Genomic DNA, 43,086 nt, shown 5'->3' on the forward strand with positions numbered 1-43,086 from the left:
GGGCGGCGTTCCGACGAAAGCGGTGTGTCAGGCAACGATGATGTCGACTGACACTCCGCCTTCGTCGGAACGCCGCCCGGAGCAAGCCCGCTCCCACAGGGTGACTTGCAGTGCTTGATGGTTACTTGCAGACGTCGGCGATGGCCTCGGCCAGCAGATCCAGACGCGTCGCATCAATACCGGCCACGTTGGCCCGGCCTGAGTTGACCANTGTAAACGCTGTGGTGATCACGCAGTTGTTTGACCTGGTCCGGCGTCAAACCGGTGTAGGAAAACATCCCGCGCTGCACGCCGATGTGCGCAAAGCGTTCGCGCAAACCATGAGGTTCAAGCGCTTCAACCAAACCGCTACGCAGTTGGGCGATACGCAAACGCATGGCTTCCACTTCGTCGGCCCAGAGGCTTTTCAGCTCTGGATCACTGAGGATGGTCGCTACCACAGCAGCGCCATGATCCGGTGGTGTCGACCACAGATTGCGAGCGATGTTGGCCAGTTGGCTGCGGATATCCATCAGCTTGTCAGCGGTTTTCGCGCAGACAATCAGCGCGCCGGTGCGGTCGCGGTACAGGCCGAAGTTCTTCGAGCAGGAACTGGTGATCAGCACTTCCGGCAACGCGGCAGCGAACAACCGCGTCGACCAGGCATCCTGTTCCAGGCCATCGCCGAAGCCCTGGTAGGCGAAGTCGATCAGTGGCACCAAATCGCGACTGCGCACCACGTCCAGCACCCGGCGCCAATCGTCATGGGACAGATCGAACCCGGTCGGGTTGTGGCAGCAGGCGTGCAGCAGCACCACATCGCCCTTCGGTGCTTCATTGAGTACCGCGAGCATCGCCTCGATGTCGAGGCGGTTATCGCTGCCGACGTACGGGTAATGACTGACCTTGACCCCGGCTGCCGCGAAGATGGTTTCGTGAATCGGCCAGGTCGGGTTGCTCAGCCACACGCCACGGCCCGGCAGGCACTGGGCGATGAAGTCGGCACTCAAGCGCAGCGCGCCGGTGCCGCCCGGCGTTTGCGTTGCGCCGGCCCGTTGTTCGGCGATTAGCGGGGAATCGGCACCCAGCACCAATTCAACGATGGCCTTGCCGAACGCCGGTTCACCGTGGCCACCGATGTAGGTTTTGGTGGTCTGACGATCCACCAGGCGTTGCTCGGCGAGCTTCACGGACTGGGGAATCGGTGTCAGGCCCTGGGCGTCTTTATAGACACCCACGCCGAGGTCGAATTTGCGCGGGTTGGGGTCCTGCGCATAGGCCTCCATCAGGCCGAGAATCGGGTCGCCGGGTACTCGACCGATGGCGTCGAAATGCATTATTTGCGGCCCTCGGCGTCCTTGGCCACTTCGTCAGTGCGCGCGGCCATGATGAAATCGTTGCGATGCAGGCCCTTGATGGAGTGGCTCCACCAGGTCACGGTGACTTTGCCCCACTCGGTCAGCAGGCCCGGGTGGTGACCTTCAGCCTCGGAGATTTCACCGACGGCGTTGGTGAACGCCAGTGCGTGCTTGAAGTTCTTGAACAGGAAAACTTTTTCCAGCTGCATCACGCTGTCGCGCACTTCAATGTTCCAGTCAGGAATCTGCTTGATCAGTACCGGCAGTTCTTCGTCGCTGACCTGAGGAGCGCCGGCTTGGCAGGCTTCGCAGTGGGCTTGGTTCAATGTGGACATGATGGGTTCCTGAAATCGAATTATTGGAAATCGGCCGTCAGTGTCACCACGCTAAACCAAAGCGTCGGTTCCTGACAGGCTCACTTGATTCTAAAAGCAGCGGATCACGCAGCCTTTGGCGGAAATTTTGGTGTGTGCAAGCCCAGCTGCATGCCTTGCTTGACCATGCCCATGATGTCTTCGTGGGCCAAGTCGAACAGGCGCTTGAGGTTCGGCAGGACAAAGTACAGCGGTTGCAGGATGTCGATGCGGTACGGCGTGCGCATGCATTCCAGCGGATCGAAGGCCTGATGCTCAGGTTCGTTCGACAGGCAGTAAACGGTTTCTTTTGGCGAGGAGAGAATGCCGCCGCCGTAGATGCGCTGGCCTTCTGGCGTATCGACCAGGCCAAACTCGATGGTCATCCAGTACAAACGCGCCAGGTACACGCGTTCTTCCTTGGAAGCCTGTAGGCCAAGTTTGCCGTAGGTGTGGGTAAATTCGGCGAACCAAGGGTTGGTCAGCAGCGGGCAGTGGCCAAAAATCTCGTGGAAAATGTCCGGCTCTTGCAGGTAATCCAGTTCTTCGCGGGTACGAATAAACGTCGCTACCGGAAACTGCTTGTTGGCGAGCAATTCGAAAAAGGTCTGGAAGGGGATCAGTGCGGGAACCCGGGCAACCTGCCACCCGGTGGTTTCACCGAGGACCTTGTTGATCTCACCGAGTTGCGGAATGCGGTCGTGGGGCAGACCGAGTTTTTCGATACCGTCCAGGTATTCCTGGCACGCACGACCCTCGATCACTTTTAGTTGGCGAGTAATCAGCGTGTTCCACACCGCGTGTTCTTCCGCGGGGTAGTCGATAAAACCTTGCGCATCGGGCTCGCGAGCCACGTATTGCGTCTGCTTCATGCTGCTCTCCTGCTAGGGGATTTCGTTCTTGTTATGTCCTGCTATGGACCTAGAAATACCTCAAGAAATGCAGTGTTGCAGCACGTGAGTCGCGCTGTGCGTAGGAAAATTCGTCGATTTTTGTAAAGTATTCGTTACGGATCGGCCGCTATGGCACAGGGAGTGAGATTTGCGGGTTTGAAATGGCGTGCAGGTGTCACATAATCTTGACGACTAATTGAGCCACTCAGTAAAAAAAATATGTCCGAGGCACTGCGAATACCCCTGTGGGAGCGGGCTTGCTCGCGAAAGCGTCGGCACATCCGACATTGATGTATCAGACAGTCCGCTTTCGCGAGCAAGCCCGCTCCCACAGGTTATGCGCTCGGCATTAACCTCACTCACCGCTTTTTCGGGCCTTTATATGCGTATCAAAGTCCATTGTCAGAACCGTATCGGCATTCTGCGCGACATTCTCAACCTGTTGGTGGAGTACGGGATCAACGTCGCTCGCGGCGAGGTCGGCGGTGAGCATGGCAATGCGATCTACCTGCATTGCCCAAACCTGATCAACATTCAGTTTCAGGCGTTGCGTCCCAAGTTCGAATCGATAGCCGGGGTTTTTGGCGTCAAGCGTGTAGGGCTGATGCCCAGCGAACGTCGGCACATGGAGCTCAATGCGTTGCTCGGCGCCCTGGAGTTTCCGGTGCTGTCGATCGACATGGGCGGTTCGATCGTCGCGGCCAACCGCGCGGCGGCGCAGTTGCTCGGCGTGCGGGTGGATGAGGTGCCGGGGATTCCGCTGTCGCGTTACGCCGAGGATTTCGACTTGCCAGAACTGGTGCGCGCCAACAAGTCGCGGATCAACGGCTTGCGGGTGAAGGTCAAGGGCGACGTGTTTCTCGCCGACATTGCGCCACTGCAATCAGAGCATGACGACAGCGAAGCCATGGCCGGCGCGGTACTCACGCTGCACCGCGCCGACCGGGTCGGTGAACGCATCTATAACGTGCGCAAGCAGGAGCTGCGCGGTTTCGACAGCATTTTCCAAAGCTCGAAGGTGATGGCCGCGGTGGTGCGCGAAGCTCGACGCATGGCTCCGCTGGATGCGCCGCTATTAATAGAAGGTGAAACCGGTACTGGTAAAGAGTTGTTGGCGCGAGCCTGCCACCTGGCGAGTCCGCGGGGGCAGTCACCGTTGATGGCGCTCAACTGCGCCGGTCTGCCGGAATCCATGGCTGAGACGGAGCTGTTCGGCTACGGCCCCGGCGCTTTCGAAGGGGCGCGGGCCGAAGGCAAGCTCGGACTGCTGGAACTGACGGCGGGCGGTACGCTGTTTCTCGATGGCGTCGGGGAAATGAGCCCGCGTTTACAGGTGAAATTGCTGCGTTTCCTACAGGACGGTTGCTTCCGTCGTGTGGGCAGCGATGAAGAGGTTTATCTGGATGTGCGGGTGATCTGCGCGACGCAGGTCGACCTGTCCGAGTTGTGTGCACGCGGCGAGTTTCGCCAGGATTTGTATCACCGCTTGAACGTGCTTTCACTGCACATCCCGCCACTGCGCGAATGCCTCGATGGTTTGACGCCGCTGGTGGAACACTTCCTCGATCAGGCCAGTCGGCAGATCGGTTGCCCATTGCCGAAACTGGCGCCGGCGGCGATGGAGCGGCTCAGTCACTACCATTGGCCGGGCAATGTTCGGCAATTGGAGAACGTGTTGTTCCAGGCGGTTTCCTTGTGCGAGGGCGGGACCGTCAAGGCCGAACATATTCGCCTGCCGGACTACGGCGTGCGTCAGCCACTTGGCGATTTCTCGCTCGAGGGCGGGTTGGACGAGATTGTCGGGCGTTTCGAGAAGGCGGTGCTTGAACGTTTGTACTCCGAGCATCCGAGCAGTCGGCAGTTGGGCAAGCGATTGGGGGTTTCGCATACGACCATTGCCAATAAGTTGCGTGAGTATGAGGTTGGCAAGACTGAGTCTTAGCCGATAGCTGTTTTGCCTGTGATGGCCCCTTCGCGAGCAAGCCCGCTCCCACACTTGACCGCATTTTTTCTGGAGGAACTCGATCAAGTGTGGGAGCGGGCTTGCTCGCGAAGGCGGTAGCGGCCGTTGCCCAAGGTCAAGCCTCTGCCGCGAAGCGGCATAACACCGCCGGTTTTTCGTCTTTGACACAATCCCCGTTTCCTTCCTGAACCCCTCAAGTCCTTTGTTTGCCGGGCCCTGCGCCGCCAGAAAAAAGTTGGTCTGCAAATTGCTTATGGCTCAGCAGTACAGCAGTGGGCGGCAAACGTCCGGCATGCAGAGGAAAGAGTGTGGACAAGTACCTTTATGTGGCAATGACCGGCGCCAGCCAGAATGCACTGGCGCAGAAGGCTCATGCGAACAACCTGGCGAACATCTCCACCAACGGCTTCCAGAAAGACCTGGAGCAGGCTCGTTCGATGCCGGTGTTTGGTGACAGCTTTCCGGCGCGTGCGTTTGCCTTGTCCGAACGTCCGGCCACCGATTTTTCCCCTGGCGCATTGGTGGAAACCGGTCGCGACCTCGATGTCGCGGTGCAAGGCAATGGCTGGATCGCCGTGCAGAACCCTGACGGCGGCGAAAGCTACGTGCGCACCGGCAGCCTGAACGTCGACGCCCTGGGCGTGCTGCGAGCGGGCAACGGTATGCCTGTGATGGGCAATGGCGGGCCGATTGCCGTGCCGCCCGAGCAGCAAATCGAAGTGGGCGAGGACGGCACCATCAGCATTCGTGCGATGGGCGAAGGTCCACGCGTGATGGCGGAAGTCGACCGCATCAAGCTGGTTAATCCTGACTTCAAGAACATGACCAAAGGCCTGGACGGTTCGATCCACACCAAGGACGGCAAGCCGGCGCAAGCCGATGCTGGCGTCAAACTGGTGTCCGGTTTCCTTGAGTCGAGCAACGTCAACGCCGTGGAAGAGATGACTTCGGTGCTGGCCCTGGCCAAGCAGTTCGAGCTGCACATCAAGATGATGAACACCGCCAAAGAAGACGACCAGGCCATGGCTCGGGTCTTGCAGATCAGCTAATTATCAGAACGTCGCGCCGTAAAACAGGCGCACGAGGAGAATCGAATGCTTCCGGCTCTATGGGTTGCCAAAACAGGTCTGTCCGCCCAGGACACCAACCTGACGACCATTTCCAACAACCTGGCCAACGTGTCGACCACGGGTTTCAAACGTGACCGCGCCGAGTTCCAGGACTTGCTCTACCAGATCAAACGCCAGCCAGGCGCCCAGTCGACCCAGGACAGTGAACTGCCGTCGGGTCTGCAATTGGGTACCGGTGTGCGCATTGTCGGCACCCAGAAAAACTTCACCGCCGGCAGCCTGCAAACCACTGAGCAGCCGTTGGACATGGCCATCGACGGTCGCGGTTTCTTCCAGATTCTTCAGCCGGACGGCACGACTTCCTACACCCGTGACGGTACGTTTCACCTGGACTCCAACGGTCAGATCGTGAACTCCAGCGGCTTTGCCCTGGAACCGGCCATTGTCATTCCGAACGATGCCCAGACCTTCACAGTCGGTCGCGACGGTACCGTGTCCATCACCGTTGCCGGCAACCCGGCCTCCCAGGTAATCGGCAACCTGCAAACCGCCGACTTCATCAACCCGGCTGGTCTGCAAGCCGTGGGCAACAACCTGTTCCTGGAAACCGCGGCCAGTGGCGCGCCGCAAGTCGGCACCCCGGGCCTGGCCGGTTTCGGCACCACGCTGCAGAACACCCTGGAAACCTCGAACGTCAGCACCGTTGAAGAGATGGTCAACATGATCACCACTCAGCGCGCTTACGAGATGAACTCCAAGGTGATCTCGACCGCCGACCAGATGCTCTCGTTCGTAACGCAGAATCTGTAATCAAGTCTATGAGGCGGCCATCAGGTCGCCGGCAACACCGTGAGGTAGGGTCATGAATCGCTTCGTATCTGTTCTGGCACTGAGTGGGATCGCCGCGCTTTCGGGCTGCGTCGGTCCGACGCCCAAACCCAATGACCCTTACTACGCCCCGGTGTTACCGCGCACGCCGCTGCCGGCGGCGGCCAATAACGGCTCGATCTACCAGGCCGGTTTCGAACAGAACCTGTACAGCGACCGCAAGGCGTTCCGGGTCGGCGACATCATCACCATCACCCTGAACGAGAAGACCCAGGCCAGCAAAAACGCCAATTCTCAGGTTGGCAAGACCAGCAAGGCCAGCATCGGCTTGTCCTCGCTGTTTGGTACGGTGCCCAACACTAATAACCCGTTAGGCAGTGGTGATCTGAGTCTGGATGCCGGCTACAGCGGCGACCGTGCGACCAAGGGTGACAGTAAAGCCGGGCAGGGCAACAGCCTGACCGGTTCGATCACCGTGACCGTCGCCGACGTGTTGCCCAACGGCATCATCGCCGTGCGCGGCGAGAAGTGGATGACCCTCAATACGGGTGATGAGCTGGTGCGGATTGCCGGTCTGGTTCGGGCCGATGACATCTCGACTGACAACACCGTCTCGTCGACCCGTATCGCCGATGCACGCATCACCTATTCGGGCACCGGTTCGTTTGCCGATGCGAGTCAGCCAGGCTGGTTCGACCGCTTCTTCCTCAGCCCGCTGTTCCCTTTCTAGGTGGCTACGTTGAATTTCAAACACCTGATGGTGGCCACCCTGTTGCTGTCCGCGGCCTTCAACGCTCAAGCCGAGCGGCTAAAGGACATCGCCAGTATTTCCGGCGTGCGTTCCAACCAATTGATCGGCTACGGCCTGGTGGTCGGGCTTAACGGTACCGGCGACCAGACGACGCAAACCCCGTTCACCCTGCAGACCTTCAACAACATGCTCTCGCAGTTCGGCATCAAGGTGCCAGCAGGTTCGGGCAACGTGCAACTGAAGAACGTCGCGGCGGTGTCAATCAGTGCCGATCTGCCGGCGTTTGCCAAGCCGGGTCAGCAGGTCGACATTACCGTAGCGTCGATCGGTAACTCCAAGAGCCTGCGCGGCGGCACCTTGCTGCTGACGCCGCTCAAGGGTATCGACGGCAACGTCTACGCGATCGCTCAGGGCAATCTGGTGGTCGGCGGTTTTGATGCCGAAGGTCGCGATGGTTCGAAGATCACTGTCAACGTTCCGTCGGCCGGTCGTATCCCGGGCGGTGCGTCGGTTGAGCGTTCGGTGCCGAGCGGTTTCAATCAGGGCAACAGCCTGACGCTGAACCTCAATCGTTCGGACTTCACCACGGCCAAGCGCATCGTCGACAAGATCAACAATATGCTCGGCCCTGGCGTTGCCCAAGCCATCGACGGCGGCTCGATTCGTGTCAGTGCGCCACTCGATCCAAGTCAGCGCGTCGACTATTTGTCGATCATCGAGAACCTTGAAGTCGACCCGGGTCAGGCGGTGGCGAAAGTCATCATCAACTCCCGTACCGGCACCATCGTGATCGGCCAGAACGTCAAGGTTTCCCCGGCCGCCGTGACCCACGGCAGCCTGACCGTGACCATCACCGAAGACCCGATCGTCAGCCAGCCCGGCCCTCTGTCCAATGGGCAGACGGCGGTCGTGCCGCGCTCGCGGGTCAACGCCCAGCAGGAAGCCAAGCCGATGTTCAAATTCGGTCCGGGCACCACCCTCGACGAAATCGTGCGTGCGGTGAACCAGGTCGGCGCGGCGCCGGGTGACTTGATGGCCATCCTCGAAGCACTGAAACAGGCCGGCGCGTTGCAAGCCGACCTGATCGTGATCTGAGGACGGCGACCATGGATATGCGCAAGGGCGGATTGGGGGTCAGCAGCAACGATTCGGGTTCCTACTCGGACCTGAATCGCTTGAACCAGCTCAAGGTCGGCGACAAGGACAGTGACGCGAACATGCGCAAGGTTGCGCAGGAATTCGAGTCGCTGTTTCTCGGTGAAATGCTCAAGTCCATGCGCTCGGCCACTGAAACGCTGGGCCAGGACAATCCGCTCAACACGCCGGCAGCCAAGCAATACCAGGAAATGTACGACCAGCAGTTGGCCGTTTCCATGTCCCGCGAGGGGGGTGGTATTGGTCTGGCTGACGTGCTGATGCGTCAGATGTCGAAGAACATGCCGCTGGCCCCGGGCGAGGCTGCTGCAGCGTCAGCCGCCAAGCAAGCTGCAGCGAAAGCCGCCGTGGAAACCCCGATTGGCGCCGGTACGGTCGCCACCAACGGGCCGTTGTCGCGCCTCAATGGCGAGCGTCCGTTGTGGGCTTCGCGCTCGGTGAAGTCGGCAAGTGCGGGCGAGGGTACTCATCGCAATGACATGGCGCTGATCAATCAGCGACGTCTGGCGCTGCCGCCGAAACTGGCCGACCGCTTGCTCGCAGGGCTGGTGCCGTCGGCATCGACCACTGCCGCGACCGTCACGACGGCGCAGAACAACATCCAAATGCCGCAGAGTACCAAGACCGGTTCCGGCCCCCTGTACAACGGAGATTGGCTGGCTTCGCAAGCGGATACGACATCCAGTGGGCGCCTGCAGGTTTATGGCCGGGCCATGGCGCAAATACCGCTGGCACCGGCGAAGAAAGCGTTCAGTTCCGCCGACGAATTCGTCAACACCATGCTGCCGATGGCCAAAGAGGCGGCCGAACGCATTGGTGTCGATCCGCGTTACCTGGTGGCGCAGGCTGCCCTGGAAACCGGTTGGGGCAAATCGGTCATGCGCGCCCAGGATGGCAGCAGCAGTCACAACCTGTTCGGCATCAAGGCTGGCAGCAGTTGGAAAGGCGATTCGGCGCGCGCGATCACCAGCGAATTCAGGAATGGCGAGATGGTCAAGGAGACGGCTCAGTTCCGTTCCTATGACTCTTACAAGGACAGCTTCCATGACCTTGTGACACTGCTGCAAACCAACAATCGCTATCAAGATGTTGTGAAGTCGGCCGATAACCCAGAACAGTTTGTGCGCGAGTTGCAAAAGGCCGGTTACGCAACCGACCCGGACTACGCAAGCAAGATTTCGCAGATAGCCAAGCAGATGACGAGTTACCAGAACTACGCTGCGGCGGGCGCTACCACCACGCCTCTATAGGCATAAGCTATAAGGTCTGAACCATGAGTTTGCTCAACATCGGGATGTCGGGGCTGTCAGCCAGCCAATCGTCGTTGATGACGACGGGTAACAACATCGCCAACGTCGACACCGCGGGTTACTCGCGTCAGCAGACCGTGCAGGGCACCAAAGCCTCGCAGCAGTTCGGCAATGTCTACATCGGTACCGGCACGACCCTGGCCGATGTTCGTCGGGTGTACAACAGCTATCTTGATGCCCAACTGCAGACCACCACCTCGCTCAACAGTGATTCGGCCGCGTACCTGGGCCAGGTCACGCCGCTGGACAAACTGCTGTCGGACAGCGGCACCGGCCTGAACGGCGCACTGACCAAGTTCTTCGCCTCGGTGCAGAACGTCAACGCCAAACCGGGTGACGACGCTTCACGCCAGTTGCTGCTCAGCGATGCCCAGGCCTTGAGCAATCGTTTCAATTCGGTGTCCAGCCAGTTGAACGCGCAGAACGCGAACATCAATGGCAACCTGACGAACATGGCCGATCAGGTCAACAAACTGGCCGCCACCGTGGCGCAGTTGAACCAGAAGATTACCGAGATTTCTAGCTCCGGTGGCATGCCGAACGAGCTGCTCGACGCCCGTAACGAGACCGTACGCCAGCTCTCGACCTTTACCGGCGCGCAGATCGTCGAGCGTGAAGGTAACGTCGATATCTATTTGGGCAGCGGCCAGCCGCTGGTCATGGGCAACACCGTCAACAAACTCGAAGTCGTGCCGGGCAAAGACGACCCGAACCGCTTGGCGCTGCAACTCAATCGTGGTTCGAGCACCATCGATATCACGTCGATAATGACCGGTGGCGAAATCGGTGGTTTGCTGCGCTATCGCAGCACCGTGCTCGACCCGGCCATGAACGAACTGGGCCGCGTGGCGCTGGTCGTCGCCGATCAGATGAACAGCATTCAGGCCCAGGGCATCGACAAGAACGGTGACTTCGGTTCGAACCTGTTCAATAGCATCAACAGTGCCGCGCAGATGGCTCAGCGCAGCATCGCCTCCGGCAATAACAGCGTGGGCTCGGGCAACTTCGATGTCAGCATTGAAGACACCGGCAAGCTGACCATCAACGATTACAAAGTGACGTTCACCAGCGCCACCGACTACACCGTGCAGCGTTTGCCAGACAATACGGCTATGGGCAGCTTCAGCACGCTGACCACGCCACCGCTGGTGATCGACGGTTTCTCCTTGAAGCTTGCCGGTGGCACCGCGGCTGCAGGCGATACCTTCAAGATCACCCCGACCCGTAACGCGGCCGCCAACATCAAGACCGAGATGACCGACTCCAAACGTCTGGCCATCGCGGCACCGCTGGGTGCGTCCATCGCGGCGAGCGGCAGCGGCAATGGCACCCTGACCATTCCGGCCAGCGGCCAACCGACCCTGACCACCCAATTCGATATCTACGACGCGGCCACCAAAACCGCGATGCAAAACGGTCTGAAAAACTCCACGCCGGCCAAGGTTGTATTTGGTGCGGTGTCCGCCGACGGCACCAGCCAGGCCTACCAGTTTCTGGATGCCAAGGGTGGGGTGATCAGCAGCGGCACCATCAAGCCAGGTGAGAGCAACACCCTGAACCTGAGCATTCCGCTCAAGGATGCCACGGGTGCGCCGATCCCGCCTGCGCCTGCTACTCAGTACACCGCGACCTTCAGAATGACCTTCGCCGGTGCCCCGAGCAACGGCGCGGCAATTAACGTCTCGCTCAGTCAGCCGGGCAGCCTGGATAACCGTAACGGCACCACACTGGCCGGCTTGCAGACCGCGCAGACCGTGGACACCGGCTCCGCCAGCAAAGGCATCTCCCTGAACGACGCCTACGGCAAACTGGTCGAAGGCGTAGGCTCCAAGGCCGCCCAGGGCAAGCTCGACAGCGCCGCGACCGAAGCCATCCTGGCGAACGCCAAAGGTGCGCGCGACTCGCTTTCGGGTGTCGACCTCGATGAGGAAACCGGCAACCTGGTCAAGTATCAGCAGTACTACACCGCTTCTTCGCAGATCATCAAGGCTGCGCAGGAAATCTTCAGCACACTGATCAACAGCATTTAAGGAGTCGTAGCCCATGCGCATTTCTACCGCCCAGTTTTACGAGTCCTCGGCTGCGAACTATCAGAAGAACTTCGCCAACGTGGTCAAGAGCAGCGAAGAGGCCAGCAGCCTGGTTCGTGTCAATACGGCAGCCGATGATCCGGTCGGCGCCTCGCGTCTGTTGCAGTTGGGTCAGCAGGCTTCGATGCTCGATCAGTTCTCGAACAACATGACGACGATCAAAGCCACGCTTGGCCAGACTGAAGCGGTCATGACCAGTATCGGCAACGTGCTTCAACGCGCCAAGGAACTTGCCCTGGGTGCCGGCAACGCCGGTTATACCGATTCCGACCGTCAGGCCAATGCTTCGGAGCTCAGCCAGATCGAAGAGCAGCTGTTGAGCCTGATGAACACCAAGGACGAAAACGGCAAATACATTTTCTCCGGTTCTAAAGGCGATACCGTTCCGTTCTCGCGCAATACCGACGGCACCTACAGCTATAACGGTGATCAGGTCACGCTGGACCTGCCGATTGGCGATACCCAGTCGATGGCCACCAACAGCACCGGTTGGGCTGTGTTCCAGCAAGCCATCAACACCAGTCGCACGCAGACTACAATGACCTCGCCAGCCGTCGATGACGGTCGTGTGGTGCTTTCCAACGGTCAGGTGGGTTCCGACGTCACCTACAACGCAAAATTCCGCAGTGGCGAGCCGTACACGGTGAATTTCGTCAGCGACACGCAGCTGCAAATCACTGACTCGCTGGGTAACGATGTCACCGCCGAGGCCAGTCAGAACGGCGTGTTCAGTTCCACCGGTGGTGCGGCCACACAGACTGTCAATTTCCGTGGCGTCGATCTGAAGTTGAACATTAACCTACAAGCGGGTGATGTTCCGGGGACGGTGATCACCGGGCACAGTTTCACCTTGGCGGCCAAGCCGGACAGCTTCAATGCGTCCCGCAGCCCGGGTAACCCTTCGGCGGCACTGGTCACCGGAGCGTCGGTCACCAATAGTGCCAACTACCACGCCAGCTTCCCGGATGGCGGCGCGATCCTCAAGTTCACCAGTGCCACGGATTACGATTTGTATGCTGCGCCTCTGACCGCTAACAGCACGCCAGTTTCCAGCGGCACAATGGCGGGTTCCACGGCAACAGCGTCAGGTGTCTCCTTTATTTTGGGCGGTACACCGGCGGCGGGAGACCAGTTTTCCGTTGCGGTCAACACTCACCAGACGCAGAACGTTCTGGACACTGTCAGTCAGCTCAAAACAGCATTGTCGACGCCGACCAACAATAATCCGATAGCCATTCAGAAACTGAACGCGGCGATCGGCTCGGGTATTGGCAACTTGTCCAGTGGCATCGACCAGTTGGCGTCGGGTCTCAGTTCCGTGGGTGGTCGCGGTGCATCATTGGTTACCCAGACTGACATCAACCAGAGCCTGGCACTGGCCAACACCCAGACTCAGTCGTCGATTCGCGACTCTGACCCGGCCGAAGTGATGACCCGCCTGACTTTGCAGCAAACCATGCTTCAAGCCTCGCAACTGGCGTTCAGCAAAATCGCTCAGTTGGGGCTGTTCAACAAAGTCTGAGTCCATGCCCTCGCGATGTTGTCGCGGGGGCTTGAGACTGTTGAGTGCAAACCGTCTTTTTTCAGCGGTTCCGGGAACTCCACTTGTTTAGAGTGAGGTCCCGCCGCTCGAGAGTTCCCCCGCCGTGAAACCAGCTCCTCTTGTCACCATCGCCATCCCCTCCTTCAACCCGCAGTTCTTCCAGACGGCACTGCAAAGCGCGCTGAATCAGACCTACGCCAATCTTGAAGTGATCGTCTGCGATGACAGTGGTGGTGATCAGATCCGCGAGATCGTCGATGCCTGCGAGGTGCCTGTCTCGATTCGCCTGCGTTATGTGCGCAATCCGCAGCGCCTGGGATTTCAGGCCAACCTCATGGCCTGTGCGCAAGAGGCCAGCGGTGACTATCTGAAGTTGCTGTGCGACGACGACCAGCTACTCCCGGAATGCATCACTCAGCAGATCGTTGGCTTCATCGACCACGAGGACGTCAACCTGGTGATCGGCCAGCGGCAGCTTTACGACGGTGATTACATCCTGCTTTCCGACCGTGTGGAAAATTGCTGTTTTTCCACGGGTGTCACCTTGTTCAAGGGTGAGGATCTGCTGGGCATTCTGGAAAGCAGTCTGGTCAATTTTTTCAGTGGCCTCAGCGGGGCGTTGTTGCGAACCCGGCATGCGCTGGAATATTTGCCGGCCCTGACTCAGATTGGCGAAGGCTTTATCGCGTGTCTGGACTTCGCCTTGTTTGCCTGCCTGCTACGGCGTGGCAATCTGGTGGTGGTGGGTCAGGTGTTGAGCCTTGAGCGTTTGCATCCGGCGCGGCTGAGCGATCAGACACCAGTCAAGGCTGCGGTAATGACCGAGCTCGACTGGCTCAAGCAAATGCTTGCCTTGCGCAGTGGTGAGCCGGCGCCTGCGCCGGGCTGGGTACGTTATCTGGCACTGGCCGATGCGACTGAGGGGGACGCCTATGCCTGGGAAGAAACCGCGCTGGGACGGCAACTGGGCTTCATTCAAACGATGGTGCACACCCGGGTAGGCGTCAAGAGCGACAGTTTTGCCGACATGTACCGGGAATGGCTGTCGTGCCGTCGTTTAAAACCGGCTCAGCAACGTTTGCTCGACGCCCGTTTGCAGGGTTGGAGCTGGCGTCCGCGCATCGTGCCGATTGTTCTCGACAGCGAAGGCGATGTTCCGGCGCTGGAAGAGACGCTCAAGAGCATTCGTCATCAGACCTACGCCGCCGAACACGTGGTAGTGCTGTCCCAATTACAGCACGCGCCATTCGACGGTGTACGTCATATACGTCTGGATGATGAACCGGTTGCCCAGTTCAATCGCCTGCTGGCCCAGTTGGATAACGCAGACTGGATCTATCTGGTTCGCGCGGGCGATCGCTTGAATGAACTGGCTTTACTGTTACTGGCAGAGCGCATGGTGGAAATGCCTGACGTGCGTTGCCTCTACAGTGATGAGGGCGGATTGCGTGATGACGTCTCGGTCGAGCCGGTGTTCAAGCCCGACTTCAACCTGGATCTGATGCGCAGCTATCCCTATGTCGGCCGCGTGCTGGCCCTGCAGCGGCAGCGGATGATCGAGCTGGGTGGCATGCAACACGGTTTTGGCGAGCTGGGTGTGCATGATCTGGTCTGGCGACTGGTGGAGAGTAACGGGCCACATGCGATTGGGCACATCGCTGAAGTTCTCGTGGAATCTGCTCTGTGTCTCTCCCAGTGGCTCACGCAGCCGCAGATTATCGAGCAGAACCCTCGCGTGCTGGCCGCGCACCTGCAGCGGCTCGGTGCACCACACCGGATTCGCCCCGGCAGCCAGTCGATGATCAACCGTGTGGACTACCTGCATGATGTGCCGGCCATGGTCTCGATCATCATTGCGACCCGCGATGAATTGGGTTCCCTGGAGCGTTGCGTCGAAAGTCTGTTGGAGAAAACCGCCTGCCAACGCTATGAAGTTCTCATTGTCGACAATGGCAGTACTGCCGTTGATGCCTGCAACTGGCTGTCGGCCATGGAGCAAATGGGCAGTGACAAACTTCGGGTGTTGCGCTGTGATCATGGTGACAATCTGGCGGCAGTGCAGAACTTCGCTGCCGGCCACGCCCGTGGCGACTATCTGTTGTTTCTCAGTCCCTACAGTATCGTTGTGAGCCCTGATTGGCTCGACGAGTTGCTCAATCACGCTCAGCGTCCGGAAGTCGGTGTGGTCGGCGGTCGGCTGGTGAGTCCGCAAGGGCGTATCGAGGGCACGGCCCAGGTACTGGGGTTGCGGGGGGCGGTCGGTGTTCCCAATCGTGGTGAGCTGCTCAACACGTCCGGTTACATGCAGCGCCAGCAGACGGTACAGAATTTCAGTGCCGTGGGCATCGATTGCCTGCTTGTGCGCAAGAAAGTTTTTGATGATCTGCACGGCCTGGACGAGCAGAATCTGGCGCAAGCACTCAATGGCGCTGACTTTTGCCTGCGTGTGAAGCAAAGCGGATACCTGGTGGTGTGGACTCCCTACGCCGAATTGATGCGAGTGGTTCCATCCTCTGCCTTCATTCCCGCTCCCAGGGTGTTACAGGCCGAGCAGAAAAGCTTTTACCAGCGATGGTTGCCAGTGATAGCCAGGGATCCGGCCTACAACCCTAATCTGAGTCTGGGCACCAGCAACTTCAGTTTGGAGCCGGGATTCAAGGATGGCTGGGACCCGTTCTCGCGTCAGCTTTTACCCAAGATTCTGGCGATTCCAATCAATACCACCGCAGTGGGCCATTACCGGGTTGCCCAGCCGTTCCGTGAGTTGGAAGCGGCCGGGCGCGTGGTGGGGCACCTGAGTTATCACACGCCGACAGACATTGACCTTGAACGGTGCTCCCCCGACGTGATCGTGTTGCAGGGGCGCTATAGCCAGAATGCGGTCGATGAAGTTGAACGAGTCAAAAACTGCTCGCACGCTTTGCGCATCTTCGAACTTGACGATTATGTGATTGATGTCCCGAAGAAGAACGCGCACCTGCGCAAGGCTGAGGTCGGGGTCGATAAAATAGTGCGCCGTGGCGTAGGGCTGTGTGACCGGGTTGTGGTCTCGACCCAGCCCTTGGCTGACGCTTTGCGGGACATGCATCACGATATCCGGGTGGTCCCGAACATGCTTGCGCCGCATCTCTGGACCGGGCTCACCAGTCAGCGCCGCACCTCTCACAAACCTCGCGTGGGTTGGGGCGGCGGGACGAGTCATGATGGAGACCTGGCGATCATTGCGGACGTGGTACGACTGCTTACCAACGAAGTCGAATGGGTGTTCTTCGGCATGTGTCCGCCGGCTTTGCGTCCGTTTGTCCATGAGTTCCATCCCAGCATCGGCCTGGAGGCCTATCCGGCCAAACTGGCCAGCCTGAACCTCGATCTGGCCTTGGCACCGCTGGAGTTCCACATCTTCAACGACTGCAAGAGCAACCTGCGTTTGCTGGAGTATGGTGCCTGCGGTTACCCGGTGATTTGCACCGACACTGAAGCCTATCGCGGCTATCTGCCCTGCACCAAGGTCAAGAGCAACAGCACGGAGGAATGGCTTGAGGCAATCCGCATGCACCTGTCCGACCCTGATGCGAGCTATCGCATGGGCGATGCACTGCGCGAAGAAGTGCTGCGCGATTACATGCTCAAAGGCAACAATCTCAACTACTGGGCCGAGGGCTGGTTGCCGAACTGATCGAGCATGGATGTACACCTGCATACCTGAATTAGGCACCTCCTCTCCTGCAACGGGATTGAAGGTGTCCGCTTTACACTTGGGGGCGAACCCGGTCTGCATGATCCGGTTTCGCCCCCTTTTTGCGCCTGCCATTCGTGTATACGAGCTGGCGCGTTTCCTGCAAGCACCCCTTATATCGCCATAAAACGAGCACTTCCGGTGAATCCAGAAGCGCCAACACGGCATTGAAGGTTTTATCCAGAACGCCCGCAAAGCTTGATCCAGCTTGGCCGAGCCCTGTGACGAAGAAGAGGGGAGACGATGAAGGCAGTTATTTTGGCGGGTGGCCTGGGCACGCGCATCAGCGAGGAGTCGCACCTCAAGCCCAAGCCGATGATCGAGATCGGCGGCAAGCCAATTCTCTGGCACATCATGAAGCAGTATTCCGCCCACGGGATTCATGACTTCGTGATCTGCCTTGGTTACAAGGGCTATGCGATCAAGGACTTCTTCGCCAACTACTTCCTGCACACTTCCGACGTCACCTTCGACATGCGCAATAACCGCATGGACGTGCATCAGAACTATAGCGAGCCGTGGAGCGTCACCCTCATCGACACCGGCGAGGAAACCATGACCGGTGGCCGCTTGCTGCGCGCCGGCCGTTATCTCAAGGATGAAGAGGCCTTCTGCTTTACCTACGGCGACGGCGTCTCCGATATCAATATCCGTCAACTGGTGGACTACCACACCGCCCATGGTCGTCTGGCGACCGTCACCGCCGTACAACCGCCGGGCCGTTACGGTGCCCTGGAGCGTCACGGCGATCAGGTGCTCGGTTTTACCGAGAAACCCCGTGGTGACGGTGGCTGGATCAATGGCGGTTTCTTTGTGCTTTCGCCGAAAGTGCTCTCGTACATTGGCGGTGATGACACCACCTGGGAAGCCGAGCCATTGGCCCGTCTGGCCCAGGACGAACAATTGAAGGCCTTCGAGCACGAAGGCTTCTGGCACCCGATGGACACTCTGCGCGACAAGAACCACCTCGAAGCGCTGTGGCAGAGCGGGGAGGCCCCATGGAAGCAATGGGGCTGAGTACCGAATTCTGGCGCGGCAAACGCGTTCTGCTGACCGGCCATACCGGTTTCAAAGGCAGTTGGCTGACCCTGTGGCTGCAAAGCCTCGGTGCCGAGGTCAGCGGATTTTCGCTTGATCCATCGACCGAACCGAGCCTCTTCGAACTGGCCCGGGTGCACGAGGGCATCAACGATCAGCGCGGCGACCTGCGTGACCTCGGCGCCTTGCTGGAACTGATCGCCGAAGCGCAGCCGGAAATCGTCCTGCACCTGGCGGCTCAGCCGCTGGTGCGCGAAGGCTATCGAGACCCGCTGGGGACGTACTCCAGCAACGTCATGGGCACCCTCAATCTGCTCGAAGCGATCCGTCAGGTCGGCGGCGTGCGTGCGTGCGTGCTGGTGACCACCGACAAGGTTTACGCGAACAAGGAATGGCTGTGGCCGTACCGCGAAGATGAAGCCCTTGGCGGACATGATCCTTACAGCAGCAGCAAGGCCTGCTGCGAGTTGCTGGCCCAGTCCTATGCCGCTTCGTTTTTCCCGGCCGAGCGCTATGCCGAACACGGTCTGGCGCTGGCCACGGCCCGGGCCGGCAACGTGCTGGGCGGTGGTGACTTCGCGCCGGAACGCTTGATCCCTGATGTGCTCAAGGCCTGGTCGGCGGATGAGCCGGTGACCCTGCGCTACCCGCAAGCCGTGCGCCCATGGCAGCACGCGCTGGAACCACTGGCCGGTTACCTGCAACTGGCCGCCGGCCTCTATGAAAAAGGTCCCGAGTTTGCCGGCGCCTGGAACTTCGGCCCGAGCGACGCGGACATGTGCAGCGTCGGCGAAGTGGTCGAGCTGCTCGCCAACCGCTGGCCGCAAGCACGCGGCTTGCGCATCGAACCGAGTGATCTGCACGAAGCCGGTCTGTTGCGTCTGGACAGCAGTCGCGCCCGTCAACGGCTGGCCTGGAAGCCGCGCTGGTCGTTGCAGCAATGTCTGACTCATACCCTCGATTGGCACCTGGCGTGGCAAAACGGCGACGACATGCGCGCCATCACGCTGGGCCAGTTGAACCTGTACCGAGGCGCGCTGTGAGTGAGTTTCTGTTGAAGTCATTGCCGCTGGCCGGACTGTTCAGCGTGCAGCACAAACGCTTCGAAGATGAGCGCGGGCACTTCGCTCGGCTGTTCTGCGAAGGCAGCCTCAGCGCCTTCGGCCAGCCGTTTCATATCCGCCAGATCAACCATTCCTGCACCCGTGAACGGGGCAGTGTGCGCGGTCTGCATTATCAGAACGCCAGCGCCCCGGAAGCCAAGCTGATCACCTGCTTGCGCGGTGAAGTCTGGGATGTGGCGGTGGATTTGCGCCCTGACTCCGAGACCTTCCTGCACTGGCACGCCGAACATCTGCGCGCTGACGATGGCCGCAGCCTGTTGATCCCGGCCGGTTTTGCCCATGGTTTCCAGACCCTCACCGATGACGCCGAATTGCTTTACCTGCACAGCGCTGATTACACGCCAGCGCATGAGGGCGGTTTGTCGGTGAACGATCCACGGCTGGCGATTGCCTGGCCGTTGCCTGTCAATAATCTGTCGGCCAGGGATTGCAGCCATCCCTTGCTCGATGAACACTTCGCTGGAGTGCGTGTATGAATTGCCGTGGTTGCGCTACTCCTCTGGCTTTGCCGCTGATTGACCTTGGCACTTCGCCGCCGTCCAATGCTTACGTGCGCGCCGATCAGCTGGAACAAGCCGAGCAATGGGTGCCGCTGAAGGTCGCGGTGTGTCAGCAGTGCTGGCTGGTGCAGAACGAGGATTACACCAGTGCCGACAGCCTGTTCGACGCCGAGTATGCTTATTTCAGTTCGTTTTCCAGCACCTGGCTGGCCCATGCCGAGCGCTATGTGGCCGAGATGGTCGAGCGTTTCGACCTGACGGCTGAAAGCCGCGTAGTGGAAATCGCCGCCAACGACGGTTACCTGTTGCAGTACGTGGCCGGGCGCGGCATCCCTTGTCTGGGCGTAGAGCCGACCCGCAGCACCGCGCAAGCCGCACGGGAAAAAGGCCTGGAGATTCGCGAGCTGTTCTTCGGCCGCGAAACCGCTTCGCAGCTGAACACCGAAGGCTGGGACGCCGATCTGATGGCCGCCAACAACGTGCTGGCCCACGTGCCGGATATCAATGATTTCCTCGGCGGTTTCGCGACCTTGCTCAAGCCGACGGGCGTGGCGACGTTCGAGTTTCCGCAATTGCTGACGCTGATGGCCGGACAGCAATTCGACACGCTGTATCACGAGCACTATTCCTACCTGTCCCTGACTGCCGTGCAGACGCTGTGCGAGCGCAACGGTCTGGAAGTGTTCGATGTCAGCCAGCTCTCGACCCACGGCGGTTCGCTGCGCGTGTTCGTTCAGCGCGTCGACGGTGTGCGCCGCGAAGTCCAGCCTGCGGTTCAACAGCAACTGCAAGCCGAACTCGATGCCGGTGTAAAAACCCCCGAGTACTACGCAACCCTCGCGCCCGCCGCCGAACGCATCAAACACGAACTGCTGCGCTTCCTGTTGCAGGCGAAAGCCGACGGCAAGCGTGTGGTCGGGTACGGCGCTGCCGCCAAGGGCAACACCTTACTCAATTACGCCGGGGTCAAACCGGACCTGCTGGCCTGGGTCGCCGATGCCAACCCGCACAAGCAGGGCAAGTATCTGCCGGGCAGTCGCATTCCGATCGTTTCGCCGGCGCAGATCGACATCGAGAAACCGGATTATGTGCTGGTCCTGCCGTGGAATTTGCTGCATGAAGTCAGTCAGCAGCTGGCTCAGGTGCGCGAGTGGGATGGCCGATTCGTCATCGCCGTACCTGAGTTGACCGTGCTGTGAAGGTTCTGGTCACCGGGGCCACCGGGTTCGTCGGCCGACATCTGGTCGCTGCCTTGCTCGCCCGAGGCTGTGAAGTCCGGGCGGTGGCGCGCAACGCCGAGACCGCTGCGCAACTGCCGTGGATCAACGCCGTGGAGTTCGTGGCTGCGGATATTCATGCTGCCGATCTTGACTTCGCCGCGCTGACCGATGGCGTCGATGCCTTGGCACATCTCGCTTGGCCAGGGTTACCGAATTATCAGGCGCTGTTTCACTTCGAGCACAACCTGATGGCTGACTACCGGTTCATCAAGGGCGCGGTAGAGGCGGGCGTGTCGCAGGTTTTGGTGACTGGCACGTGTTTCGAATACGGCCTGCAGAACGGGCCGCTCAGCGAGCAGAACGAGGCGCGGCCGAGTAACCCCTACGGGCAGGCCAAGAACACCTTGCGTCTGTTCCTCGAAAACCTGCAGCGCCAGCAGCCTTTCACCCTGCAATGGGCGCGGCTGTTTTACCTGTACGGCGAGGGGCAAAACCCGAACAGTTTACTGGCGGCGCTGGACCGGGCGATCGATTCCGGGGACGACACGTTCAACATGTCGGCCGGTGAACAATTGCGCGATTACCTGGCGATCGATACGGCCGCTGGATACCTCGCGGCGATCCTGCAACAGCGGGACTTCAATGGCGTGATCAATTGCTCCAGCGGCCAGCCGATTTCGGTCCGGGCGCTGGTCGAGCAACGGCTGCGTGAGCGTGGCGCATCGATCAGTTTGAACCTCGGTCACTACCCATACCCGACCCATGAACCGATGGCGTTCTGGGGCGTGGCGGACCGCTTGCAACAGCTACTGGGAGCAGAGCATGAGGCATGAGTTGTATCGGGTCACCGACCTGCCGGTGTTGCAGAATCGCACCTTTGCCGACCCGCAATCGGCCAGGGCTTCGGCCTCTGCCGACATGGTGTTGGTACAGGATGAGCAGAGCGGGTTGATCTTCAACCAGGCCTTCGATGCCGACATGCTCAGCTACGACGCCGATTACCAGAACGAACAGGCGCATTCGGGCCAGTTCCAGAAGCACCTGAGCGATGTCGAAGGGATCATTGCCCGGCACTTCAAGGGTCAGGAACTGATCGAAGTCGGCTGCGGTAAAGGTTACTTTCTCGAACTTCTGAAAGGTCTGGACTACGCCATCACCGGCATCGACCCGGCCTACGAAGGCGACAACGCCGACGTAATCAAGGCCCCGTTCACGCGCGGGCTGGGTCTGGCGGCGGATGCCATCGTGCTGCGTCATGTGCTCGAACACATTCAGGATCCGGTGAGCTTCCTCGCCGAAATGGCCGAGGCCAATCAGGGCGGGCAGATCTACATCGAAGTGCCGTGCCTGGACTGGATCCTCGAGCATCGCGCCTGGTTCGACCTGTTCTACGAGCACGTCAATTACTTCCGCCTCGATGACCTGCGCCAAATGTTCGGCACCGTGCATGAGGCCGGTCACCTGTTCGGTGGCCAGTACCTGTACATCGTCGCCGACCTGGCCACGCTGCGCCTGACCCCGGAACAACCGGTGCCGCGCCTGACGCTGCCCGAAGGTTTCACCGCCAGCCTCGACCGCGCCGTTCAGATCATTCAGGCCGCACCCGAACAAGGTTCGGCGATCTGGGGCGCGTCGTCCAAAGGCGTGATCTATTCGCTGTTTCTGCAACGGGCCGGTGTGGCGGTGGATCGTGTGGTGGATATCAATCCGGCCAAGCAGGGTCGTTATCTGCCGCTGAGCGGCGTGCGGGTGTCCTCTCCACAAGAGGCCATGGATGCTCTGCCCGAAGGCGCCCATCTGTTTGTGATGAACTCCAACTACCTCGAAGAAATCAAGCGGATGACCGGTGGACGCTACGTCTATCACGCCGTCGACAGCGCTTCGTTCCAGTGACCATTGAGAATTTTCAAATGACCGACAACAGCATCAACAAAGCCTTCGAAGCCGAATGCCGGGAACAGATCGCCCAGCAAGGTGACGACCAGAAACTCACCGGCCTGGCCCGGGAGTTCTTCAACGAATCGGCCAAGCACAAATACAGCTACCACTTCTCGTGGATGGGCCGTCCGATCATCCAGCTGCCGCAAGACATGATGGCCATGCAAGAGATCATCTGGCAGGTCAAACCGGACCTGGTGATCGAATGCGGCATCGCCCATGGCGGTTCGATAATCTACTACGCATCGCTGCTGGAGCTGCAAGGCCACGGCGAAGTGCTGGGTATCGACCTCGACATTCGTCCGCACAACCGCGAAGCCATCGAGAGCCACCCGATGAGCAAGCGCATTTCGATGATCGAGGGTTCGAGCATCGATCCGGCCATCGCCGAACAAGTGCGTGCCGCTGCCGAAGGCAAGAAAGTCATTCTGGTGCTCGACTCCAACCACACCCACGACCACGTACTGGAAGAACTGCGCCTGTACGCGCCGTTGGTTTCGGTGGACAGCTACTGCGTGGTCATGGACACCGTGGTTGAGGACATGCCTGCCGACTTCTTCCCGGATCGTCCATGGGGCCCGGGCGACAACCCGAAGACTGCCGTATGGAAGTACCTGGAAGAGAACAAGGACTTTGAAATCGACCAGCAGTTGCAAAACAAGCTGCTGATCACCGTGGCGCCGGACGGCTATCTGCGTCGCGTTCGTTAATCAAAAACAGATTCAGGTACTTGGCGATCGGCCGGTTGTGGGGATAGGAAAATGCAGGTTCAAAGCAGCACTCAAACCAACGTGACACCGCTGAACGAGCTGTTCACGGTGGTTTTAATCACCCACAACCGCAGTGCGTTCCTGCGACGCGCCTTGCAGTACTACAGCAGTTACTCCGCCAAGGTGCTGGTGCTGGATTCGTCCGTGCAGGGCGATGAAAGCCTCGCGGCCGATTTTCCGTCGGTCGACTATCGCCATTTACCGCAGTTCACCTATACGGGTTTTCAGCAAAAGCTTGCGTATGGCGCCAGCCAGGTCACCACGCCATACATGGTGCTGGCCGCCGACGATGATTTCCTGTTGCACGATGCATTGACCGAGTCGGTGAACTTCCTCGAGGCCAACCCCGATTACGGTATGTGCCACGGCTACTGCCTGATGTACCTGACGCACTCCAACTATGTGCAGTACTACCGTCGCGACAAGAAGGTAAAAGAGGATTACAACGCCGAGCGCGCGCAGGATCGTGTGCTCGACTACATGGGCCAGTACATCCCGCCGTTCTATGCGGTGCACCGCACTTCGCTGTTGCAGGACTGGTACGCGGCCATGCCGGAGGGCACAATTTTCGAGTGGCAGGAAATCGGCCATGTGTATTACATGCTCGCGCGGGCCAAGGCGCGGATTCTGCCAATGCCTTATGTGGTGCGGGAGGTCAACTATGGTCGTTCGGATCACAATACCGAAATCATTCACGTCCTGAGTTTCAAAGACGCCCGCTCCGTCGCCGAGCGTGAGCGCTTTGCCGGTTTCCTCGCCACGTTGCCGACTGGCATCAGTGGCCTGAACCAGGCGCAGACCGCCGAGTTCGCCCTGCAAAGTTTCCATGCGTTGGCCGACAGCCTGGCCGCGCGCAATGCATTGACGATCGAACCGATCTTCGAGTCCTACTGGAAAGACCCCACCGTTGGCCCGAAGCGCGCATTCGGGCCTCATCAGTATGTCGAGATGCCGTTCTACAACCAGACGTTTTTCGATCAACTGACCGAGTGCGAATTCCTGCTCCATGCGATGCCTGCCGGACGCTTGCAGCTGGAAGAAATGGAAGGTGCGTTACTTCAGCAGCACACGTTGCAGCGCATCTATTCCAATGACACGTCCGAGACCATCCAGAACCGTTTGCTGCATGCCGTACAGTTGGGCGCCTTCAACCGTAGGGTCGTGCAAAAACTGGTGCAACAACTGCTGGACATGGGTGAGAGCGCCGATGCGAAAATATTGACTGACTGGATTGCACGCCTGGACAGCGTACCGACCTACGACAGCCGGCAGTTGCTGGACAGTATGCCCTCCGGCCGGCTGTTGAACTGGTTGCAGGCACGCCAGCCGAACGACACCGCGGTACGGAAAATCAATCAACATCTGGCGGCCAACGAGGGCGGGCCTCAGTTCGGCATACTGCTGCTGGATCTTGAATCCGACATGGATAAGTTGCAGGTCACCTTTGACAGTCTGATGGAAAGCGCTTTCCGCGCCTTTAAGGTGGTGGTCTTCACCACCGGTGATTTGCCCGAGATCACCACCGAACAAAATACCGTGCATTTTGTAAAGGTCAGTGCAAGCAACTACGTCGATAGATTGAACCAGATTGCCCAGCGCTCGACCTCGGACTGGCTGCTGTTGGCCGAGGCCGGCGATGAATTCACTGCTGCCGGCTTCCTGCGCGCCAGCCTTGAGTTGCAGAACGCCGAAGGTTGCCGTGCGGTGGCGATGGATGAGATTCATCGCCGTAGTAACGGCACATTGACCGAAGTTTTCCGTCCAGACTTCAACCTCGACCTGCTGCAAAGTCTGCCGGCGTTGACCGCCCGGCATTGGCTGATCCGACGCGAGGTGCTGGTGGATGTCGGCGGTTATGCCCGCGAGTTCAGCGATGCCCTGGAATTCGACCTGCTGCTGCGCCTGATCGAAGCTGGCGGGCTGGCGGGTCTGGCGCATTTGGCCGAGCCATTGCTCATCACCCCGGCGGTGGAGATGGCACCGAACGAGCACCAACGCCAGGCTCTGGTGCGCCACCTGGCAACCCGTGGCTATCAGGCGCAGGTGAGCGCTGAGGCATTTGGTGGCTTGCGGATCGACTACCGCCACGCCGGGCGTCCGAAGGTGTCGATCATCGTGCGCAGCGAAGGCTGTCAGGAGCAATTGCAGCGCTGCCTGGTGAGCGTATTGCAGCGCACGCGCTATCAGAACAACGAAATTATCATCGCCGACAATCACAGCCAGTCAGCCGATCTGCTGACGTGGCTCGACAGTCTGGAGCAAAACGGCGGCGGGCGGATTCGCCTGATCAAGAACGAGCAGCGCGTGAGCTCGTCGGCACTGCTCAACCAGGCCGTCGCGCAGGCGCAAGGTGAGTATCTGATACTGCTCGCAGAAGACGCCGAGGTGGTCAATGCCAATTGGGTCGAAGCCTTGCTCAATCAGGCTCAGCGCCCTGAAGTGGGGGTGGTGGGTCCCAAACTGGTTGATCGCGAGGGCAGCGTGACCGGTGCCGGTCTGATTCTGGGTCTGAAAGATGGCGTGGCTTCTGCGTTCATCGGCGAGAAAAAAGACGCACCGGGTCATATGCATCGACTGCTGGTTGAGCAAAATTATTCGGCAGTCTCCGACGCTTGTCTGATGGTGCGCAAGGAGGTGTTCGACGCACTGGGCGGGTTGGATGAAGAGCATTTCGAGCAAGCATATGCGGATGTCGACTTTTGCCTGAAAGTCGCCGATACCGGGTTGCTGACCGTATGGACGCCGCAAGTGCAAATCGCCCACCCCGGCACTTTGCCGGATGACCCGCAGTCGGCAGCTGCCCTGCGTGACAAGTGGCAGGCGCGCTTCGCTCAGGATGCGGCCTACAACCAGAATCTTTCCCTGACCGGCAAGGGCTTTACTCTTGGCGAAGCTTCCAGTGTCAACTGGGCGCAGTTGCTCGCATAAGCCTGACTGACAGGTAAAAGGACTCAAGGCATGTTCAACGGTAAATCGATTTTCATCTCTGGCGGCACCGGCTCGTTCGGGCGCAATTTCATCCGCCGGTTGCTGGAGCAATACCAGCCCAAGCGTGTGGTGGTGTTCTCGCGCGATGAGCTCAAACAGTACGAGATGCAGCAGACGTTCAACGCGCCCTGCATGCGTTATTTCCTCGGTGATGTGCGCGACGCTGACCGTTTGCGTCAGGCCATGCGCGGTATCGATTACGTGGTGCATGCCGCGGCGCTGAAGCAAGTGCCGGCGGCGGAATACAACCCCACTGAATGCATTCGCACCAACGTCAACGGTGCGGAAAACATCATTGCCGCGGCCATCGATAACGGCGTGAAAAAGGTCGTCGCGCTGTCCACCGACAAGGCTGCCAGCCCGATCAACCTGTACGGCGCGACCAAGCTGCTGTCGGACAAGTTGTTCGTCGCCGCGAACAACATTGCCGGGGATCAGAACACACGTTTTTCAGTGGTCCGCTACGGTAACGTGGCCGGCTCGCGGGGGTCGGTGGTGCCGTTTTTCAGCAAGCTGATTGCCGAGGGCGCGGCAGAGTTACCGATCACCGATGAGCGCATGACACGCTTCTGGATCACCCTCGATCACGGCGTGCAGTTTGTGCTCGACAGCTTTGCCCGCATGCACGGCGGTGAAGTGTTCGTGCCGAAGATCCCGTCGATCCGCATCATCGATCTGGCGCTGGGGATGGCTGAGCATTTGCCACACAAAAACGTCGGCATTCGTCCGGGAGAAAAACTCCATGAGCTGATGGTGCCGCTGGACGACGCGCGTATGACCCTGGAGTTCGATGATCACTACACCATTCAGCCGTCGATTCGTTTCACCAGCGTCGATGTGGATTTTGCCGTAGACAAACTGGGCGAGCAGGGCAAGCCTGTGAGCGAGGATTTCGAGTACCGCTCCGACACCAATCCGCACTTCCTGTCGGTAGGCCAGATCGCAGATCTGCACGCGGAGCTGTTGGCATGATTCCCTACGGTCGGCAAAGCCTCGATCAGGCGGACATCGATGCGGTGGTCGCCGTGTTGCAGTCCGATTGGTTGACACAAGGGCCGACCATTGAACGCTTCGAACAGGCCATGGCCGAGCGTTGTCAGGCCGATTTCGCGGTGGCGGTGTGCAATGCCACGGCGGCGCTGCACATTGCCTGCCTGGCGGCAGGGCTCGGTCCGGGTGATCGCTTGTGGACGACGCCGAACACTTTTCTGGCCTCGGCCAACTGCGGCCGTTACTGCGGCGCTGACGTCGACTTCGTGGATATCGATCCGCTGACCTGGAACCTCGACGCCTACACCCTGGCGGCGAAGCTCGAAGCTGCCGAGCGTGAAGGCACGCTGCCGAAGGTTCTGGTGGCCGTGGCGTTTTCCGGTCAAAGCTGCGACATGCGCATGATCGCCGAGTTGGCCGAACGCTATGGCGTTACGGTGATCGAGGACGCGTCCCACGCGGTCGGTGCCTCCTATGCCGGGCGTCCGGTGGGCTGCGGCGAATTTGCGGCGATGACGGTGTTCAGTTTTCACCCGGTGAAGATCATCACCAGTGCCGAGGGCGGCATGGTCCTGACCAATCGCCCGGAATTGGCCGAGCGCCTGCGACGTCTGCGCAGCCACGGCATGACCCGCGATCCCCAGCAGATGACCGAATCCAGTCACGGTCCCTGGTACTACCAGCAAGTGGAATTGGGCTTCAATTACCGGATCACCGATCTGCAAGCGGCCCTCGGTCTGTCACAGCTGAATAAGCTCGACGGCTTCATCGAGCGTCGTCGTGAGCTGGCGGCGCGTTATGACCGATTGTTGGCATACCTGCCGCTGACCTTGCCCAGCGCGCAACCTGATGCCGAGTCGGCGTGGCATCTGTACGTGGTGCGGTTGCAACCTGATCGGATCAGCCTCAGCCATCGGCAGGTGTTCGAAGGGTTGCGGGCCGCCGGGATCGGGGTGAACCTGCACTATATTCCGCTGCATTTGCAGCCGTACTATCGTGATCTGGGGTTTGCCGAGGGAGACTTTCCGCAGGCCGAGCGTTATTACGCCGAAGCCATCAGCCTGCCGCTGTTCCCTCTGCTGAGCGATGAACAACAGGACTTCGTAGTCGAGCAACTGCGTCGGTTGGTTCTTGAGGAGTAGTGACACTTGAGCTGCGTTGCAATCATTCCGGCCCGCGGTGGCAGCAAGCGAATCCCGCGCAAGAACCTCAAGCCGTTCGACGGTGTACCGATGATCGTCCGTTCGATCCGTACGGCACTCGATTGCGGGTTGTTCGATCAAGTCGTCGTCAGTACGGATGACGAAGAAATTGCCGACGTCGCCCGGGCTCATGGCGCGCAGGTGCCGTTCGTGCGGCCTGTCGAACTGGCTGATGATTTCACCGGGACGGCTGCGGTGATCGTGCATGCCTTGAACCAATTGCCGATCTTCGACTTCGTCTGTTGCATCTACGCTACCGCGCCGCTGTTGCAGGCACGCTATCTGCGTCAGGGGCATGAATTACTGGTGCAGCATCCGGACAAGTCCTTCGCTTTTTCCGTGGCCGGTTTCGGCTTCCCGGTGCAACGTGCCTTGACCCTCGACGAGCAGGGTGCCTTGACCTCGCTCTATCCGGAGTTTCGCAACACCCGCTCCCAGGATTTGCCTGAAGCCTATCAGGATGCCGGCCAGTTCTATTGGGGGCGCAGAGAGGCCTGGTTGCGCGGCGATGCGCTGTTTTCCCCGGCGAGCCTGCCGGTGATTCTGCCGCGGCATCTAGTGCAGGACATCGACACCCTTGAAGACTGGAAGCGTGCCGAATACCTCTATGCCGCATTGAAAGCTGGCGGAGAGCTGCAATGAGAGTGCTGATCCGCGCCGACGCGTCGCCGACCATTGGCTGCGGTCACATTGCTCGCTGTTTGACCCTGGCCAGAGTCTTGCGCAAGCAAGGTGCGCAGGTGGCTTTCGCTTGCCGCCTGTTGCCGGGCCATCGACTGGAAGCGCTGCAAGCCGAGGGCTTTGAAGTCTTCGCCCTGGCGGCTCGTTACCCTGATGAAGACCCGCGGCAGGCAATCGAATCCTTGCTGCCGTGGCAGGCGGACATCGCCGCACTTGGGCAAGCGCTGAGCGATCATCCGGCCTTCGATTGGGTCATCGTCGACCATTACGGCCTCGACCATCACTGGCAGACCGCGGCCCGCCGCTGGGCGCCCAGGATTGCCGCTGTGGACGACCTCGCCACGCGCACCTACAGCGTTGATTTGCTGCTCAATCAGAATCTTTCGGGTACGCCAGAAGCCTACGCTTCGCTGCTGGCGCCCGGTTGCCAGACTTTGCTCGGTCCGCGTTTTGCCCTGCTGCGCGATGAGTTCTGTTGCCCGGCAATCGAAATAAAACCAAAGGCCAAAAGGGTGCTGGTGAATTTCGGCGGCTTCGATGTGGCGATGCAGACACACCACGCGATGCTCTCGCTGGTGGATCTCCATGAGCTGGAGGTCGATTTCGTCGCCGGTGCCGACAACCCGGCCTGGGCACAGATGCAGGCGCTTGCAGCCAATCGTCCGAATTGGCGCTTGCACAGTTTTGTCAGTGACTTTTACCGACTGATGACCGAGGCCGAGCTGTTTGTCGGTGCCGGTGGCGGTACCAGTTGGGAGCGGGCGGCCATGGGGTTGCCGACGATCTGTATCGCGGTCTCGAATAATCAGCAGGCCAACGCCGAAATAATGGCGACCTCAGGTTCCCATGTGTATCTGGGCCCCCGCGAGAACGTCAGCGTCGATCAGTTGCGTCAGGCCATCGCTTTTCTCGCCGGCAATCAGGGGTTACGCCAAAGTCTGGCCGAACACTCGCGTCAGTTGGTCGATGGGCGGGGTGCGAAGCGGGTTGCGGCAGCGCTCACCGGTGCGGTTTTGCAGGTTCGGCAAGCAACCGTAGACGATGCGCAGTTGCTGTTCGAGGGGCGCAATGCCGAGGCGGTGCGGCGCTGGTCGCTGGACACGCAGGTCATCGATTGGCAACGGCATCAAGACTGGCTGGCCGCGAGCCTGAGCAACCCGGGGCGATTACTGTTGATTGCCGAGGCGAACGATGGCCCGGTCGGGGTACTGCGTTATGACCTGGACGGACTTGAAGCCGAAGTCTCGATTTACCTGCTTGAAGGCCGCCTCGGTCTGGGGTGGGGCAGGAGCCTGCTGGCCCGGGGCGAAGCTTTTGTGACCGCCCACTGGCCGCAACTGAATGTCATCACCGCTCAAGTGTTGCCGGCGAATCAGCCGTCGCTGAAGCTGTTTCGCGAGGCAGGATTCACCCAGCGTGCTTGCGCGTTCACGCGCATATTGAAGGATCACCGCAATGACTAGCTTCAAGATCGGCAATCGCTCCATCGGTGCCGATGCACCGCCATTCATCATTGCCGAAATGAGTGGCAACCATAACCAGTCTCTGGAGGTGGCGCTGCAGATCGTCGACGCGGCGGCCAAGGCCGGTGCCCATGCCTTGAAGCTGCAGACCTACACCGCCGAGACCATGACCCTGGACCTGTCCGAAGGTGAGTTCTTCATCAAGGACCCTGACATCCTCTGGGCCGGTTCTTCGCTGTACGCGTTGTACGAGAAGGCCCACACACCGTGGGAATGGCATGCGCCGATTTTCGCCCGGGCCAAAGAGCTGGGCATGCTCGCGTTTTCCACGCCGTTTGATGACACCGCAGTGGACTTCCTCGAAAGTCTCGACGTGCCGGCTTACAAGATCGCCAGTTTCGAAAACACCGACCTGCCACTGATTCGGCGGGTCGCCGTCACAGGCAAGCCGCTGATCATTTCGACCGGCATGGCCAGCATCGCTGAACTCGACGAAACCGTGCGTGCCGCCCGTGAGGCCGGTTGCAAGGATCTGGTGTTGCTCAAGTGCACCAGCACTTACCCTGCGACGCCCGCCAACAGCAACGTGCGGACGATTCCACACTTGCGCGAATTGTTTGGCTGTGAAGTTGGCCTGTCCGATCACTCCATGGGTGTCGGAGTGTCTGTCGCCGCGGTGGCACTGGGGGCGACGGTGGTGGAAAAACATTTCACCCTCGACCGTGCCGCGGGTGGCGTGGATGCCAGTTTTTCACTGGAGCCGGCAGAACTCGCCAGCCTGGTGATCGAAACCGAACGCGCCTGGCAGGCCATGGGCCAAGTGCATTACGGCGTGACTGAAGTCGAGCGCAAGTCCCTGGTGTATCGCCGTTCGCTGTATGTGACTCAGGACATGGTGGCCGGCGAGCCCTTCACCGTCGCCAATCTGCGGGCCATCCGTCCTGGCCTGGGGCTGGCGCCTAAACACGCGGAAAGCCTGCTGGGCCGCCGCGCCCGCCAGGCCATCAAGCGTGGTACGCCGCTGGATTGGTCATTGGTCGAATAACGCCTTATCGGCCAGATTCGGCAAAATAGCGTGACCTGCGAGTCATAACGCGCATCTTCACTGTATTGTATTAATCGGGGAGGTGGCGCCTGGTGTCCTTTTGATCCAGTGATAGCCTTTTATTCTTCCCGCCTGTCGCTCCCTCGGGGCGACATTTTTCTCTGTTTGTCGGCGCCCCTCGAATCATTACGAGCGGTGGTATTGGGCTGTTTATTATTGGGAAGCCGTAATGATTGGCATAAAAAGCATTGCGAGCTACGTTCCTGTAGCCGGCGTGGACAATTACGCACAAGGTGCAAAATTCGAAAAGGATGAAGAGTTCATCCTGGGCAAGATCGGCTCGGCCTTCCTGCCGCGTAAAGACGCCGGGCAGGAAACCTCGGACCTGTGTGTCGAAGCAGCCAATGCGCTGTTCGCCAACAATCCCGACTTGAAACGTGAAGACATCGACGTGCTGATCGTTGTCACCCAGAACGGCGACGAAGAAGGCCTGCCGCACACCGCAGCTATCGTTCAGGACAAACTGGGCCTGCCGACTACCGTCGCCGCGTTTGATATTTCCCTGGGCTGCTCCGGCTACGTCTACGGCATCTACGCCATCAAGGGTTTCATGGAAGCTGCTGGCTTGAAGAATGGCCTGCTGATCACCGCTGATCCGTACTCGAAGATCGTCGACCCGGAGGACCGCAACACCACCATGCTGTTTGGTGATGCCGCCACCGCGACCTGGATGGGTGAAAACGCGCCATGGCAATTGGGCAAGGCCAAGTTCGGCACCGACGGTTCCGGTGCGCCGCACCTGAAGGTGACCGACGGGGTGTTCTTCATGAACGGCCGTCAGGTGTTCAATTTTGCGCTGCTTAAAGTCCCGGCGCATTTGCACGAGTTGCTGGCCGATTCGCAACTGACCGCTGACGATATCGATGCCTTTTGCATCCATCAGGGCAGCGCAGCGATTGTCGATGCCGTGGCGCGACGCTTCGAAGGCGAGCCGGAGAAGTTCATCAAGGACATGGTCGAGACCGGCAACACGGTGTCATCGAGCATTCCGTTGCTGCTGGAAAAACATGTGCTGGACTCCACCTGGAAGCGCGTGGCGTTGAGCGGTTTCGGCGTTGGTTTGTCATGGGGCTCGGCGATTATCTATCGCCCTTGATCTTTCAAAAGCCAGGCACAAAAAAAGCGTTCAAGGTGTAACCTTGAGCGCTATTTTTTTGCCCGAATGAAAGCGAGGCTTCATGAGCGAGTTCTTTGAGCGCAACGTCGACGTCATACAGCGCCGCTGGCCGATGCTTTCTGCGCGCTTGCTGGTTGAGAACACAAGCTTGTTGCAGGCTGAGCTGGTGGAAGGCCTGGGCTCGACGTTGAGCATCAATGGCATTCAACTGACCAGCCGCCATGACCGCGTCCGTGAGGCCAGGCTTCAGGCCGACAGCCTGCCAGCCGACAGTCCAGTGGTGTATGTCTACGGCACGGGACTTGGCGATCTGCAAGTGGAGCTGCTGGCACGCGTCGGGCTTGAACGCTTGTATGTGCACATCCTCAACGGTGCGGTGTTTGCCCTGGTGCTGCAACTGTTGGATCAGCAGCAGTGGCTCAGCGATCCGCGGGTCGAGCTGATGTACGCCGGCGATCTGGCGGAAATCCAGCTGCCGTTTTTCGCCTTGCCGTCCGAGCTGGTATTGGCGGATGACTTCAATGCCAAGATCCGCGATCGCCTGATCAGTGAAACCCACTTGATGTTCAATAACCGTGAGTTTGATCCTCAGGCTCCGGACATCGTCGAGCGCTTACAGGCGAGTCTCAGCCTGGTCCAGGCCGATGATGATGTCGCCCGGCTGTTCGATACGCGGCCTGGGCTGGAAGTGTTTCTGATCGCCACCGGGCCGAGCCTGGAGCTGCACTTCGAGACATTGCGCGCAATCCGCCATCAGGTAGAGCGGCCGCTGTTCATCTGTGTCGATACCGCTTACAGGCCGCTGCTTGATCACGGCATCCGTCCCGACATCGTCGTCAGTATCGATCAGCGCATCTCGACCCGGCACCTGCCGCCTGAAGGAACGACGGACATTGCCCTGGCATACATGCCCATGGTCGATCCACAGGTGCTGAAAGCCTGGCAGGGGGCGCGGTATGTCGGTTACTCCGCCAGTCCAATTTATCAACACATGCGACAGCAGTTACCGAGAGGCGAGCTGTATGTCGGTGGCAGCGTGATTCATCCGGCGGTGGACCTAGCGGTGAAAATGGGCGCGGCGCAAATTACCCTGTTCGGTGCCGACTTTGCCTTTCCAAACGACAAGACCCATGCGGGCTGGGACGATGGCGACCTGGGGCCACAACTGGGCGCGGCCAAACACTGGGTGCTTGATGGTCACGGCCAACGAGTCAAGACCCAACTCAACTTCCGTAGCTACCTGTGTGAGCTGGAGCGCTATATCACTGCGCATCCACACGTCGTCTTCTACAACAGCAGTCGAGCCGGGGCCATGATTGCCGGCACGACATTTCATCCGGAGTTCAGTCAATGAGCGAAGTGTTACTCGTTGATCAGGCCCGGCAATGTTCAGCATTGTTTCGCTTGGGAAGGGATGTCGAGGCTGCGCTGGTCATGGTCGAGATAGCGGAGCGGGTGCAGTCGCGGGTCGGCGGGGCAGACAGCCAGATTGCGGCCCGGTGGATGGCATTGCTGACATGCCTGCTTGATAGTCAGGAGCGACAGGACTGGCTGGCGCTGGCGGACTACCTTGAATACGAACTGGTCGATTTGCTGGTGGCTGTCGATTCCGCGTAATCCGTAGCAGATCAGCGGGAGCGGGGCTGTAAGGAGGTTTTTCGGCAGTTCTCTGGCGTCATTTTTTGGTGGTTGGATCGTCGCTAGGCCTTTGTTTTAAAGGGGGGGGGGAGGGTGATGGCAAAAAAAATTCAAAATCCCCTAAAGCAACCTGCGTTGGCGACGATAACTATTACGAAGGTTCTCTAGGCCATACCCGGCGGTTGCCAGGGCCGGAAGCCGCAGTACCCAACCAACGAGGAATTCGTCATGGCTTTGACAGTAAACACCAACACTACTTCGCTGAATGTTCAGAAGAACCTGAACCGTGCTTCCGACGCTCTGTCGACTTCGATGACCCGTCTTTCTTCCGGCCTGAAAATCAACAGCGCCAAAGACGACGCCGCCGGCCTGCAGATCGCTACTCGTATGAATTCGCAAATCCGTGGTCAGAACATGGCTATCAAAAACGCCAACGACGGTGTTTCGATCGCTCAGACCGCTGAAGGCGCTCTGCAAGAGTCGAGCAACATTCTGCAACGTATGCGTGAAATCGCACTGCAATCGCGAAACGATTCCAACGGCACTGCTGACCGTACCGCTCTGGACAAAGAATACCAACAGTCGATCGCTGAGCTGACCCGTATTGCTCAGTCCACCAACCTGAACGGCAAGGCACTGATCGACGGTACTGCTGGCGCGATGGAATTCCAGGTAGGTGCAGGTACTACTTCCGACAACCAGATCACTCTGACCCTGTCGACCAGCTTCGACGCCAGCTCCCTGGGCATGACCGGTACTACCATTTCCGGCGTTTCCAACGCAGCTAACCACAGCTCTGTTGATGCTTCTATCTCGGCTATCGACGCTGCTCTGGCAAACATCAACGCCACTCGCGCTGACTTGGGTGCTGCTCAGAACCGTTTCTCGACTACCATTTCCAACCTGCAGAACATCAACGAAAACGCCAGTGCTGCACTGAGCCGCGTACAAGATACCGACTTCGCTGCTGAAACTGCACAGCTGACCAAGCAACAAACTCTGCAACAAGCTTCCACCGCAGTTCTGGCTCAGGCCAACCAGCTGCCATCCGCTGTACTGAAACTGCTTCAGTAATAGCTGATGAGTTTTGGCGGGGGAGTGCGCTTGTCGTGCTCCCTCGCTTTTTACTTTAAGAGGTGATGGACATGGATATGAGCGTGAAGCTGAACTTGTCTTATCCAGCTGCGAAGCCGGCGACGACCGTTGCTGACAAGCCGGTGGAAAAGCCTCGAGCCGATGCCCTTGTGGTGGCGCCGGTCAAGGATGAACAAAAGCAAGACTCGGTATCCGAGCGGGACAAACTCAAGATGGCCGTTCAGGAAATTGAAAAGTTCGTTCAGTCGGTCAAGCGCAATCTGGAGTTCTCGATCGACGAGCCTTCGGGCAAAGTAATTGTCAAGGTTATTGCCAGTGACTCGGGTGAGGTGGTTCGCCAAATCCCCAATGAAGAAGTCCTGCGGCTGGCCAATAGTTTGAATGATGCAAGCAGCCTGTTGTTCAGCGCGAAAGCCTGACAGCTGGCATGAATATTGTAGCTATGTTCTTTTGGACGTTGTAGTGGTCAAAAGACCGGCGACACACTGAAGGGAGATATGCATGGCAAGTCCAATTTTACCGGGCACGGGTTTAGGCTCTGGCCTTGATACCGGTGCTATTGTCAAAGCCTTGGTCAATGCCGACAAAGCAGCCAAGCAGAACCAGATCGACCGTCAGACGACCACCAACACCGCGCAGATTTCCGGTATCGGTAGCCTCAAAAGTGTCCTGGCGAACTTCCAGACTGCAATCAAGAATCTGGGCAATACCCAAACTCCGCAATTCCTGGGTTACAACGCCACCTCCGCTGACGCGAAAGTATTGACCGCTGTAGCCAGCAACACGGCCGTCAACGGCACTTACGTGATCAAGGTCTCTAATCTTGCGACTTCGTCCAAAGTAGCTACCGCAGCCTTTGCTGGCGGTACCAGCAGTGCTATTGCGAGCGGCACGCTCAATATCACGCAAAACGGCGTTTCCAGTTCTGTAACCATTCCGGCGGGCGCGACGTTACAGTCGGTTCGAGATGCGATTAACACCCAGCAGGGCGCCAACGGCTTCAGTGCCAACATCGTGACCGACTCGTTTGGCTCGCGTCTGGTGATGGGTTCCACGGTGACCGGTGCCGGTTCCGATATCACCCTCAGCGGTATCGCTGGTCTGGAGATCAATGCCGGCCAGCAAATGGGTGCAACACCGACAGCTACTTCGGCGGGTGCCATCGGCGAATTCGCTGTGGACGCCAAGTTCACCGTGGACGGGCTCGCGCTGACCAGCAAAAGCAACAAGGTTGACGCGGCCATTTCCGGCTTGACCCTGAATCTGGTCGCCGGTGGTGATGCAACCACGACGGTAACGGTCGGCCCGAACAGTGATGGTCTGAAAAAATCCATTCAAGCTTTCGTTGATGCGTATAACCAGGTTGTGACCAGTGTTAATGCGCTGACCAAGCCTTCCCTGGATGACGATGGCAAACCGACCATTGCTGCTGCACTGACCGGTGACCCGTTGGCACGCGGCATTCTGGCATCGATTCGTTCGCCGTTGGTCACTACCGGTGCGGGTGACAAACTTACTGTTCTGTCGCAATTGGGTATCACCACCAATCAGAAAACCGGTGCGCTGGATTTCGATAGCACCAAGTTCACCACTGCGATGGATACCCAGAAGCTCGGTGGTGAGGTTCAGAAACTGTTCCTGGGTGATCCGGCGGCGACTGGCGATGCCGCCAAAGGCCTGTTGACGCGCATGAACGATGCAATCACCCCTTACACAGTCACTGGCAGTGAGGGTATCCTCGATGCCCGTTCGACCAGCCTGGCCAAGGCCAAGTCGAATCTGGCCAACCAGCAGCTAGCTCTGGATCGCCGTATCGAGACGCTGACTGCTGTGCTGACCAAGAAGTACAACGACATGGATTCTCTGGTGGGCAAACTCAAGGCAACTGCCAGTAACATCACTTCGATGTTCGAGGCGATGAACGCGCAGAAAAACGCCTCATAGCGCATAAACGCCAAAAGCCCGGCAGCGGATTCCGCTTGTCGGGCTTTTTTTGGTTTGGTCTAAAGATTTTTGACGCCGTGTCGATACACTGGCTATACGAATCACAAAGTTTTAATGAGGTAGAACATGAATCCAATGTTAGCCCTTCGCCAATATCAGAAGATTGGCGCCCAGGCGCAAACGTCCGAAGCCAGCCCTCATCGTCTGGTGCAGATGCTGATGGAGGGTGGCCTGGATCGTATTGCGCAGGCCAAAGGCGCGATGGAACGCAAGGACATCGCCAATAAAGGGGTTCTGATCGGCAAGGCCATCGGCATTATCGGTGGTCTGCGTGAAGGTCTGGACCTGGAAAACCAGGCAGAGTCGGTGGGTGAACTGGATAACCTCTACACCTACATGATGAAGCGCCTCACCGAGGCCAATGTAAGCGCCGATCCAAAGATTCTCGACGAAGTCGCCGACCTGCTTCGCACCGTCAAAGACGGCTGGGATGCTATCGCCGCGCCGGGTCCGCAGTTTTAAGGAGATCACCATGAGTCTTGTATTGCAGCGAATCGAACAAACCCGTGAAGGCCTGGTCGGTGCTTTGGCAGAGCGTAACTGGGAAGCCATTGGTGAATTGGACCTGGCTTGCCGTTCCTGCATGGAAGACGTCTTGAGTGAAGCTTCGGTGGACGAGGCCGCGTTGCGCGATAACCTTGAGGAGTTGCTGGGGGTGTATAAACAGCTTCTGGAGGCGGCGACAGGGGAGAGGCAAGCGATAGTGGATGAGATGTCGCAGATCCACCAAGCACAGAACGCGGCAAAGGTTTACCATCTGTTTGGTTAATTAATCCCCGGTTAATCTAAACTTAGTGCGCCATAAATTTGACTGTGCACGGTTTTTTGACTTAACTAGTGGCTGGTTGAACATTTCAGGCGTCTACAGGCATCAACGTGTCTGCAAGCGTCTAGCTTGCCCCCTCATTTCGGGCATTGAGTTGACTAGGGAAGTTGCTATTGCATGTGGCGTGAAACCAAAATCCTGCTGATTGATGACGATAGCGTCCGCCGCCGCGACTTGGCGGTGATATTAAATTTTCTTGGCGAAGAAAATTTACCCTGCGGTAGCCATGACTGGCAGCAGGCTGTCGGCTCATTGTCGTCAAGTCGTGAAGTGATCTGTGTCCTCATCGGGACAGTCAATGCTCCTGGCGCACTTACGGGCTTGTTAAAGACACTCTCCACCTGGGATGAGTTCCTTCCGGTTTTGTTAATGGGCGATAATTCTTCCGTTGACTTGCCAGAAGACCAGCGTCGCCGAGTGCTTTCGACCCTCGAAATGCCACCCAGCTACAGCAAGTTGCTCGACTCCCTGCACCGTGCCCAGGTCTATCGCGAGATGTACGACCAGGCCCGCGAGCGCGGTCGTCATCGCGAACCCAATCTTTTCCGCAGTCTTGTCGGCACCAGTCGGGCGATTCAACACGTCCGTCAGATGATGCAGCAAGTCGCCGACACCGACGCCAGTGTGCTGATCCTCGGTGAGTCCGGGACCGGCAAGGAAGTGGTCGCGCGCAACCTGCACTATCACTCCAAGCGTCGTGACGCGCCGTTCGTACCGGTCAACTGCGGGGCGATCCCTGCCGAGTTGCTGGAAAGCGAACTGTTTGGCCACGAGAAGGGCGCCTTCACCGGGGCAATCACCAGCCGCGCCGGGCGTTTCGAACTGGCCAATGGTGGCACGCTGTTCCTCGATGAAATCGGCGACATGCCGCTGCCGATGCAGGTCAAGCTGCTGCGCGTGCTGCAGGAACGCACCTTCGAGCGCGTGGGCAGCAACAAGACCCAAAGCGTCGATGTGCGGATCATCGCGGCGACCCACAAGAACCTCGAAAGCATGATCGAGGTCGGCACCTTCCGCGAAGACTTGTACTACCGCCTGAACGTATTCCCGATCGAGATGGCGCCGCTGCGCGAACGTGTCGAAGACATCCCGTTGCTGATGAACGAGTTGATCTCGCGCATGGAGCACGAGAAGCGTGGTTCGATCCGTTTCAACTCGGCGGCGATCATGTCGCTGTGCCGCCACGGCTGGCCGGGCAACGTCCGCGAGCTCGCCAACCTGGTGGAACGCATGGCGATCATGCATCCGTACGGGGTGATCGGCGTGGTCGAGCTGCCGAAGAAATTCCGTTACGTCGACGATGAGGACGAGCAACTGGTCGACAGCCTGCGCAGCGATCTTGAAGAGCGGGTGGCCATCAACGGTCATACTCCGGACTTCTCGGCCGGCGCCATGCTGCCACCGGAAGGTCTGGACCTGAAGGACTACCTCGGTGGTCTGGAACAAGGGCTGATTCAGCAGGCGCTGGATGATGCCAATGGCATCGTTGCGCGCGCCGCCGAACGCCTGCGCATTCGTCGCACCACGCTGGTGGAAAAGATGCGCAAGTACGGCATGAGCCGTCGTGACGGTGATGAACAGGCGGATGATTGACGCCTGTTTTTCAAGTCCTTCATTTGTAGGCGGTTTTTTTTAGGCACGGGTATTGCTACATCCCTCGCAACGTTCCGTTTAACTGACGGTCAGCCAAGCGAGAGAGCACAATGCCCCAAGCCGCCCAGATGTCTCCTGTCCCTGACGCTTCGGGACAACCGTCGTCCGTAGAGCAGGCGAGCCGGCTTGGCCTTGAGCAGGCGTTTGCACTGTTCAACCAGATGTCGAGCCAATTGACCGATTCCTACAGTATGCTCGAAGCCCGAGTCACCGAGCTCAAGGGTGAGCTGGCGGTGGTCAGCGCTCAGCGCATGCAGGAGCTGGCGGAAAAAGAACGCTTGGCCAACCGGCTGCAAAACCTCCTCGATCTGTTGCCCGGCGGCGTCATCGTCATCGACGCCCAAGGCATCGTGCGCGAAGCCAACCCCGCTGCCTGCGAGCTGCTCGGCCTGCCCCTTGAAGGCGAGCTGTGGCGTCATGTCATTGCCCGCTGCTTTGCGCCCCGTGAAGACGACGGTCACGAAATCTCGCTCAAGGACGGTCGGCGTTTGTCGATCTCTACTCGCTCGCTGGATGCCGAGCCCGGTCAGTTGGTGTTGCTCAACGACCTGACTGAAACCCGTCATCTGCAAGATCAGTTGGCCCGCCACGAACGTCTGTCGTCCCTCGGTCGGATGGTCGCTTCGCTGGCTCATCAGATTCGTACCCCCTTGTCCGCCGCCTTGCTCTACGCCAGTCATTTGACTGAGCAAGCGTTGCCGGTCGAGACCCAGCAACGTTTTGCCGGGCGCTTGAAAGAGCGTCTGCATGAGCTGGAGCATCAGGTTCGCGACATGCTGGTGTTTGCGCGCGGCGAGCTGCCGCTGACTGATCGCGTCACACCCAAAGTGCTGATGCAGTCGCTGCAGGCGGCAGCACTGACCCATGTGCAGGACCTGCCGATTCGCTGGCAGTGCGACAGTCATTCGGGCGAGTTGTTGTGCAATCGCGACACGCTGGTCGGGGCGATCCTGAACCTGATCGAGAACGCCATCCAGGCCGGCGCCGGTGATGTGCGTTTGAAAGTTCATTTCTATACCCGTGACAACAACCTGCGTGTAGCGGTCAGCGACAGCGGTAGCGGCATCGATACGAAAGTACTGGCGCGTCTGGGTGAACCCTTCTTTACCACTAAAACCACCGGAACCGGCCTCGGCCTGACCGTGGTCAAGGCGGTGACGCGTGCTCATCAAGGAGAATTGCAGCTGCGCTCGCGGCTCGGTCGCGGCACGTGTGCGCAGGTGATCCTGCCACTTTTTTCTGGTGAAAAACCCAGCGCTCAGGGAGCGGAGTGAAGGACATGGCAATCAAGGTTTTACTGGTCGAGGACGACCGCGCGCTACGCGAGGCACTGGCGGATACACTGCTGCTCGCGGGGCACGACTACACGGCGGTAGGCTCGGCAGAAGAAGCGCTGGCGGCGGTCGGTAATGAGACGTTCAACCTGGTGCTGAGTGACGTCAACATGCCGGGCATGGACGGTCATCAACTGCTCGGATTGCTGCGCACTCGTCAGCCGCAGCTGCCGGTGTTGCTGATGACGGCTCACGGCGCCGTGGAGCGGGCAGTCGATGCGATGCGCCAGGGCGCGGCGGATTACCTGGTCAAACCGTTCGAGCCCAAGGCATTGCTCGATCTGGTGGCACGTCATGCGCTGGGCAGTCTCGGCGCGACCGAGGGCGAGGGGCCTGTAGCGTTCGAGCCGGCCAGTGCGCAATTGCTGGAGTTGGCTGCACGGGTAGCGCGCAGTGATTCCACGGTATTGATTTCCGGCGAGTCCGGGACCGGTAAAGAAGTGCTGGCGCGTTACATCCATCAGCACTCTCACCGCGCCAGTCAGCCGTTCATTGCGATCAACTGCGCAGCCATTCCCGACAACATGCTCGAAGCTACGTTATTCGGTCACGAAAAGGGCTCGTTCACCGGTGCCATCGCGGCGCAGGCCGGCAAGTTCGAACAGGCTGATGGCGGGACTATCCTGCTCGACGAAATTTCCGAAATGCCCCTCGGGCTCCAGGCCAAGTTGCTGCGAGTTTTGCAGGAGCGCGAAGTTGAGCGAGTCGGCGCACGTAAGCCGATCACGCTGGACATTCGAGTGGTCGCCACCACCAACCGTGACCTGGCCGGTGAAGTGGCGGCGGGGCGTTTTCGCGAAGACCTTTACTATCGCCTGTCGGTGTTTCCGCTGGCCTGGCGTCCGTTGCGCGAACGTACCGCCGACATCCTGCCGTTGGCCGAGCGTCTGCTGGCCAAGCACGTCAATAAAATGAAGCATGCCGCAGCGAGGCTGTCGCCCGAGGCGCAGGCGTGCCTGATTGGTTATCCGTGGCCGGGCAACGTGCGTGAACTGGATAACGCGATCCAGCGAGCGTTGATCCTGCAGCAGGGTGGTTTGATTCAGCCGCAGGATTTCTGCCTGTCCGGGCCGGTCGCCTGTGCGCCGTTGCCGGCACTGGCTGCGACGCCAGTGCGGGCGGTTGAGATCGAATCCGAGTCGGCCGGGGCGCTGGGCGATGACCTGCGTCGCCGTGAATTCCAGATGATCATCGACACCTTGCGCTCCGAACGCGGCCGTCGCAAAGAGGCCGCCGAGCGTTTGGGCATCAGCCCGCGCACCCTGCGTTACAAGCTGGCGCAGATGCGTGATGCCGGAATGGACGTGGAAGCTTATTTGTTCGCCACCTGAAAGTTGACGCAAGCAACACCGATCTAAATGTGGGAGCGGC

At 59.3% G+C, this 43,086-nt stretch carries 35 protein-coding genes and 1 pseudogene; 33 read left to right on the top strand and 3 right to left on the bottom strand.

What is annotated here, in order from left to right:
* Positions 1–121: 121 nt before the first annotated feature.
* From E3W21_RS18335 to phhA, 3 genes and pseudogenes are all read right to left on the bottom strand, one after another.
* Positions 122–1,316: pseudogene (locus E3W21_RS18335) on the bottom strand (amino acid aminotransferase).
* Positions 1,316–1,672, bottom strand: a complete 357-nt coding sequence (locus E3W21_RS18340; RefSeq protein WP_129442142.1) for a 4a-hydroxytetrahydrobiopterin dehydratase — start codon at positions 1,670–1,672, stop codon at positions 1,316–1,318. The pseudogene E3W21_RS18335 and the gene E3W21_RS18340 overlap by 1 nt, the downstream one beginning before the upstream one ends.
* A 104-nt stretch (positions 1,673–1,776) precedes the next feature.
* Positions 1,777–2,562, bottom strand: a complete 786-nt coding sequence (phhA, locus tag E3W21_RS18345) for a phenylalanine 4-monooxygenase (protein WP_046055995.1) — start codon at positions 2,560–2,562, stop codon at positions 1,777–1,779.
* 403 nt (positions 2,563–2,965) lie between these two features.
* On the opposite strand from phhA, the gene E3W21_RS18350 reads away from it, so the two are divergent.
* The 33 genes from E3W21_RS18350 to fleR all read left to right on the top strand — a co-directional run bounded on the left by E3W21_RS18350 (position 2,966) and on the right by fleR (position 43,046).
* The gene (locus E3W21_RS18350; RefSeq protein ID WP_111451850.1) at positions 2,966–4,525 is read left to right on the top strand and encodes a sigma-54-dependent transcriptional regulator; all 1,560 of its coding nucleotides are present in this window, start codon (positions 2,966–2,968) and stop codon (positions 4,523–4,525) included.
* 329 nt (positions 4,526–4,854) lie between these two features.
* Positions 4,855–5,595: a flagellar basal body rod protein FlgF gene (locus E3W21_RS18355; RefSeq protein ID WP_129442146.1), complete on the top strand. Its 741-nt coding sequence runs from the start codon at positions 4,855–4,857 to the stop codon at positions 5,593–5,595.
* Between the two features lie 45 nt (positions 5,596–5,640).
* Positions 5,641–6,426, top strand: a complete 786-nt coding sequence (flgG, locus tag E3W21_RS18360) for a flagellar basal-body rod protein FlgG (protein ID WP_033055957.1) — start codon at positions 5,641–5,643, stop codon at positions 6,424–6,426.
* Between the two features lie 52 nt (positions 6,427–6,478).
* Positions 6,479–7,174 carry a flagellar basal body L-ring protein FlgH gene (gene flgH, locus E3W21_RS18365; protein ID WP_134421355.1) on the top strand — a complete coding sequence of 232 codons (696 nt, stop codon included), beginning with the start codon at positions 6,479–6,481 and terminating at the stop codon, positions 7,172–7,174.
* A 27-nt stretch (positions 7,175–7,201) separates the two neighbouring features.
* Positions 7,202–8,290, top strand: coding sequence for a flagellar basal body P-ring protein FlgI (locus E3W21_RS18370; RefSeq protein WP_166793842.1), 1,089 nt, complete (start codon positions 7,202–7,204; stop codon positions 8,288–8,290).
* Between the two features lie 11 nt (positions 8,291–8,301).
* Positions 8,302–9,600, top strand: coding sequence for a flagellar assembly peptidoglycan hydrolase FlgJ (gene flgJ / locus E3W21_RS18375; protein WP_134421357.1), 1,299 nt, complete (start codon positions 8,302–8,304; stop codon positions 9,598–9,600).
* 23 nt (positions 9,601–9,623) lie between these two features.
* A complete protein-coding gene (gene flgK / locus E3W21_RS18380) occupies positions 9,624–11,690 on the top strand; it encodes a flagellar hook-associated protein FlgK (protein ID WP_134421358.1) in 2,067 nt (688 codons plus the stop codon).
* Positions 11,691–11,703: 13 nt separating this feature from the next.
* A complete protein-coding gene (locus E3W21_RS18385) occupies positions 11,704–13,272 on the top strand; it encodes a flagellar hook-associated protein 3 (RefSeq protein ID WP_134421359.1) in 1,569 nt (522 codons plus the stop codon).
* A 124-nt stretch (positions 13,273–13,396) separates the two neighbouring features.
* Positions 13,397–16,969, top strand: coding sequence for a glycosyltransferase (locus E3W21_RS18390; protein ID WP_134421360.1), 3,573 nt, complete (start codon positions 13,397–13,399; stop codon positions 16,967–16,969).
* Between the two features lie 303 nt (positions 16,970–17,272).
* Complete coding sequence (rfbF, locus tag E3W21_RS18395; protein ID WP_134421361.1) at positions 17,273–18,046, top strand: glucose-1-phosphate cytidylyltransferase; 774 nt, start codon at positions 17,273–17,275, stop codon at positions 18,044–18,046.
* On the top strand, positions 18,028–19,110 hold the full coding sequence (rfbG, locus tag E3W21_RS18400; RefSeq protein ID WP_134421362.1) for a CDP-glucose 4,6-dehydratase: 1,083 nt from the start codon (positions 18,028–18,030) through the stop codon (positions 19,108–19,110). The genes rfbF and rfbG overlap by 19 nt, the downstream gene beginning before the upstream one ends.
* Positions 19,107–19,667 (top strand): dTDP-4-dehydrorhamnose 3,5-epimerase family protein, encoded by a 561-nt coding sequence (locus E3W21_RS18405; RefSeq protein ID WP_134421363.1) that lies wholly within the window; start codon positions 19,107–19,109, stop codon positions 19,665–19,667. The genes rfbG and E3W21_RS18405 overlap by 4 nt, the downstream gene beginning before the upstream one ends.
* Positions 19,664–20,890 carry a class I SAM-dependent methyltransferase gene (locus E3W21_RS18410; protein WP_134421364.1) on the top strand — a complete coding sequence of 409 codons (1,227 nt, stop codon included), beginning with the start codon at positions 19,664–19,666 and terminating at the stop codon, positions 20,888–20,890. The genes E3W21_RS18405 and E3W21_RS18410 overlap by 4 nt, the downstream gene beginning before the upstream one ends.
* Complete coding sequence (locus E3W21_RS18415; RefSeq protein ID WP_134421365.1) at positions 20,887–21,744, top strand: NAD(P)-dependent oxidoreductase; 858 nt, start codon at positions 20,887–20,889, stop codon at positions 21,742–21,744. The genes E3W21_RS18410 and E3W21_RS18415 overlap by 4 nt, the downstream gene beginning before the upstream one ends.
* On the top strand, positions 21,734–22,804 hold the full coding sequence (locus E3W21_RS18420; protein WP_134421366.1) for a class I SAM-dependent methyltransferase: 1,071 nt from the start codon (positions 21,734–21,736) through the stop codon (positions 22,802–22,804). The genes E3W21_RS18415 and E3W21_RS18420 overlap by 11 nt, the downstream gene beginning before the upstream one ends.
* 17 nt (positions 22,805–22,821) lie before the next feature.
* Positions 22,822–23,559 (top strand): cephalosporin hydroxylase family protein, encoded by a 738-nt coding sequence (locus E3W21_RS18425; RefSeq protein WP_134421367.1) that lies wholly within the window; start codon positions 22,822–22,824, stop codon positions 23,557–23,559.
* 51 nt (positions 23,560–23,610) lie between these two features.
* Complete coding sequence (locus tag E3W21_RS18430) at positions 23,611–26,547, top strand: TIGR00180 family glycosyltransferase (protein ID WP_134421368.1); 2,937 nt, start codon at positions 23,611–23,613, stop codon at positions 26,545–26,547.
* A 30-nt stretch (positions 26,548–26,577) separates the two neighbouring features.
* Positions 26,578–27,579, top strand: a complete 1,002-nt coding sequence (gene pseB / locus E3W21_RS18435; protein WP_134421369.1) for a UDP-N-acetylglucosamine 4,6-dehydratase (inverting) — start codon at positions 26,578–26,580, stop codon at positions 27,577–27,579.
* Positions 27,576–28,739: a UDP-4-amino-4,6-dideoxy-N-acetyl-beta-L-altrosamine transaminase gene (gene pseC / locus E3W21_RS18440; RefSeq protein ID WP_134421370.1), complete on the top strand. Its 1,164-nt coding sequence runs from the start codon at positions 27,576–27,578 to the stop codon at positions 28,737–28,739. The genes pseB and pseC overlap by 4 nt, the downstream gene beginning before the upstream one ends.
* A 6-nt stretch (positions 28,740–28,745) precedes the next feature.
* Complete coding sequence (gene pseF / locus E3W21_RS18445; protein ID WP_134421371.1) at positions 28,746–29,441, top strand: pseudaminic acid cytidylyltransferase; 696 nt, start codon at positions 28,746–28,748, stop codon at positions 29,439–29,441.
* Positions 29,438–30,943 (top strand): UDP-2,4-diacetamido-2,4,6-trideoxy-beta-L-altropyranose hydrolase, encoded by a 1,506-nt coding sequence (gene pseG, locus E3W21_RS18450; RefSeq protein ID WP_134421372.1) that lies wholly within the window; start codon positions 29,438–29,440, stop codon positions 30,941–30,943. Before pseF ends, pseG begins: the two co-directional genes overlap by 4 nt.
* Entirely contained in the window at positions 30,936–31,988 is a 1,053-nt protein-coding gene (pseI, locus tag E3W21_RS18455) for a pseudaminic acid synthase (RefSeq protein ID WP_134421373.1), read from the top strand. Before pseG ends, pseI begins: the two co-directional genes overlap by 8 nt.
* Positions 31,989–32,217: 229 nt before the next feature.
* Positions 32,218–33,144: a ketoacyl-ACP synthase III gene (locus tag E3W21_RS18460; RefSeq protein ID WP_134421374.1), complete on the top strand. Its 927-nt coding sequence runs from the start codon at positions 32,218–32,220 to the stop codon at positions 33,142–33,144.
* A gap of 82 nt (positions 33,145–33,226) precedes the next feature.
* Positions 33,227–34,519, top strand: a complete 1,293-nt coding sequence (locus E3W21_RS18465; protein WP_134421375.1) for a motility associated factor glycosyltransferase family protein — start codon at positions 33,227–33,229, stop codon at positions 34,517–34,519.
* A complete protein-coding gene (locus E3W21_RS18470) occupies positions 34,516–34,782 on the top strand; it encodes a hypothetical protein (protein ID WP_134421376.1) in 267 nt (88 codons plus the stop codon). The genes E3W21_RS18465 and E3W21_RS18470 overlap by 4 nt, the downstream gene beginning before the upstream one ends.
* A gap of 249 nt (positions 34,783–35,031) precedes the next feature.
* A complete protein-coding gene (locus E3W21_RS18475; protein WP_111451871.1) occupies positions 35,032–35,877 on the top strand; it encodes a flagellin domain-containing protein in 846 nt (281 codons plus the stop codon).
* A gap of 71 nt (positions 35,878–35,948) precedes the next feature.
* Positions 35,949–36,317 (top strand): flagellar protein FlaG, encoded by a 369-nt coding sequence (locus tag E3W21_RS18480; RefSeq protein ID WP_008151040.1) that lies wholly within the window; start codon positions 35,949–35,951, stop codon positions 36,315–36,317.
* A gap of 82 nt (positions 36,318–36,399) precedes the next feature.
* Complete coding sequence (gene fliD / locus E3W21_RS18485) at positions 36,400–37,842, top strand: flagellar filament capping protein FliD (RefSeq protein WP_134421377.1); 1,443 nt, start codon at positions 36,400–36,402, stop codon at positions 37,840–37,842.
* Between the two features lie 126 nt (positions 37,843–37,968).
* The gene (fliS, locus tag E3W21_RS18490; RefSeq protein ID WP_134421378.1) at positions 37,969–38,364 is read left to right on the top strand and encodes a flagellar export chaperone FliS; all 396 of its coding nucleotides are present in this window, start codon (positions 37,969–37,971) and stop codon (positions 38,362–38,364) included.
* 10 nt (positions 38,365–38,374) lie between these two features.
* Positions 38,375–38,671: a hypothetical protein gene (locus E3W21_RS18495; RefSeq protein WP_056742091.1), complete on the top strand. Its 297-nt coding sequence runs from the start codon at positions 38,375–38,377 to the stop codon at positions 38,669–38,671.
* A gap of 174 nt (positions 38,672–38,845) precedes the next feature.
* The gene (locus E3W21_RS18500) at positions 38,846–40,321 is read left to right on the top strand and encodes a sigma-54 dependent transcriptional regulator (RefSeq protein ID WP_129442165.1); all 1,476 of its coding nucleotides are present in this window, start codon (positions 38,846–38,848) and stop codon (positions 40,319–40,321) included.
* A gap of 128 nt (positions 40,322–40,449) precedes the next feature.
* Positions 40,450–41,655 (top strand): PAS domain-containing sensor histidine kinase, encoded by a 1,206-nt coding sequence (locus E3W21_RS18505; protein WP_166793843.1) that lies wholly within the window; start codon positions 40,450–40,452, stop codon positions 41,653–41,655.
* Positions 41,656–41,660: 5 nt separating this feature from the next.
* On the top strand, positions 41,661–43,046 hold the full coding sequence (fleR, locus tag E3W21_RS18510; RefSeq protein WP_134421380.1) for a sigma-54-dependent response regulator transcription factor FleR: 1,386 nt from the start codon (positions 41,661–41,663) through the stop codon (positions 43,044–43,046).
* The last annotated feature ends 40 nt before the right edge of the window (positions 43,047–43,086 follow it).

It is taken from the genome of Pseudomonas sp. F01002 (assembly GCF_004402115.1).
GTDB lineage: Bacteria > Pseudomonadota > Gammaproteobacteria > Pseudomonadales > Pseudomonadaceae > Aquipseudomonas > Aquipseudomonas frigoris.

Coding starts and splice junctions, on each gene's coding strand:
- pseI (WP_134421373.1), top strand. CDS start 30,936: ATGACTAGCTTCAAGATCGGCAATCGCTCCATCGGTGCCGATGCACCG.
- phhA (WP_046055995.1), bottom strand. CDS start 2,562: ATGAAGCAGACGCAATACGTGGCTCGCGAGCCCGATGCGCAAGGTTTT.
- flgK (WP_134421358.1), top strand. CDS start 9,624: ATGAGTTTGCTCAACATCGGGATGTCGGGGCTGTCAGCCAGCCAATCG.
- E3W21_RS18430 (WP_134421368.1), top strand. CDS start 23,611: ATGCAGGTTCAAAGCAGCACTCAAACCAACGTGACACCGCTGAACGAG.
- rfbG (WP_134421362.1), top strand. CDS start 18,028: ATGGAAGCAATGGGGCTGAGTACCGAATTCTGGCGCGGCAAACGCGTT.
- flgH (WP_134421355.1), top strand. CDS start 6,479: ATGAATCGCTTCGTATCTGTTCTGGCACTGAGTGGGATCGCCGCGCTT.
- E3W21_RS18350 (WP_111451850.1), top strand. CDS start 2,966: ATGCGTATCAAAGTCCATTGTCAGAACCGTATCGGCATTCTGCGCGAC.
- fleR (WP_134421380.1), top strand. CDS start 41,661: ATGGCAATCAAGGTTTTACTGGTCGAGGACGACCGCGCGCTACGCGAG.
- rfbF (WP_134421361.1), top strand. CDS start 17,273: ATGAAGGCAGTTATTTTGGCGGGTGGCCTGGGCACGCGCATCAGCGAG.
- fliD (WP_134421377.1), top strand. CDS start 36,400: ATGGCAAGTCCAATTTTACCGGGCACGGGTTTAGGCTCTGGCCTTGAT.
- E3W21_RS18460 (WP_134421374.1), top strand. CDS start 32,218: ATGATTGGCATAAAAAGCATTGCGAGCTACGTTCCTGTAGCCGGCGTG.
- E3W21_RS18465 (WP_134421375.1), top strand. CDS start 33,227: ATGAGCGAGTTCTTTGAGCGCAACGTCGACGTCATACAGCGCCGCTGG.
- flgJ (WP_134421357.1), top strand. CDS start 8,302: ATGGATATGCGCAAGGGCGGATTGGGGGTCAGCAGCAACGATTCGGGT.
- E3W21_RS18470 (WP_134421376.1), top strand. CDS start 34,516: ATGAGCGAAGTGTTACTCGTTGATCAGGCCCGGCAATGTTCAGCATTG.
- E3W21_RS18425 (WP_134421367.1), top strand. CDS start 22,822: ATGACCGACAACAGCATCAACAAAGCCTTCGAAGCCGAATGCCGGGAA.
- E3W21_RS18410 (WP_134421364.1), top strand. CDS start 19,664: ATGAATTGCCGTGGTTGCGCTACTCCTCTGGCTTTGCCGCTGATTGAC.
- E3W21_RS18505 (WP_166793843.1), top strand. CDS start 40,450: ATGTCTCCTGTCCCTGACGCTTCGGGACAACCGTCGTCCGTAGAGCAG.
- E3W21_RS18475 (WP_111451871.1), top strand. CDS start 35,032: ATGGCTTTGACAGTAAACACCAACACTACTTCGCTGAATGTTCAGAAG.
- E3W21_RS18385 (WP_134421359.1), top strand. CDS start 11,704: ATGCGCATTTCTACCGCCCAGTTTTACGAGTCCTCGGCTGCGAACTAT.
- E3W21_RS18420 (WP_134421366.1), top strand. CDS start 21,734: ATGAGGCATGAGTTGTATCGGGTCACCGACCTGCCGGTGTTGCAGAAT.
- E3W21_RS18370 (WP_166793842.1), top strand. CDS start 7,202: ATGGTGGCCACCCTGTTGCTGTCCGCGGCCTTCAACGCTCAAGCCGAG.
- pseB (WP_134421369.1), top strand. CDS start 26,578: ATGTTCAACGGTAAATCGATTTTCATCTCTGGCGGCACCGGCTCGTTC.
- E3W21_RS18500 (WP_129442165.1), top strand. CDS start 38,846: ATGTGGCGTGAAACCAAAATCCTGCTGATTGATGACGATAGCGTCCGC.
- pseC (WP_134421370.1), top strand. CDS start 27,576: ATGATTCCCTACGGTCGGCAAAGCCTCGATCAGGCGGACATCGATGCG.
- flgG (WP_033055957.1), top strand. CDS start 5,641: ATGCTTCCGGCTCTATGGGTTGCCAAAACAGGTCTGTCCGCCCAGGAC.
- fliS (WP_134421378.1), top strand. CDS start 37,969: ATGAATCCAATGTTAGCCCTTCGCCAATATCAGAAGATTGGCGCCCAG.
- E3W21_RS18340 (WP_129442142.1), bottom strand. CDS start 1,672: ATGTCCACATTGAACCAAGCCCACTGCGAAGCCTGCCAAGCCGGCGCT.
- E3W21_RS18495 (WP_056742091.1), top strand. CDS start 38,375: ATGAGTCTTGTATTGCAGCGAATCGAACAAACCCGTGAAGGCCTGGTC.
- E3W21_RS18480 (WP_008151040.1), top strand. CDS start 35,949: ATGGATATGAGCGTGAAGCTGAACTTGTCTTATCCAGCTGCGAAGCCG.
- pseG (WP_134421372.1), top strand. CDS start 29,438: ATGAGAGTGCTGATCCGCGCCGACGCGTCGCCGACCATTGGCTGCGGT.